Annotated in this window: 38 protein-coding genes, 1 tRNA gene and 6 pseudogenes; 25 read left to right on the top strand and 20 right to left on the bottom strand. The window is 69.4% G+C overall.

Annotated features, from left to right (window positions below):
• Nucleotides 1-233: pseudogene (locus ABZY12_RS30625) on the bottom strand (ATP-dependent helicase); the annotation flags it as partial.
• A gap of 305 nt (nucleotides 234-538) precedes the next feature.
• The gene (locus ABZY12_RS30620; RefSeq protein WP_030693997.1) at nucleotides 539-742 is read right to left on the bottom strand and encodes a cold-shock protein; all 204 of its coding nucleotides are present in this window, start codon (nucleotides 740-742) and stop codon (nucleotides 539-541) included.
• Between the two features lie 454 nt (nucleotides 743-1196).
• Here ABZY12_RS30620 and ABZY12_RS30615 point away from each other — a divergent pair, with 454 nt between their 5' ends.
• The 7 genes and pseudogenes from ABZY12_RS30615 (at nucleotide 1197) to ABZY12_RS30585 (ending at nucleotide 10314) form a co-directional block, all read left to right on the top strand.
• A complete protein-coding gene (locus tag ABZY12_RS30615; protein WP_356896018.1) occupies nucleotides 1197-1607 on the top strand; it encodes a VOC family protein in 411 nt (136 codons plus the stop codon).
• Nucleotides 1608-1719: 112 nt separating this feature from the next.
• Nucleotides 1720-2004: pseudogene (locus tag ABZY12_RS30610) on the top strand (AraC family transcriptional regulator); the annotation flags it as partial.
• Between the two features lie 111 nt (nucleotides 2005-2115).
• Nucleotides 2116-2553, top strand: coding sequence for a DUF1801 domain-containing protein (locus ABZY12_RS30605; RefSeq protein ID WP_356896016.1), 438 nt, complete (start codon nucleotides 2116-2118; stop codon nucleotides 2551-2553).
• A gap of 106 nt (nucleotides 2554-2659) precedes the next feature.
• Nucleotides 2660-3118 (top strand): MarR family winged helix-turn-helix transcriptional regulator, encoded by a 459-nt coding sequence (locus tag ABZY12_RS30600; RefSeq protein WP_356896014.1) that lies wholly within the window; start codon nucleotides 2660-2662, stop codon nucleotides 3116-3118.
• Between the two features lie 278 nt (nucleotides 3119-3396).
• Nucleotides 3397-4266 carry a hypothetical protein gene (locus tag ABZY12_RS30595; protein ID WP_356896012.1) on the top strand — a complete coding sequence of 290 codons (870 nt, stop codon included), beginning with the start codon at nucleotides 3397-3399 and terminating at the stop codon, nucleotides 4264-4266.
• A gap of 484 nt (nucleotides 4267-4750) precedes the next feature.
• The gene (locus tag ABZY12_RS30590) at nucleotides 4751-6766 is read left to right on the top strand and encodes a M14 family zinc carboxypeptidase (RefSeq protein ID WP_356896010.1); all 2016 of its coding nucleotides are present in this window, start codon (nucleotides 4751-4753) and stop codon (nucleotides 6764-6766) included.
• On the top strand, nucleotides 6766-10314 hold the full coding sequence (locus ABZY12_RS30585) for a S8 family serine peptidase (protein ID WP_356896008.1): 3549 nt from the start codon (nucleotides 6766-6768) through the stop codon (nucleotides 10312-10314). Before ABZY12_RS30590 ends, ABZY12_RS30585 begins: the two co-directional genes overlap by 1 nt.
• Nucleotides 10315-10552: 238 nt before the next feature.
• Here ABZY12_RS30585 and ABZY12_RS30580 read toward each other — a convergent pair whose 3' ends face one another.
• The 4 genes from ABZY12_RS30580 to ABZY12_RS30565 form a co-directional block, all read right to left on the bottom strand.
• Complete coding sequence (locus tag ABZY12_RS30580; RefSeq protein ID WP_356896006.1) at nucleotides 10553-10822, bottom strand: hypothetical protein; 270 nt, start codon at nucleotides 10820-10822, stop codon at nucleotides 10553-10555.
• A gap of 33 nt (nucleotides 10823-10855) precedes the next feature.
• On the bottom strand, nucleotides 10856-11122 hold the full coding sequence (locus tag ABZY12_RS30575) for a hypothetical protein (protein ID WP_356896004.1): 267 nt from the start codon (nucleotides 11120-11122) through the stop codon (nucleotides 10856-10858).
• Nucleotides 11123-11245: 123 nt separating this feature from the next.
• On the bottom strand, nucleotides 11246-11455 hold the full coding sequence (locus ABZY12_RS30570) for a hypothetical protein (protein ID WP_356896002.1): 210 nt from the start codon (nucleotides 11453-11455) through the stop codon (nucleotides 11246-11248).
• Between the two features lie 4 nt (nucleotides 11456-11459).
• Entirely contained in the window at nucleotides 11460-12014 is a 555-nt protein-coding gene (locus tag ABZY12_RS30565; protein WP_356896000.1) for a DUF5994 family protein, read from the bottom strand.
• A 280-nt stretch (nucleotides 12015-12294) separates the two neighbouring features.
• Between ABZY12_RS30565 and ABZY12_RS30560 the strand changes: the two genes are divergently transcribed.
• The 6 genes from ABZY12_RS30560 to ABZY12_RS30535 all read left to right on the top strand — a co-directional run bounded on the left by ABZY12_RS30560 (nucleotide 12295) and on the right by ABZY12_RS30535 (nucleotide 17251).
• Nucleotides 12295-12786 carry a DUF5994 family protein gene (locus tag ABZY12_RS30560; protein ID WP_356895998.1) on the top strand — a complete coding sequence of 164 codons (492 nt, stop codon included), beginning with the start codon at nucleotides 12295-12297 and terminating at the stop codon, nucleotides 12784-12786.
• Between the two features lie 204 nt (nucleotides 12787-12990).
• Nucleotides 12991-13347 carry a PRC-barrel domain-containing protein gene (locus ABZY12_RS30555; protein WP_356895996.1) on the top strand — a complete coding sequence of 119 codons (357 nt, stop codon included), beginning with the start codon at nucleotides 12991-12993 and terminating at the stop codon, nucleotides 13345-13347.
• Between the two features lie 31 nt (nucleotides 13348-13378).
• Nucleotides 13379-13546 carry a hypothetical protein gene (locus tag ABZY12_RS30550; protein ID WP_356895994.1) on the top strand — a complete coding sequence of 56 codons (168 nt, stop codon included), beginning with the start codon at nucleotides 13379-13381 and terminating at the stop codon, nucleotides 13544-13546.
• A 343-nt stretch (nucleotides 13547-13889) separates the two neighbouring features.
• A complete protein-coding gene (locus tag ABZY12_RS30545) occupies nucleotides 13890-15239 on the top strand; it encodes an ice-binding family protein (protein WP_356895992.1) in 1350 nt (449 codons plus the stop codon).
• 151 nt (nucleotides 15240-15390) lie between these two features.
• Nucleotides 15391-16122: a DUF5819 family protein gene (locus ABZY12_RS30540; RefSeq protein WP_356895990.1), complete on the top strand. Its 732-nt coding sequence runs from the start codon at nucleotides 15391-15393 to the stop codon at nucleotides 16120-16122.
• A 76-nt stretch (nucleotides 16123-16198) separates the two neighbouring features.
• Nucleotides 16199-17251, top strand: a complete 1053-nt coding sequence (locus ABZY12_RS30535; RefSeq protein WP_356896021.1) for an HTTM domain-containing protein — start codon at nucleotides 16199-16201, stop codon at nucleotides 17249-17251.
• 226 nt (nucleotides 17252-17477) lie between these two features.
• Here ABZY12_RS30535 and ABZY12_RS30530 read toward each other — a convergent pair.
• A pseudogene (locus tag ABZY12_RS30530) lies at nucleotides 17478-17891 on the bottom strand (MarR family transcriptional regulator); the annotation flags it as partial.
• A 135-nt stretch (nucleotides 17892-18026) separates the two neighbouring features.
• Nucleotides 18027-18233, bottom strand: a pseudogene (locus ABZY12_RS30525) (helix-turn-helix domain-containing protein); the annotation flags it as partial.
• A 236-nt stretch (nucleotides 18234-18469) separates the two neighbouring features.
• On the opposite strand from ABZY12_RS30525, the gene ABZY12_RS30520 reads away from it, so the two are divergent.
• Genes ABZY12_RS30520 through ABZY12_RS30510 form a run of 3 tightly spaced genes read left to right on the top strand, consistent with a single transcriptional unit; the run spans nucleotide 18470 to nucleotide 20923 of the window.
• Nucleotides 18470-19141: a DUF4097 family beta strand repeat-containing protein gene (locus tag ABZY12_RS30520; protein WP_356895988.1), complete on the top strand. Its 672-nt coding sequence runs from the start codon at nucleotides 18470-18472 to the stop codon at nucleotides 19139-19141.
• A 31-nt stretch (nucleotides 19142-19172) separates the two neighbouring features.
• Nucleotides 19173-20141: an ATP-binding cassette domain-containing protein gene (locus ABZY12_RS30515; RefSeq protein WP_356895986.1), complete on the top strand. Its 969-nt coding sequence runs from the start codon at nucleotides 19173-19175 to the stop codon at nucleotides 20139-20141.
• Nucleotides 20138-20923, top strand: coding sequence for an ABC transporter permease (locus ABZY12_RS30510; protein WP_356895984.1), 786 nt, complete (start codon nucleotides 20138-20140; stop codon nucleotides 20921-20923). Before ABZY12_RS30515 ends, ABZY12_RS30510 begins: the two co-directional genes overlap by 4 nt.
• Before the next feature lie 198 nt (nucleotides 20924-21121).
• On the opposite strand, the gene ABZY12_RS30505 is transcribed toward ABZY12_RS30510, so the two are convergent.
• Together ABZY12_RS30505 and ABZY12_RS30500 are read right to left on the bottom strand one after the other, a co-directional pair.
• The gene (locus ABZY12_RS30505) at nucleotides 21122-21460 is read right to left on the bottom strand and encodes a MerR family transcriptional regulator (RefSeq protein WP_356895982.1); all 339 of its coding nucleotides are present in this window, start codon (nucleotides 21458-21460) and stop codon (nucleotides 21122-21124) included.
• A gap of 1102 nt (nucleotides 21461-22562) precedes the next feature.
• On the bottom strand, nucleotides 22563-23501 hold the full coding sequence (locus tag ABZY12_RS30500; RefSeq protein WP_356895980.1) for an alpha/beta hydrolase: 939 nt from the start codon (nucleotides 23499-23501) through the stop codon (nucleotides 22563-22565).
• Nucleotides 23502-23626: 125 nt separating this feature from the next.
• Here ABZY12_RS30500 and ABZY12_RS30495 point away from each other — a divergent pair, with 125 nt between their 5' ends.
• Nucleotides 23627-24262 (top strand): TetR/AcrR family transcriptional regulator, encoded by a 636-nt coding sequence (locus ABZY12_RS30495; protein ID WP_356895978.1) that lies wholly within the window; start codon nucleotides 23627-23629, stop codon nucleotides 24260-24262.
• A 435-nt stretch (nucleotides 24263-24697) separates the two neighbouring features.
• Here the strand turns inward: ABZY12_RS30495 and ABZY12_RS30490 are convergent, their stop codons facing one another.
• The 5 genes and pseudogenes from ABZY12_RS30490 to ABZY12_RS30470 all read right to left on the bottom strand — a co-directional run.
• A complete protein-coding gene (locus tag ABZY12_RS30490; RefSeq protein WP_356895976.1) occupies nucleotides 24698-27322 on the bottom strand; it encodes an RICIN domain-containing protein in 2625 nt (874 codons plus the stop codon).
• A gap of 40 nt (nucleotides 27323-27362) precedes the next feature.
• Nucleotides 27363-29729, bottom strand: a complete 2367-nt coding sequence (locus ABZY12_RS30485) for a non-reducing end alpha-L-arabinofuranosidase family hydrolase (protein WP_356895974.1) — start codon at nucleotides 29727-29729, stop codon at nucleotides 27363-27365.
• A 382-nt stretch (nucleotides 29730-30111) separates the two neighbouring features.
• A complete protein-coding gene (locus ABZY12_RS30480; RefSeq protein WP_356895973.1) occupies nucleotides 30112-31683 on the bottom strand; it encodes a sigma-70 family RNA polymerase sigma factor in 1572 nt (523 codons plus the stop codon).
• Between the two features lie 572 nt (nucleotides 31684-32255).
• Complete coding sequence (locus ABZY12_RS30475) at nucleotides 32256-32918, bottom strand: M15 family metallopeptidase (protein ID WP_356895971.1); 663 nt, start codon at nucleotides 32916-32918, stop codon at nucleotides 32256-32258.
• An 11-nt stretch (nucleotides 32919-32929) separates the two neighbouring features.
• A pseudogene (locus ABZY12_RS30470) lies at nucleotides 32930-33079 on the bottom strand (GNAT family N-acetyltransferase); the annotation flags it as partial.
• A 189-nt stretch (nucleotides 33080-33268) separates the two neighbouring features.
• On the opposite strand from ABZY12_RS30470, the gene ABZY12_RS30465 reads away from it, so the two are divergent.
• The 5 genes and pseudogenes from ABZY12_RS30465 to ABZY12_RS30445 all read left to right on the top strand — a co-directional run bounded on the left by ABZY12_RS30465 (nucleotide 33269) and on the right by ABZY12_RS30445 (nucleotide 36101).
• A complete protein-coding gene (locus ABZY12_RS30465) occupies nucleotides 33269-33952 on the top strand; it encodes a maleylpyruvate isomerase family mycothiol-dependent enzyme (protein WP_356895969.1) in 684 nt (227 codons plus the stop codon).
• Between the two features lie 92 nt (nucleotides 33953-34044).
• Nucleotides 34045-34167: pseudogene (locus ABZY12_RS30460) on the top strand (type II toxin-antitoxin system PemK/MazF family toxin); the annotation flags it as partial.
• 82 nt (nucleotides 34168-34249) lie between these two features.
• Nucleotides 34250-34639, top strand: coding sequence for a hypothetical protein (locus ABZY12_RS30455; protein ID WP_356896019.1), 390 nt, complete (start codon nucleotides 34250-34252; stop codon nucleotides 34637-34639).
• Nucleotides 34543-35481, top strand: a complete 939-nt coding sequence (locus ABZY12_RS30450) for a MerR family transcriptional regulator (protein ID WP_356895967.1) — start codon at nucleotides 34543-34545, stop codon at nucleotides 35479-35481. Before ABZY12_RS30455 ends, ABZY12_RS30450 begins: the two co-directional genes overlap by 97 nt.
• Nucleotides 35482-35534: 53 nt before the next feature.
• Nucleotides 35535-36101: a GNAT family N-acetyltransferase gene (locus tag ABZY12_RS30445; RefSeq protein ID WP_356895965.1), complete on the top strand. Its 567-nt coding sequence runs from the start codon at nucleotides 35535-35537 to the stop codon at nucleotides 36099-36101.
• Between the two features lie 35 nt (nucleotides 36102-36136).
• Here ABZY12_RS30445 and ABZY12_RS30440 read toward each other — a convergent pair whose 3' ends face one another.
• Complete coding sequence (locus ABZY12_RS30440; protein ID WP_356895963.1) at nucleotides 36137-36754, bottom strand: hypothetical protein; 618 nt, start codon at nucleotides 36752-36754, stop codon at nucleotides 36137-36139.
• Between the two features lie 40 nt (nucleotides 36755-36794).
• A tRNA-Gly gene (locus ABZY12_RS30435) sits at nucleotides 36795-36865 on the bottom strand.
• A gap of 393 nt (nucleotides 36866-37258) precedes the next feature.
• Between ABZY12_RS30435 and dcd the strand changes: the two genes are divergently transcribed.
• Nucleotides 37259-37834 (top strand): dCTP deaminase, encoded by a 576-nt coding sequence (dcd, locus tag ABZY12_RS30430; protein ID WP_073811299.1) that lies wholly within the window; start codon nucleotides 37259-37261, stop codon nucleotides 37832-37834.
• Between the two features lie 13 nt (nucleotides 37835-37847).
• Entirely contained in the window at nucleotides 37848-38345 is a 498-nt protein-coding gene (locus ABZY12_RS30425) for a phosphoribosyltransferase (RefSeq protein ID WP_356895961.1), read from the top strand.
• Between the two features lie 80 nt (nucleotides 38346-38425).
• Here the strand turns inward: ABZY12_RS30425 and ABZY12_RS30420 are convergent, their stop codons facing one another.
• From ABZY12_RS30420 to ABZY12_RS30410, 3 genes are all read right to left on the bottom strand, one after another.
• On the bottom strand, nucleotides 38426-39280 hold the full coding sequence (locus tag ABZY12_RS30420; RefSeq protein ID WP_356895959.1) for a Yip1 family protein: 855 nt from the start codon (nucleotides 39278-39280) through the stop codon (nucleotides 38426-38428).
• A 201-nt stretch (nucleotides 39281-39481) separates the two neighbouring features.
• Entirely contained in the window at nucleotides 39482-41740 is a 2259-nt protein-coding gene (locus ABZY12_RS30415; protein WP_356895957.1) for a (Fe-S)-binding protein, read from the bottom strand.
• A gap of 142 nt (nucleotides 41741-41882) precedes the next feature.
• A complete protein-coding gene (locus ABZY12_RS30410; protein ID WP_356895955.1) occupies nucleotides 41883-42419 on the bottom strand; it encodes a sugar transferase in 537 nt (178 codons plus the stop codon).
• Nucleotides 42420-42635: 216 nt separating this feature from the next.
• Here ABZY12_RS30410 and dnaK point away from each other — a divergent pair.
• Nucleotides 42636-43771, top strand: a 1136-nt coding sequence (gene dnaK / locus ABZY12_RS30405) for a molecular chaperone DnaK (protein ID WP_356895953.1), incomplete at its 3' end; no start/stop codon positions are given.

The following is a 43771-nucleotide window of genomic DNA, read 5'->3' as shown; positions in this document are numbered from 1 at the left end:
GCGAACGCCTGGACGGCGGGCAGCGCGGGGGTGATCGTCCGGGGGAGCGTGAACTCGCCCTGCACCGCGGCGGGCCGACGGCCGTAGCCGCCGGAACGGCTGGGTGAGGCGGAACGGCCGGGAGCGGCGGAGCGGCTCTGGGCCGAAGAGCCGAACCGGTTGCCCCGTCCGGCGCTGCCGCCGGTCCGGGTACGGGTGTCGGAAGAGCGGTCGTTCGTGCGTGTGCGGTTCATACGGAACCTTCCTCGATGCGGCGCATATCAAGGAATTCCCGCAGCGGATGTGCAGCACGGAGAATTGCAAGAATGGCCGAAATGGAACGCGAAAGCGAAACTGGCCGGCGCGAGATCATGCGGGCGCAGATGCTGATGTGGCGGTGCGGCTCTGAAAAGGAGTGCATGGCCGGAAGGGGTGACCGCGTGCGACGAGGCGGCGGGCCCCTGGAATCATCCGCAGGTGAAACCACTGCGGGAAACACGTGCAGCTGGGGCCCGCACCCCGAAGGATGCGGGCCCCAGCTACGTAGTACGCGTCAGCGTCAGGCGGGAACGATGTTCTCGGCCGTCGGGCCCTTCTGGCCCTGCGCGATGTCGAAGTTCACCTTCTGGCCTTCCTGCAGCTCGCGGAAGCCCTGGGCGGCGATGTTCGAGTAGTGGGCGAACACGTCGGGGCCGCCACCGTCCTGCTCGATGAAGCCGAAGCCCTTTTCCGCGTTGAACCACTTAACGGTGCCAGATGCCATGTTCATATCTCCTTCGGGGCAAACCGGCATCCACACTGCGCGGATGCCGTGTCGCCGTGATGATTACCCCACCCGGAAATACCGGAAATACAAAAGCACTCTCAGCGGCGTGGAAGCCGGCCGAGGGCACTCGAAGTTTTTGGGAACCACAACTGCAACTGAGATCGACAGTAGCACGCCACGGCGGCGAGTGCGCGTTAATGCGCCCGCTATGTCGTTGCGGCAAAAACTCTCACCGCGGGGTCCGTCAAACCCTCACCGGGTGGTCCGGCAAACTCTCATCTCGCGGACACAGATATCTATTCGTACGGAAGGAAGTCGTGGCGAGAGGCCGCCCGCGCCACAGGGGTCACGCGGTCACGGTCACGGTCGCGCAGGTGCGGGTGAACGCGGCGGGCGAACCGGTCAGGAATGGAGAAGCGTCGGCGGGCGAGCCGCGCCTAACGTGACGGCCATGGACATCACCATTCACACCAGCTCCCTCCCGCACGACGACCCGGACGCCGCCCTGGCCTTCTACCGGGACATCCTCGGCTTCGAGGTCCGCAGTGACGTCGGACAGGGCAAGATGCGCTGGATCACCGTCGGTCCCGCCGGCCAGCCCGACACGTCCATCCTCCTGGCGCCGCCGGCCGCCGACCCCGGCATCACCGAGGACGAGCGCCGCACCATCACCGAGATGATGGCCAAGGGCACCTACGGCTGGATCCTGCTGGCCACCCGGAATCTCGACGCCACGTTCGAGAAGGTGCAGGCCGCCGACGCCGAGGTCGTCCAGGAGCCGACCGAGCAGCCGTACGGCATCCGCGACTGCGCCTTCCGCGATCCCGCGGGCAACCTGATCCGCATCCAGGAGCTTCGCTGACATGTCCGGCCCACGGCGAGGCCCCTCCCCCACCCTCGCCGTCCGCCTCGGGAGGTGACCGGGGCGCTCGCGGGCATCGATGCTCGTGGACATCGATGAGAGGAGTTCTCGCATGTGTCATCCCGCATGGGGGCGCGCACGCATCGCGGCGCAGCGCCTGAACGAGCTCGCGCGACTGCGCCGCGTCCGCGACCGGATCGACCGGGAGTACGCGCGGCCGCTGGACGTCGAGGCGCTCGCCCGGGGCGTGAACATGCCGGCCGGGCACCTCAGCCGCCAGTTCCGGCTGGCGTACGGCGAGTCGCCGTACACGTACCTGATGGCGCGTCGTATCGAGCGCGCGACGACGATGCTGCGTCGTGGCGACCTCGGCGTCAGCGAGGTCCGCTCCGCCGTCGCCGCCCCGACCAGGGGGCAGCGACCGATCAGTTTCGGAGAAGCCCGGCCCGGGGGCCGATCCCTAGCATGAGACAGACCCGATCACGCCTTGCACGAGGGGAGAACCGCGATGAAGGACACGCAGACGTACGACGGTTTCACGGACGAGGAACGGGAGGCGATGAAGGAGCGCGCCAAGGAGCTGAAGGCGTCCTCGCGCCGCGGCGGGGCCAAGGCGGACAAGGAGAGCGAGGTGCTCGCGAAGATCGCCGAGATGCCGGAGGCGGACCGCGTCCTCGCCGAGCGGATCCACGCCATCGTCAAGACGGAGGCGCCGACCCTCGCGCCGAAGCTCTGGTACGGGATGCCCGCGTACGCCAAGGACGGCAAGGTCGTCTGCTTCTTCCAGAGCGCGCAGAAGTTCAAGTCGCGGTACGCCACCCTCGGCTTCAGCGACCTGGCGCACCTCGACGAGGGCACCATGTGGCCGGCCGCCTACGCCCTGACGGAGCTGACCGCCGCGGACGAGGAGCGGATCGGCGCCCTCATCAAGAAGGCGGTGAACTGACGCCGGCCCGCGTGATGGGCCGGCCGAAGTGGCTTGACCTCAACCTTGGTTGACTTTCTACGGTCGTTCTCGTCGAACCAGCTCCCGTACAGACGGAGGACCGGCCATGGAGTACTCGCACAGCGACGCCGAACTGATCCAGCAGCCCATCGGCTACTGGAGTTGGGCGGCCTACGACGCTGTCGTCACGCGCATCCGAACCGTCCTCGCCGGGATCGGCGTCAGCCAGCCGCAGTGGTGGGTCCTCGCGCAGGTGGCGCGCAGCGAGGACGTCAGGACCCGCGAGGAGGTGTCCCGCCTCCTCCGGAACTACCTCGACACGGGTGCGCACACCATGGAGTCGGAGATCGACGACGCCATCGTCCAGGGCTGGATCACCGAGGACGCCGAGGGGCGCCTGGGTATCACGGCGGAGGGCAGGGAGCTCTACGGCAGGGCCGCGGCGCTCCAGGACGAGCTGTGGGCGGAACGCCACGCGGGAATCTCCGACGAGGAGTACGTGACCACCCTCAAGGTGCTGCAGCGATTCATCCACAACACGGGCGGGCACGCCTGGCATCACTAGGCCCTGTCCGAACCAGGCCTGCCCGAACCAGGCCTGTCCGAACCATGCCTGCCCGAACCAGCCCTGCCCGACGGAGCCGCGGTCGCGACGCCGTGCGTGGCCGACGAGCGGCATTCACGTTCGCCGCATCACCCACGCAAACCTTTGCGGCAGCATCACAAGGGCTGCGCACCGCCGTCCTCGTGTACCGCTAGCGTTACTGGCCGTTCGATCCCGCGTGCGAACTCGAAAAGGTCGCCGGCGTCCTTGGCGGCGCAGTCACCACAGGAAGATCGCAGATGGACTACTGCTCCTCGTGCCGCCGGAACCTCAACGGGGCGCTCGTGTGTCCGGGGTGCGGCGCCTACGCTCCCGACATCGCCCCGCCCGCCCATCGCGTCCACAGCGTGGTGCCGTCCCCCGCGACGACGCACGAGGTATGGCCGGCGACGGAGGTTCTCGCTCCGGGGCCTTCCACCGGCGCCCGTCACTCCGCCGCCGCGGCGATCGGTGACGCCGCTTCCGAAGGCGTGGTGGCGGATGGCTCGGACAGCGACGCGTCCGGTGACCTCGAAGAAGGCGCCCGTACGGGGCAGGGCCGGGCGGCTCGGCGGCGCCAGCTGGCACGTTGGAAGAAGCACCGGCGCCGGGCCGTGGCCGCGACGGCCGTCGCCCTTGTCGGTGGCGGCCTCACCATCGCCGCGATGCCGTCCACCCGGCCGTCCACCAGTCACGCGCTCGCCGCCCCGCCGCCGGAGCCGGTCACCAAGCCGGCCGCGCCGCAGACGGCGGCTGCGGTCGCGCCGCAGGAGCAGCCGGACAGGCCGGTTGCGCACGAGCCCGGCACCCGTTCCCGTACGGCCGCCCAGGAGGGGAACACGGCCGTCGCCACGCCGTCCGCTTCGACGACGAACCGGCAGCCCCGAACCGTCACCACGACCGAACCGTCCGCGCCCCGGAGTGCGGCGCCACGCACCGCACCGGCGTCGGTCGCCCCGGCGGTGGACACCGGGACCGCCGACGCCCCGCCCCCGGAGACGACGGCGCCCGTCACCGCCGAGGAACGCCCCGCGGACTCCGGCACATCGCTCCTCGGCCTCGTGCCGACCTCGGGGACGGACCCGGCATCGCCGACGCAGGTCTGCCTGATCGGTGTGTGCCTCGGCTGATCGCCTCGTCGCCCCGGTGGGGTGCCGTGAGGAGACGGTGACGACGACGTCGGTCGGCGGAGTGATCACGAGTACGGCGGCGGTGTTCTCACCCCCGCCGTGGGCCGATCGGGAGCCCTGAGCGCTGAGCCCCCTACCCAGGCCACGAGCCCGGGGCCCAAGGCGCGAGGGGCGTTCGCGGCGTTCCCCGGCAAGGGTCCGGTACGCCCTTCACGGTGGGCGGCGGCCGCCGGAGGATTGCCTTCCGGATCTTTCGCGCAACTGCTCGTGTCCATGCCATGACGTGCGGTATGTTCCGTGCGCCTCCCCCCATGGATCGGGCAACGCCCGGTGAAACGGCAGCCCACAGGTGTGCCGTGCCCACCCGGCGGAGCTCCTTGTGACAGGAGTTCATGTGGTCGCTTCATCCCGACGATCTCGTAGATTCAGGGCGATCGCCGTCGCCGTCACCGTGGCCGCCGCGGCCGGTGGCGGACTGCTCCCCGTGGGTACGGTGCCCGCCGCCGCGGCGGAAACGTTCCGCCCGCAGCTGGTGACCGTCGACACCCCCACCCGCGCCGACAAGGACAGGCTCGTGGCCCTCGGCCTGGACCTGACCGAACACGCCGGACACGACTACGTCGAAGTCGTCCTGCATCATGCCGGCGACGCCCTGACGCTGCGCGCCGCCGGCCTCGACTGGCAGGTCCGCATACCCGACCTGCTCCGCCGCGAATCCGACGTCAACGCCGCCAACCGCGCCTACGCCGCCGCCACCACGACGTCGCCCCTGCCCTCCGGACGCGACACCTACCGCAGGCTCGCGGACTACAACGCCGACCTCGACCGCCTGGCGGCCCGACACCCGGGAACCGTCCGTAAGTTCGCCCTGCCGTACCGCAGCCTCGAAGGCAAGCAGGTGTACGGAGTCGAGATCGCGGACCGCGTGGCCGCCGTCGACGACGGCCGGCCCGTCTTCGTCATGCTCGGTCTGCACCACGCGCGCGAATGGCCCTCCGGCGAGCACGCCGTCGAGTTCGCCCACGACCTGGCCAAGAACCACGGCACCGACGAGCGCATCACCGCCCTGCTGAAGAAGGCCCGCGTGATCGTCGTCCCCGTCGTCAACGTCGACGGCTTCGAGAAGTCGATCAACGACGGGCAACTGGTCGACCTGCGCACCGTCGACGAGGGCGGCACCGGCTCGATCCTGGCCACGCCCGGCAACGCGTACAAGCGCAAGAACTGCCGCGTCATCGACGGCCTGTCCCCCCTCGCCGGTGAATGCGGGCTCGTGAGCAGCCCCGGCGGCTTCGGCGCGGGCGTCGACCTCAACCGCAACTACGGCGGCTTCTGGGGCGGCCCGGGCGCGGCCGCGGAGCCCGTCCAGGCCACCTACCGCGGCGCCGCCCCCTTCTCCGAGCCGGAGACCCAGAACATCCGCGCCCTCGTCAGCGGCCGCCAGGTGACCGGGCTGATCACCAACCACACCTTCTCCAACCTGGTGCTGCGCCCCAACGGCGTCGCCCCCGACACCATCGGCCACGACGGTCTGCCCGTCGGCGACGCACCGGACGAGCCGGCGCTGAAGGAGCTGGGCGACCGGATGGCCGCGCAGAACGGCTACACCAGCCAGCACAGTTGGGAGCTGTACGACACGACCGGGACCACCGAGGACTGGTCGTACAACGCGACCGGCGGCTACGGCTACACCTTCGAGATCGGTCCCGACGAGTTCCACCCGCCGTTCCCCGAGGTCATAGACGAGTACCTCGGCGCGGGCGCGTACGCGGGGAAGGGCAACCGCGAGGCGTTCCTGCTGGCCCTCGAGAACGCCGTCGACCCGCGGGCGCACTCCGTCATCACCGGCAAGGCGCCCGCCGGGGCCACCCTGCGGCTGAAGAAGACCTTCGCGACCCCCACCTGGGCGGGCGTCATCCAGGACACGCTCGACACCACCCTGACCGTCGGCGCGGCCGGTTCGTACACCTGGCACGTCAACCCGTCCACCCGGCCCGTCGTCAAGGCCCGCCAGACGCGGGTGATCGCCTCCGAGCCGCTGAAGCGGCAGTCGTACACCGGCACCACCGCGCCCACGCAGGCCACGGACCAGGAGTTCACCGTCGACCGGGCCGCCGACCTCCTCGAAGTGAAGCTCGACTGGCCGACCCCCGACGACCTCGACCTGCGCGTACTGCGCAAGAACGCCGACGGCACCCTCACCGAGGTCGGCGGCTCCGCCGGATCCGTCGGCGTGAAGGAACGGGTGCTCCTCGACAGCCCGGCGCAGGGCACGTACGTCCTGCGGGTCGAGAACTGGGCCTCCGCCGCGCCCTCCTGGACGCTCACCGCCTCCCTCTACGACGCGACCGAGCAGCAGACCGGTGGGCTCGTCGAGAACTGGACCCTCTCCTGCGAGAAGAACGGCACGGTCCTTGAGCGCGTGCCCGTCGTCGTCGACCGGGGCGGGCACGTCAAAGCCGACCTGAAGACCTGCGCGAAGAAGTGGAGCGACGGCTGATGAAACGCGCCTGGTCCACCCCCGCCTGGTTCACACCCGTCCGGTCGACACCCGCCTCGTTGACCCCCGCCCGGTCGACACCCGCCTCGTTGACCCCCGCGTGGTTGATGCGCATCGCCGTCGGCACCTCGCTGGCGCTGGCCATGTCCCTGTCCCCGGCCGCCGTCGCGGCCGAAGCCCCCGGTGTCACCGTCGGCACGGTCGGCGGCCAGACGGTCGTCGACGGTGCGGTACGGCAGCCGGTCAGCGGCACCGTCGACGTGACGGGCACCGCCCGCACCGGCGCCCCCGGCACACCCGGAGAACCCGCACCGGTCCACGCGGACGCGGGCGACAGCTCCTTCGTCACCGCGGGCGAGAAGGCCGTGCTGATCGGCAGCGCCTACGGCGGCACCGCGCCCTACACCTGGGCCTGGACCGCCGCGCACGGCACGCTCGCCGACGCGGACGCGGCGAGCGCCGCCCTCGACACGACGGGCCTCGCCCCGGGCACGTACGAGGTGAAGCTCACCGTCACCGACGCCGCGGGCGCGGTCGCCACCGACACCGTGAAGGTCGCCGTGGGCGAGGAGACCCGCCGCGACCTGCTGAACGAGACCAGGACGGACCCGACCCCGGGCACCTTCCCCACCGGCCAGACCGTGGAGTTCCCCTTCGACGTCCCGTCCGGCGTACGGTCCCTGGACGTCACCCTGTCCTGGAAGACCACGGCCCAGGACTACGACCTGCGGGTCACCGACCCGTCCGGGACGGCGGTGGCGAAGTCCGAATCGTCCGGCCACCCGGAGAACACCTCCGTCGACTCACCCACACCCGGCACCTGGAAGGTCGTCGCCGTCAAGTGGGCGACCGTCGCCGACGAGCTGACGGCGCGCGTCGTCGCCCGCACGGGCACCGCCGACCCGAGGCCGGTCGTCACCTCCGGAGGCCCGTACGCCTTCGAGACCGGTACGGAACAGCGGCTCAGCGGCACGGTCACCGGCGGCACCGCCCCCGTCGCCACCGCCTGGGACCTCGACGGCGACGGAAACTTCGACGACGGTACGGGCACCTCACTGAGCGCCCGGCTGCCGGACGGGCGGCACCTGGTCACCCTCAAGGCCACCGACGGGGCCGGCCTGGAGCGGCGCGAGACGACCTCCGTGCTCGTGGGCGCCGCCGACCGGCTCGACACCGCGCCTCCGGTCACCGTCATCGGCATCGCCGACACCGGAATCAACCCGTACCACCTGGAGTTCTCCGCCCGTACCTACCCCGACCCCGACGTCCTGGCGCTGACGAGGAACTTCACCCGCCACCCCTCGGAGTACATCCCCGGCTACCCGGCCTCCGCCCGCGCGCTCCCCGCCACCCTCGACAAGGGCTATCTGCCCGCCGAGGACAAGGAGCTGTGGACGAGCACCCGGGTACCGGGCGGCACCCTGCACTGGATCCCCGGCACGAAGATCATCGGCGCGTACTCGGCGAGCCTGGACGGCGCCCACCCGGTCCTCGACGACAACGGCCACGGCACCGGCTCCGCCTCCGTCTCGGCGGGCAACCGCTACGGCTACTGCCCCAGCTGCCTCCTCGTCATGGTCGAGGGTCTCGACGAGACCGTCGCCACCGCCTACCCCTGGGTCGACATCACCTCGCACTCCTTCGGCTACGTCGGCGGCATCCCGGCCGGCCCGGTCGTCAGCGGCGAGGAGGTGACCAAGGCGGCCGCCGAGCGCGGTCAGACCGTCCTGTTCGCCGCGGGCAACGGCGTCGGCAACGCCTTCGACGTACCCGTCAGCACCTGGCACTCCGACCAGACCGGGCCCGACTGGAACATCACCGTCGGTGCGCTGCGCCGCAACGACCAGCGGGCCGTCGTCGGCGACGGCATGCCCGTCCACCTGTCGTCCTGGGGCATCGGCAGCCTTCCCTCCGCCTGTCACACCGGCGTTCACTGCCAGGACCAGTTCAGCGGCACCTCCGCCGCCACCCCGTACACGGCCGGTGTCTTCGGCACCACCCTCCAGCGCGTCCGCGAGACCGTCGGCGACCCGCGCGCCGGGCAGAAGGGCGGCCAGGTCGTCGCACAGGGCACGGCCGTTCCCGAGAGCACGTACCTCCACGACGGCCGGCTCACACGCGCCGAACTCCGCGAGGCCGTCCTGAAGAACGCGTATCCGCTCGGGGCGGACAACCCGCCCTCCGCGACCTGGCCCGTGGGCTCGCCCCACACGCCGGGCAACGTCCTCTTCGAGGGGTACGGCGCCGCCACGCCCGAGACCGCCCGCCGCGCCACGGACGTCCTGCTCGGCCGCGCCCTGCTCCCCGAACGTCCCGTCGAGGACGACTTCTTCGCCGCCGACCGCGCCATCCGCGACAGCATCTGGGGCGGCTACGACCGGGACGGCGACGGTACGGACGACCCGGCGCCGCTGCCCACCGGGATGTCGGCGGACCTGACCGACGTCGCCACGCCGACGGCCGCGCTGGACGTACTGAACCGCACCCTCAAGGCCCGGGCGCGTGCCGACGCTCCGGCCCAAGCCCCTTATTCCGCCAGCTCATTCACCTACCACCTCCACCAGCCGTCGGACTGCTCGGCCGAGCGCACCATGGACCGCACGGACCGGGCGGGCGACGCGGACGGCTGCGCCGTCGGCGACACCCTCTCCGCCGCGGCCCCCTACCTGCCGACCGCCGCGCACCCCGCCACCGACACCCTGACCGAGCCGCTCGCCGCGGGCTCCGAGGCACGGGCCGAGCTGTACGTGAAGACCCGCGCCCCGGCCGCCCTGGTGGGCCCGACGGTCGTCCTCCACGCCACCGACCGGGAGATCGGCCGCGGCAAGGCCACCACCCAGCCGGTCACGGGCGCCTGGACGAAGCTCACCATCGAGTTCGAGACCACCCGGCACGCCTTCACCGGGGAGCAGCTCACCGTCCAACTGCTCTCCGACACCACCGCGCTGCTGATGGTGGGTTACGAGGGCGACCACGCCACGAAGCTGTCCCTGGACCCGGCCCCGCTGCCCCCGTCCGGCCTCGAGTTCGGCGTCACCCTCGCCGCACCCGCGGACGGTACCTCGGTCACCGAGGGCGAGACCGTCGTCGCCGGCGGCCGGTTCGCCTTCCCCGACCTGGGCACCGACCCGGAGGGCGTCGGCGGCCGCCCGGAGACCCACCGCGTGCAGCTGTCCGTCGACGACGACAGCTTCTCCGCACCGGTCTCCGCACGCCTCGACGACACCACAGGCACCTGGCGTGCCGAGGCCGGCCGCCTGCCCGTGGGCGACCACGTCCTGTACGCCCGCGCCGTCCGGGACGGCACGCCGTCCCCGGTCACCCGGACGAGCTTCCGGGTCACCCCGGACGCCCGCGTCGAATGGCAGGTCGTCCCCCGCAACACCCCTGCCGACCCGACGGCCTGGCGCCCCGCCGAGGGCCTCACCACCTGGTCGTTCCCCCTGACCACCTCCACGTACGGCACCGGCCACCACACGATCGTCGTCCGCCTCCTGGAACACGCCACAGAAACGGCCCGCCACTCGACCCGCGCCCGCTTCCGCTGACGCGGTGACCTGAGAAACGACGCAGGCCCTGGTCTCTGACCAGGGCCTGCGTTCGATGGCGTCGGCCGCGTGGGCCTCATGGCGGCGGTCGTCACAACGGCCCCAGCGCATTCACTCCGCCAGGGCCGCCCTTCCGGATCGTCACACGTGAGAGTGCTCGATCCACGTTCAATTGTACGACTGCGGGCCGTCGGCGCCGGGCTGAGCCGTGGACGGGGCAGCCCTCGGACGGTCCGGCTCAGCCGCGTTCTTCTTCGGCCTCCATGCGGCGGATTCCCTGGTGGGTGAGGGAGACCATCGCGGGTGTGTTGCCCGGTTCCCAGTCGACGGTGATCAGGCCCTCGCCGGCCAGGTAGGTGCAGGCGGCGGCCAGGTCTTCCTCCGGGATGTGGAGGTCGTTCCGCAGCTTCCGCCCGGGGACTCCGAGGAGGCGGTTGCCCTCGGTGGCTTCGTAGAGGGCGGTCAGGACCCGTTCGCGGTAGACCTGCCGCTCGCGGAGGGTCGCCATGATCGAGTCCCTTCGTTCGTAGGAGTCCGGCCCTCAGACTTCGTCGTCGTGGGTGCCGGTGCGGGTGGAAGGTCTGCTGGTGGTGAGCCAGGAGCGGGCGGGTTCCGCGGCGGTTTCGGTGTCGACGGTGAGGTGGAGGCGGGTGCCGCCCTCGGGAACGGGGTAGCTGCGTTGCTCCGTCCCGGCGAAGCAGCGGCGAATCACTTCGGCGACCGCGCGGGCGGCTTCGGGGGTGGCGGCGACGATACGGATGTCGGCGTGTCCTGCCTGCGGCAGGGGCTCGTTCTCGGCGGGGTACAAGGCGGTGTGTTCCCTTTCGGGGCGAAGCGAGAGGCCGGCGGGTGGGTCGTTCCCGGTGTCGGGTGCCCCACCCGCGGCCTTCGATCGGAGGAGTGGTCTGGAATTCGGTCGAGTGGTCTGGAATCAGGGCCAGGTGCCCGTGAGCCTGCGGCCGGGGACTTGCCCTGTCGACCTGGGGTTGCCGTGGCCGGGTGGCCGGCTGATGGCCGGGAAGGGGTCGCTGAAATGGTAGGCCGCGATGCGTGCGTCGTGCTGGGCGTTGAGCCGGTGGATCAGGCGCATGCCGAGCGCGATCAGGAGGGCGCCTGCCGCGAGCGTGATCAGGGTCTCCATGTCGTCATCTCCGCGTGTTCCCCGGCAGGGGGATCATCCGCGCGCCGACGACCGGGTGCCGGAGGGGCCTCGGGGCGGTCCCTCCGTCGGTCTCCCAGGCGTCCTCCCGGCTGCCGGCGTCCCGCTGACGGCGGCCGGTCGCGGTTTCGTCGGACAGCAGCACACCGGCGGTGAGGACGCTGCCGGGGACGGCTGCGGCAGCCATGAGCCGGGCGGCTGTGGCGGGTTCGGTCTCGGGCGGGATCACCAGCAGGTCGCAGCGGCCGACGGTGTAGGAGAGCAGGATCACCTTGTCGGGGTCCTGTTCGGTGAACCAGCCCACGTGCACGGTGTGCCCGGTGACAGGAACCTTGTGCGGGACGACGGGCCAGCGCGTGGGGTTCACGGCGACGCGTGTGATGCGTCCGAAGCGGTCCTCCAGCGCGTCGACCAGGGCAGGAAGCTGGGCTTCGAGGTCACGTGAAGAAGGCCACCACGCGCCGTCCAACAGGCCGGTGAGGGTGGTCTTCGGTGTCAGCGACAGGCGCGCCGAAAGCGGGGGAGCGGTCGGGGTGGTCATGATCGCGGACCCGTCCCCGGGCCGCCCGCGGGCGGCCCAGTGTCTTGATCGCCGGAAACGACGTCCGCGTGGGAGCGGGTGTTCGAGTTACTCCCGGTACATTCAGCCTACTCCGCCCCGGGGTCCGACGAGCGTGTGCCGACCGGTCGCTTTCCGCCGGGACCACCGCCCGGCCCGATGGTCGCGGGCGAAAGGGCAGGCGCGCGGAGTACCGTGAGACCACGGCGGTAGTTCGCCGGCCATGAGGTGTCGGCGCCCCGCACGAACAGGTGATGCCACCATGGCCGAATCCGACACTCCCACCCCTCGGAAGCTCCTTCCGGACGAGATCCACCGAGCGGTGAGGCCCGGCACGGCCCTGCTCCGGCTGCAGACGACGCACACTCGCGAAGGCGTCCTCGACGGCGCGTGGTGGCCCCGCTCCCGGGACATCACGGCCGAGCTGCCCGCCCTGATCCAGGTGCTCACCGGACACCTCGGCCCTGTCACCCGGGTCGGCCTCGACACCGCCGCCTGGGAGGACGTCCCCACTCGTGTGGTCGTCGACGGCCGTGTCGTCCACCTCGACTCCTTCCCGGTCGGCGACGACACCGTACTCATCACCCGTGGCGACAACGACCACTTCGCGCTGCTCGTCGTCCCGCCGGACACCTTGGCCGACGCGGCGCGCGTGGCGATGGCCCGTGCGGTCGACGCCGACAACATCACCGAGGCCGCACAGATCCTCGTCACCCCCGTTCCCGGGACCGAATCGTCCGACTCGACCCGGTGAACCCGTGGGAGGCGGCCCTCGGTTCGTACGAGCGGACCGTAGACCCGCACGCGAAAAGGCGGCGGAGGGGGCGCCCGATGCGTCTGGCGGTTCCCGCGCTCTGGGGGGGGGCCGGGGCGGCTTCCGGGTTGGTGCCGTAGACGGTCAGGAGGCAGGCTGGGAGGGGGCACGTCGCCAGGCAGGACCCGGCCGGAGGAGCTCAGGATGATCGAGATGGCGGATATCCGTGAGTGGCGTACACAGGGCGTGATGGACGCGGGAGGGCACAAGATCGGCGTGTTGGAGGCGATCTACGTGGACACCAGCACGGACGAGCCGGCCATGGCCACGGTCCAGATCGGTCTGCCCACCCACCACCGGCTGGTCTTCGTCCCGCTCGACGGGGCGGTCGTCGGGCCGGGCTATGTGAAGGTCGCCCACGACAAGGCGCTGGTGAAGCGGTGCCCTTCGATCGGCACCGACGACGTGCTCCCCTTCGAACAGGAGGGGGCCGTTTTCCAGCATTACGGCCTGCCCTACCAGCCGGGGCCCAACGGCGAGCGGCAGCTGGCCCGCCGCTGAGTCACCCCGCCCGACCGAGGAGGTGTGCTTCGTGGTCCTCTTTCTGGCCGTGCTCATTGTCGCGATGGTGCTGGGCATCATCGGCGCCACCGCTGACGGGCTGCTCTACCTGTTGATCATCGGCATCGTCCTGCTCGCGGCGGACATCGTGTATTTGGGAATGCGCCTGCGGCACTCCCGACGCTCCCGCCTGCGCTGACCCGTCAGGCTGGGCGGTGGGCAAGTCCCTCGCCTGTGATCCGGCCGACTGCGACGGGGTAAGCCACGGCTTGCTCCGGACCTGGATTACTCGCTGCGAGCTCAGTGGTGATTCCTTGAGCCAAAGGACAGTGGGCGATTCGGATTACCCCTCACGGCCCATTCGTCATCCCTGACGGCGTTTGCTGCAGGGGGTGGCGTCATCAGCGCTCACTGGAAAAGGGGCCGGCCGAGTTTCCGTGAGAAGTCGTGGAAACGGTATTCGGTGTCGGTCTCGCTTTGCCTGGTAAGGGGCTTGGGGTGTAGTCGAGACGGCCATTCAGCCCATTTGTCATTTGTCATATATGCCGCACGGCGCGAGCGGAAATCACCCCGATGAATCCTCACCCGAAGCCGATTTCTGCGTAATATGCCAGCGACAAGAATCGGCGATTCTGCTGGCTGGAAACCGCCGAGTTTGCCACCACCCCACAGGAGTTGGCTTCTCGATGACGCTGAATGTCCCTGACGCGCTTCAATGGCGCAGAATGTCGGCCTGGATGGCCGCAGTGCTCGCTGTATTGATCTCCGGTGTCATGGTCGCTGTGACGCCGACGCAGGCAAATGCCGTCGCCACGCCTGTGCCTCTTGGTACGGCAGCGGACTTCGCGGTCCTGGCCGGTTCGGAAATCACCAACACCGGTCCCTCTGTGATCACCGGTGATATCGGTGTGCATCCGGGGACGGCGATCTCCGGATTCCCGCCCGGCCTGGTGATCGGGGAGCAGCACTCCGCGGACGAGGTGGCTGCCCAGGCCAAGACCGACCTGGTGGCGGCGTACGACGACGCGGCCGGTCAGGACACGGACGCCGCTCTCCCTCCGGATGCCGGCGGTCTGACGCTGGTCCCGGGTGTCTACACGGCGGCTTCCACTCTCGGACTCACCGGCACCCTCACGCTGGACGCGCAGGGCGACCCCAGCGCCGTCTGGGTGTTCCAGGTCGGCTCGGCTCTGACGACGGCGTCCGGCAGTGACGTGGTCCTCGTCAACGGAGCTTCGCCGTGCAATGTCTTCTGGCAGATCGGTAGTTCGGCCACCCTCGGTACCAACTCCACCTTCGTGGGCAACATCCTGGCCATGACCTCGATCACCGTTACGACGGGGACGACCATCGACGGACGGGCGCTGGCCCGGAACGCCGCGGTGACGCTGGACACCAACACGATCAACCGCGGGACGTGCGCCGGTGGCACCGGCGGGACCACGGGCGGTGTGATCACAGGTGGTGTGATCGCGGGCACCACGGGCGGTACCGCGACGGGCGGTACCGCGACGGGCGGTACCACCGGCGGTGTGGTGGGCGGCGTGCTCGGCGGTGTGACGACGGGCGGCGTGCTCGGCGGTGTGACGACGGGCGGCGTCGTCGGCGGTGTGCTGGGTGGCGTGACGACCGGTGGCGTCATCGCGGGCACCACAGGTGGGACGACGGGCGGTTCCAACGGCGGCACGACGGGTGGTTCCAACGGCGGTACGACGGGAGGCATTCCCAAGCCGCCCGGGAAGCCGAAGCCGCCCCACGGCGATCACGGCCACGGGAAGCCGAAGCCGCCTCACGGTGATCACGGCTACGGCGATCACGAGAAGCCCGGCGAGCAGGTCGGCTACGGCAGCGACGAGTGCGGCCTCCCCCCGCAGTGTGGGGCGAAGTGGTGACTCGCTGTAGATCCCTTCGGCGGACTGGCTGACCACACAGTCGCCGGAGACGGGTGGCGCGCGGCGGATCCTCGTGATCCCGTCGCGCGCCCCTCGTGGGAGCTGGAAGAAGCAGGTACGAGCAATGGGAACGGGAAGGCCGGGTGGGGCCGTGCTGGGTGACGTCGAATCAGCGGAAGTGAAGGAAACCGAGGGCCCCGGCGAGGCGCTGTCGGCGAGGAGCGGCAGCGCCGACTCACCGGCGCCGCAGAGTCGTTCAGGTCCTCCGGGCCCGCTGAAAGCGGGGGTGGGCGCCGCCGTGGTTCTGTGTCTGGCGACGACGCTGATCCATGTGCTCCTGGTCTTCCTGCATGTGGCGCCGGCCAATTCCGTCTCACAGCGCTACACCCCGCAGATCGACGCATGGGTCTTTCCGCTGTTCGAGCAGAACTGGCGGCTTTTCGCCCCGGACCCGGAGTCGGTCAACCGGCAGATCTCCGCGAGGACCATGCGGACCGCGCCCGACGGCACCGTGCAGGTGAGCGGCTGGCTCGACCTGACCGAGGTGGACGCTTCGGCGGTCGAGCACAATCCCTTCCCGAGCCATACGACGCAGAACATGCTGCGCCGGGCCTGGAGCTCCTACCTCGAAACGCTCGGCGGCGACGACCGGCCGCGCTCCGAACGAGCGTTGATGATCCAGACGTATCTCCGCAACATCGCGGCGGATCGGGTCGCCGCCCGTCGTGGCGGCACGTTCGACGCCGTCCAGTTGCGCGTCGTCACGCTGCCCATCGCCGCCCCGGGCACAGCAGGTGCCGCCCGTCCGGCAACCGCTGCCCCGGTGCCTGTCGACACCCGTTACCTGCCCTGGTGGAAGGTGGCCCCCCGTGGAACGAACTGAACAGACATCGGTCGCGGAAGCCACGCCGTCCCGACACCGCACTTCGCTGACGGGCGCACGCGTCGCGCGCGGAGTACTGGACCGGATCGCCGCGGCCTTCAGCCTCCTGATCGACCGGCCGGTCTCCCTGTACGCCGCGGCGGTCCTGCGCATCGGGTACGGACTGCTCTACCTCGTCTTCCTGCTGCGCGAGTTTCCGTACCGCGACCAGATCTGGGGCCCCGGTTCACCGTGGACGCATGCACTGGCGGAGCAGCTGTTCGACCAGACGGGTTGGGCCAGCGTCCTCACCCTTTCCGACAGCCGGGTGTACTTCGAGGTCTGCTACGCGGCAGCCGTCGTCACCTCCGCGCTGTTCATGTTGGGATGGCGGACCAGAGCGGTGTCCGTGCTGTTCGCGGTCGTGGTGGCGTCGTTCCATGCCAGGGCGATCTTCATGACGGACGGCGGGGACAATCTCATCCTCCTCATGGCCGTCTACCTGGTCTTCACCGCGTGCGGCCGACACTGGTCCCTCGACGCGCGCAGGGCACGGCTACGGGCTGCCACGGCCCGGGGCGCGCGTCTCCCGCTGGGTGCGGGAGCGGGCGATCTCCTGCACCAGCTCGGCGACGCGAGGCGGACGTTGATCACCGTGCTGCACAACTGCGGCATGCTCGTCATCGCCGCCCAGGTCTGCTTCCTCTACGGATCCGCGGGCCTGTACAAGGTGCAGGGTGGTACGTGGGGCGATGGAACCGCACTTCACTACGCTCTGAACCTGGACCTGTTCCAGCCCTGGCCCGCACTGTCCCAGATGGTCGCCGGGCACGACGTCCTGATCACCGTGGCCTGTTACGTGACGGTGCTCCTGCAGGTCGCCTTCCCGTTCGTCCTGTTCGGCAGGCTCAAATACCCCGTCCTGGTCATGCTCCTGACCATGCACGTGGGGATCGCGGTCCTCATGGGTCTGCCCCTCTTCTCCGCCGCGATGATCGTCGCGGACGCTGTGTTCCTGCCGGACCGCTTCTACCGCTTCCTGGGGCGGCTGTGGCGGGTCAGCGTCCGACACGCTGGTGCCCGTGGGACGGCGGCCTCGCCCCGGCTGACGTCCGCGCCGGTACCGACGCAGGCCGGACCGGCCGGCTGAGCTCACAACGAACTCGGTGTCGTCGATCCAGTCGGATTCGGCGAGCCGGGACTGGAGATCGTGAGGTCGAAGGTGTCGCGGGCGTGGCGGCGACCGAGCTCTTCGAGTTCTGTGCCGCTCCAGTGGGTGGTCGCGGCTCGGACATCGATCGGGCCGGGGTACGTCAAGGCCGACTACGGCCCGGCAAGGCACTGCGGACCACGACCGTGACCGACAGGACGGCTGTCTATCCGCGATCCGACGTTGGCGTGGCGGTGTCACCCGAAGGCGTTTCGGGTTTCGTGTAGAGGACCTCGCGGGCCTGCTCCGCGGCGCGGAGGATGCTCTCGCTGATGAAGTCACTGAAGCGGGCGATGTTCTCCAGGCGGGCGGCGGCCGGTGTGCCCCGGCCGAGGACGCCGACGCCCTGCCGTGCGGTTTCGGCGACCTGGGCGACGCCGCGGGCGCTGGCGATCGTCGACTGGTACCAGACGTCGTCGTCGACGAAGTAGCGCTCGCGGCGGCGTTCGTCGCGTTCCCGGCGGATGAGGCCCTGTTGCTCGAGGAACGCGATCGCTTTGGAGACGGACGCCGGGCTGACCTGGAGGCGCTGGACGAGTTCGGACGCGGTGAGGCTGCCCGCGTCGGTGGTGAAGAGGCACGTCAGCACCCGGGCCATCATCTTCGGCACACCCTGTTGCATGAAGAGGGTGGTGAACGTCTCCTCGTACTCGCGCACGGCCTCCGAGTCGCGCCCGTGGGCCTGCGCCGGCGCCCCCTGCCCTCGGGGCGCTGCCGGCCTGCGCCGGTGGGCCCGGCGCTCGGTGGCGCGGTGCGCCAGATCGGCGCGGTAGGCGGCGGGGCCGCCGTTGCGCATCACCTCGCGCGTGATGGTCGAGGTGGGGCGGTCGAGCCGCCTGGCGATCTCCGCGTAAGCGAGGCCGTCGGACAGCCCCAGGCCGATCTGCTGGCGCTCCTGTTGCGTGAGCCTGCCTCCGGGCATCGCCGGTCTCCCTTCGTGCTTCCTTGGACGCCTTCACTGTAGCGTTCAATTCCAAGCTGTTGCAACGCTCAGGAGCCTGACGTTGCGTTATCTGCGTAGCGGTTGCAACGATATTGCTGCTGTGACCTGCATTGATGCTGATTTTGCGCAACGAACTTGTTGCCGATATGGCGAACGCAACGTAGCTTTTCTCGTGTCGGAAACACCGGCAGCCCATGGGAGACCAGGAGATCACCATGCCGAAGTTCGCCACCCCCGCCGCTATCGCCGCCGTCGTCGACCTTCCCGCCGGGCGGGTGCAGTTCATCGCCGCCGACCGCACCGACACCACGGTCGAGGTCCGGCCCGCCAACGCAGCCAAGAGCCGCGATGTGAAGGCGGCGGAGCAGATCGAGGTCGCGTACGGCGACGGTGTCCTGCGGATCGAGGCACCCGAGGCGAAGAACCAGTACTTCGGCCCCTCCGGAGCCGTCGAGATCACGGTCCAGCTGCCCGCCGGCTCCCACGTCGAGGCGAAGGTGGCCGCCGCCGACTTCCGGGGCGTCGGACGCCTCGGCGACGTCACCCTCCAGGCCGCCCAGGGCCCGGTCAAGATCGACGAGGCCGCGAGCGCCCGCCTCGCCCTCCAGGACGGCGACATCTCGGTCGGCCGCCTGAACGGCCCGGCCGACATCAGCACCCAGCGGGGTGACATCCACATCGACGAGGCCGAGCGCGGCACGGTCACCCTCAGCACCCAGAGGGGCGACATCACCATCGTCGCCGCCACCGGAACCTCCGCCACCCTCGACGCCGGCACCACCTCGGGCCGGATCCACAACGCCCTGAAGAACGCCGACGGCGCCGCCGCCGGCCTGAACATCCAGGCGACCACCGTCCAGGGCGACATCACCGCCCGCAGCCTGTAAGCCACCCACAGCCGGTAAAGGAGCACCCGTCATGACCGACCTGGCCATCGCGGCGAACGGTCTGCGCAAGTCGTACGGCGACAAGGTCGTCCTCGACGGCGTCGACCTGGCCGTCCCCGAGGGAACGATCTTCTCCCTGCTCGGCCCGAACGGCGCCGGCAAGACCACCGCCGTGAAGATCCTCTCCACCCTCATCTCCGCCGGCCCGGGCACGGGCGACGTCCGCGTCGGCGGCCACGACCTCGCCACCGACCCGCAGGCGGTGCGTGCCGCGATCGGCGTCACCGGGCAGTTCTCCGCCGTCGACGGGTTGATCACCGGCGAGGAGAACATGCTCCTCATGGCGGACCTGCACCACCTCTCCAAGCGAGAGGGACGGCTGGTCGCCGCCGAGCTCCTCGAACGCTTCGACCTCGTCGAGGCGGCGTCGAGGCCGGCCTCCACCTACTCCGGCGGCATGAAGCGCCGCCTCGACATCGCCATGACCCTGGTCGGCAACCCGCGGATCATCTTCCTCGACGAGCCGACCACCGGCCTCGACCCGCGCTCCCGCCACAACATGTGGCAGATCATCCGCGAACTCGTCTCCGACGGCGTCACCGTCTTCCTCACCACCCAGTACCTGGAGGAGGCCGACGAACTCGCCGACCGTATCGCCGTGCTCAACGACGGCAAGATCGCCGCCCAGGGCACCGCCGAGGAGCTGAAGCGGCTCGTCCCCGGCGGCCACGTCCGGCTCCGCTTCACCGCCCCCGCCGCGTACGAGTCCGCCGCCTCCGTGCTGCGCGCGGCCTCCCGGGACGATGAATCCCTCACGCTGCAGCTCCCGAGCGACGGCAGCCAGCGCGAGCTGCGCGCTCTGCTCGACCGGCTGGACTCCGTCGGCGTCGAGGCGGACGAGCTGACCGTGCACACCCCCGACCTCGACGACGTCTTCTTCGCCCTGACCGCCGGCACCGTCCCGAACCAGCCCAACCAGCCGAAGGAGGCTGTCCGATGAGCTCCCTCGCCCTCGCCGTACGCGATTCCTCAACGATGCTGCGCCGCAACCTCCTGCACGCCCGGCGCTACCCCTCCCTCACCCTGAACCTGCTACTCACGCCGATCATGCTCCTGCTGCTGTTCGTCTACATCTTCGGCGACACGATGAGCGCGGGCATCGGCGGCGGAGACCGCTCCGACTACATCGCCTACCTCGTCCCGGGCCTGCTGCTGATGACCATTGGCAGCACCACGATCGGAACCGCGGTCTCCGTCTCCAACGACATGACCGAGGGCATCATCGCCCGCTTCCGAACCATGGCGATCCACCGCGGCTCCGTCCTCGTCGGACACGTCATCGGCAGTGTGCTGCAGTCCGTCATCAGCGTGATCCTCGTCGGCGCCGTCGGCGTGGCCATCGGCTTCCGCTCCACCGACGCCACCCTCCTGGAGTGGCTGGCGGCCTTCGGACTGCTCACCCTGTTCGCCCTGGCGCTCACCTGGATCGCCGTCGGCATGGGCCTGATCAGCCCGAACGCCGAGGCCGCCAGCAACAACGCCATGCCCCTGATCTTCCTGCCGCTGATCTCCAGCGCCTTCGTCCCGGTCACCGCGATGCCGGGCTGGTTCCAGCCGATCGCCGAATACCAGCCCTTCACGCCCGCCATCGAAACCCTGCGCGGCCTGCTCCTCGGCACCGAGATCGGCCACAACGGATGGCTCGCCGTCGCCTGGTGCCTGGGCCTCGCGATCCTCGGCTATCTCTGGTCGACCTCGAAGTTCAACCACGACCCGAAATAACCGCGCACCCTTCCTCCCGCAGCTCTACCCGTCCGAGGGGGCGGCCTACTCCGACACGACGTCGGTGTGCGCCGCCCCTTCTGCGCGCGCGAGTGCCGAGACTGCCCCGACGGGGTCGATATCAGCGACTGCGTGGGACTGTGCGCCGCACGTCACGTCCTTCGGCGGAGAGCCTCGAGAGGGTGCGACAAGTCGCCCTCAGGCAACGGCCGTTGGGCTCGCCGATTCGGCGGCGCGACGGTATTCGGCGTTGATGCGCCGGGCTTCCTCGAGCTGGTCTTCGAGGATGATGATGCGGCATGCGGCCTCGATGGGCGTGCCCTGGTCGACGAGTTCCCGGGCGCGGGCGGCGATGCGCAGCTGGTAGCGGGAGTAGCGGCGGTGTCCGCCTGCGGAGCGCAGCGGGGTGATGAGGCGGGCGTCTCCGATGGCGCGGAGGAAGCCCTGGGTGGTGCCGAGCATTTCGGCGGCCCGGCCCATGGTGTAGGCGGGGTAGTCGTCGTCATCGAGACGGCCGTACGTGTCGTCTGCGGTCATCGCACCTCTCTGTGGAACGCGTGGAGGGGCCCGGGTGCCGTACCGGCACCCGGGCCCCGAAGGAACTGCTACACCATCTGCCGGCCCTGATACCGCGCCGGCCTTCTGTTTCCGCAGGCCCGACCGAAACGCGGTCGGGGGTGCGGGGATCGCGGATGCGTGACCGGAGACCACCTCACTATCGATGTCCTGCGGTACCCGGGCTCAAGACGTCCGCCCGGGCGATCCTGATGGCGCTCAACTCCTCCGTTCTTCCCTCTGGATCAATCACTTACCAAACGGGAACTTCGTACTGCTGTTACTGCGAACTGCTTGTACTGCTGGTGTTGCGTACTGCGGGTGGCCTCTCACAGCGCCACTTCGGCAGCCAGCCCCGTCGCCCGTCCTGCGTCTGCTCTGGCTTGGAACCCCACTGCCGAACCTCCCGGTGCGCGCGCCCGCAGCCGGCGCCTTCACCGAGGTACTGCCACTGCGTCAACTGCGGTACTGCTCACGGCGGCCCCTGATCACTACGGGCCACCCGGTCCGGTCACCAGTCCCGTCGCCGTCATGCAACAACCCTGGCTTCGAAACTCCGTCACCGCACCGTCCTGCGAACTGCAACTGCGGGTACTGCTGCCCGGCAGTTCATCTCTGCCGGGCCCTGCTGTCTCTCTGGGCTACGACAGAAACCATAGCCACGACCCCACCCAATGTCTACTCCGGCCGACATAGATTTCCGCGCGTTCGAGGATGAGGTAATCGGTCTCGAACAGTGACGGGCAGGGCGCGTGACCGCCCGCCCCCCCGGGTCCGTCGCCAGCGCACGCGAGAGCGCCCGGAGGGCGCGTTGCGGGCCGGATCGGTCTGGATGACGACGAAGCCCCAGGCCGCTGGCCTGAGGCTTCGTTCAAGAGCGGATGACGGGATTCGAACCCGCGCGCCGTGCTTGGGAATCACTGATCCTGCCCGCCGTCCTGGACCCTGATCAGGGCGAACGGATGCCGGGCTGAAGCCTGGGGCTCTTCCCATGACATCCGCCGTCGACCGCTGTTCACCGCCTCTACCGGCACGTTGTGGCACGGAGCGGGCGCCGCCGGCGCCGTTTCTCCCTGTCGCAGTCCTATGCGTCGGCCATGCCAGGGCCGGGGGAGTCGGCGTCCTCCATGAAGGACAGCATCCGGGCGTTGACCACGTCGGGGTGGTCGATCTGAGGGCCGTGCCCGGTCGCGGTGATGATCTCGGCGCGGGCTCCGGGTACGAGGCGCGGTACACGTTCCAGCTGCCGCTTGGGGTGCACGAGCAGGCTGTGTTTGCCCATGATGACGTAGAGCGGGGTCCGGATGGATCGCAGCGCCTCCTCGGCCAGTGGCAGGGGTGCGGGGCGGCGGATCCGGTACGCGCGGGCGCCGAGCTGGATCCATTTGCGCATCTCGGGGACGGCGATCACCGGCTGGTCCAGCCATGTGGCGAGCCGGGGACGCAGCGCCTTCGGGGCGAGGGTGGCGAACAGGCTCACGAAAACCCAGGCGAAGAAGCGCAGGCCGACCCTCTCCAGGCCGCCGGGGTCGAGGGCGGTGACCGAGGCGAGCCGTCCCGGCCGCCGGTGGGCCTGGTTGAGCACCAGCCAGCCGCCGTAGGAGGAGCCGACGAGGTGGACCCGGTCGAGGCCGAGCGCGTCGAGGGTCTCGTCCATCCACCGGGCGGCGCGCTCGGGCTGCCACATGGGCTCGCGGTGGACGCTGCGGTTCGCGTCGCCGGGGGTGTCGAGGGCGTAGACGGGGCGACGGAGGCTGAGCCCGGGGGTGTTGGGGTACCACATCGCCGAGCTGTAGCCCGCGCCGTGGATCAGGACGATCGGTGTCCGGGATTCGGCCGCGGGGTCGGCGGGCCCGTACCGGTAGACGCGGGTGGTGCCGAAGCTCGTCTCGACGTCCGTCTCGGAGCGGACGGGCGCCCCCATCGCGTGGACCACGTCCTCGGCGGCGAAGTAGCGGTCGCGCAGGGCGTCGTTGACGTAACGGCCGACATCGCGGCGTACGCGCGCGGTGTTCTCGGGCACGGCGGCACCTCCTGGGAAGATCCGTTCTTCGTGGTACGACCGTATCACCGATGTGGTACATCAGTATCATCAAGGGGGTCGGGTGGCGGAGCGCACCCACTGTCGACGGGCGGAGACACGAGAGCATGCCGAAGCGTGTGGATCACGAGGAGCGGCGCGCCCAGATCGCCGAGGCGCTCATCCAGGTCGCGGGGCGGCGCGGACTGCATGCCGTCGGCATGCGCGACGTGGCCGCGGAGGCCGGTGTGTCGCTCCGGCTCGTGCAGTACTACTTCGAGACCAAGGAGAAGCTGCTCTTCTACGGCCTCCGGCACCTGACCGACCGCTTCACCGCGAGGGTGGGTGCCCGCCTGGCCGCGGCCGATCCGGACCTGGGCCCGCGCGCCACGGTGGAGGCGCTGCTGTTGGCCTCGCTGCCGACCGACGGGGAGAGCCGTACGTTCCACCTGCTGTACAGCTCCTACGCGATCCTGTCCGTGACCGACGGGGCGCTGGCCGCTCAGCCCTTCACGGACAGCCCCGACGCTGCGGAGAACGTCCTGACCGGACTCCTCCAGCAGGCGCAGGAGGCCGGCCTGGCCGACCCGGACGCCGACGCGCGCACGGAGGCGATCAGCCTGCTCGCGATGGCGGCGGCCATGGGGACCAGCATCCTCGTGGGCCAGCGAAGCCCGGAGTCCGCGATCGCGGTGCTCCGTCACCACCTGGACCGGATCTTCACGACCGCCGCGACGTCCGGGAGGGGAGCGGGATCGACCTGAGGTGTCGATGTGTCGCGAAGCACTCGCGCGCGGCGCGCGCGACGAACACATCGGCCGCGTCCGGGATGTCGCGGTCAATCCCGCGTATCACCCTGTCCTTTGAGAAGAAGGAACTCCGGAACCGGATCGGGCGACAAACAAGCCCCAGGTCGCTGAACTGAGCTTTGTCGTGGAGCGGATGACGGGAATCGAACCCGCGCTCTGATCTTGGGAATCACCCGGTACTTGGACGTGCGCATTGCGCCTGACCTGCAGGAACGTGCGCGGATGGCCTCGTCCTGGATGCTTCGCAGGGCCCATTGCTGACCGCTGTTCACCGCCCCTACCGGCACGTTGTGGCACGGCGTCCCGTCGAGGGGGCGGGGAGGCGTCTTCCCTCAGCCATGGCGGGGCCGCAGGCAGTTGTGCCTGCGGCCCCGCTCGGGTGTGCTGGGGTCAGGACGGGTCGCCGTACTGGAGACCGCGTCCGTTGGTGCCGACGTAGACACGCCCGTAGGTGTCGGGGTCGCCGGTGATGACGCCGCTGCCGCCGATGTTGCCCCACTGGTGAGCGTCGTCGTTGACGCGGAGCCAGGTGGTGCCCTTGTCGGTGGAGCGGAAGACGCCGGTGACGTCCTTGACGGTACCGATCAGGTACAGGGCCTGGTAGGAGGCGCCCGGCGCGGCCTTGCCGAAGCCGAGGGCGGAGGCGGACTGCACCGTCGTGAGCGTGGTGAAGGTGCGGCCGCCGTCGGTGGAGTGCAGCAGCCCCTTGTCAGCGCCGGCGATCCACAGGTCCCCGGCGATGCCGGGGGCGGCCGTGAGCCGGCCGGTGGGCAGGTTGCCGGCGCGGGCGGTGAAGGTCGCGCCGCCGTCGGTGCTGGCGTGGAGCGTGCCGCCGGACAGGGAGTAGAAGGTCCTGGCCGAGGAGCGGTCGGCGACGACTGCGGCGTCGGTGCCCAGGCCGTTGACCCTCGACCAGCTCGCCCCGTTGTCGGTCGAGCGGTACGGGGCCTGACCGGCCTCGGTCCAGACGATGGTGGAGCCGTCCGCCGATAGCGCGATACGGCCGTCCCGGGCACCGGCCACAGGCTCTGCCTTGAAGCCGGTCCAGTTGTTGCCGCCGTCGGTGGAGTAGGCGCCGTCCTGCTCGCCGCCACGGCCGACGCGGACCATCATCGAGGGCTTGGACTGGGCGAAGTCGATGTCGGTGCTGTTGGTCATCAACGGGTTCTTCAGCCGCCCGGAGGGCACCTTGGTCAGGGAGTCGTGCCGGAAGCCGCCCTGGTCGCCCATGGAGGTGATGACGGTGGCGCCGCCGGGAGGGGCGATCGCGTCCAGCAGCGCGGTCTCCTCCAGCCCTCGGGCCCCCATGCTCCAGTGGCTGGTGCCGCCGCTGTCGGAGGCATTGGCGTCCTTGCTGCGCAGGATGCCGTTGCCGGTGCCGTACAGCACGTGCCCGGAGTCGAAGGGATCGATGGCCAGGGCGGTCATCCAGTGCCCGGTGTGAGTGCCGACGTAAGGAGCGCCGGAGGCGTCCCGCACCGACTTGTCGGCCAGTGCCTTCCAGTTCGAACCGCCGTCGGTGGTCCGGTAGATCTCGTCCTCGGGCCACCAGCGGCCGAGGGTGGTGACCATGACCGTGGACGGCTTGCGCGGGTCGACCGCCAGACCGGAGAAGCCGTAACTTCCCTGGGACGGGGAGATGTTCTTCCACGCCCCGCTGCCCGGCGTGTACTTCCACACCGAACCCGCCGTCACGCCGTTGGGTCCGAGATTGTTGGTGTACGTCAGGTACAGCGATCCGTCACCGGAGAGCACGCCGTGCTGCGGCATCTGGCCGGCGGGCTGCCCGGAGACGGCCTGCCAGGTGCTGCCGCCGTCGGTGGAGCGGTACAGGGAGGTGGATCTGTCGGCGACGCCGACGTAGATCGTCTTGCTGCCGGCCGGGCCGTACGTCACGAAGGAGATGCCGCCGCCGCTGCTCGCCCCGTCCTTGACGGGGAACGAGGAGACCTGGCTCCATGTGACGCCGTGGTCGGTGCTGCGCCACAGGCCGTTCTTGCGGCTGCCGAGGAGCAGGTTGGCGTTGTTCGCGGGGTCGACCACCAGCCGCTCGCCCGCCCCGCGGCCGTCCTCGTTGCCGCCCAGCTTGAAGGGCAGGTTGGTGCGCTTGAAGGTGCGGCCCTTGTCGGTGGAGCGCAGGATCGCGCCGTTGCCCGCCCAATCGTTGGTGTAGGTGCCCGCCCCGAGGTAGAGCCGCTTGGGGTCGAGGGGGTCGGTGGCCACCGAGTCGATGCCCAGCAGGTTCCAGTCCTTCTCGCCGACCCAGTCGGTCAGCGGGATCCACTGCTCGGCCGCGGTGTCCCAGCGGTAGGCGCCGCCCATGTCTGTGCGCGCGTACAGCAGGCCCTTCTCACGCGGGTTGAACACCAGCCCGGTGACGTAACCGCCGCCCACCACCTGGGCGTTGCTCCACATATACGGTCCGGTCCCGGCCGCCGGGGACTCGGCCGTCTTCACCAGCCTCCACTGCTGGTTGGTGCTGCCCTTGCCGGGGTACTGGATGACCATCGCGCCATTGGCCGTGGAGCCTCCGGAGACGTCCAGGACCTGGCCGCTCCTGCGGGAGGTGAAGGTGACGACGTCGGAACCGCTCACCTCGTCGATCCGCCACTCCTGGGAGGCGGAGGCGCTGTCGGTCTGCTGCTCGGCGGCGGCCGCCTGGGCGGACGAACCGCCCGCTATGCCCAGCACTTTGCCGCTGTTGCGGTTCACCAGCTCGTAGTAGCCGTCCCCGGTGGGTCGCAGCTTCCACTGCTGGTTGGCGGTGTTCTGGTCGGTCCACTGCTGGATGCGGGTGCCGTCGGCGGTGGAGAAGGCGTTGACGTCCAGCGCCTTGCCGCTGCGTACGGAGATCAGCCGGTAGTAGGCATTGCCGTCGACCGTCGCGGCCTGTGAATCATCCTGCACGAACAGGAGATACGGCACGACGAGAGCGGGCGCTCCGAGCAGCAGTCCGGTCGCGGTCCAGCGGCGGCGGTGACGCCCGCGGCGCCCACCGTTCGTGGGGTTCTTCATGGGGGGTGTTTCTCCTTGCGTATGACCGTGGATCGGGCAGTCAGCGCTGCAGGGTGAGGACACCCGGCCGGTACGGCAGTCGGTCGTAGGGACCGCCCGCGGTGGGGGACTTGCCCTGGTAGAGGAACTGCAGGTTGCAGGGGTCGATGGTCATGGTCTGGTCGGGATTGTTACGGACCAGGTCCCCGTGGCTGATGTCGTTGGTCCAGGTGGCACCGCTGTTCGCCTTGCCCGCGAAGGGGCTGCTCTCGCTGCCGGCCTGCGGGGTCCACGAACCGCTCAGGCTGGAGGCCGTGAACGAGCGGAAGTAGCGCCCGTTCGCACCCTTCGCCTCGACGATCATGAGGTACTGCTGCCGGCCCTGGACCTTGTAGACCTGGGGGGCCTCGAACAGGTTGGCCTCCGTATCGCTCATGACCGTCGTGTACGACGAGCCGAAGCTGCCCGGGAAGTTCCCGATCGGCATGCTCGCCCGGTAGATCTTGCCGTTGTCACCGGCGAAGAACAGGTACATGTTCTGGTCGTCGGCGATCAGGGTCTGGTCGATCGGGCCGGTGGGGGAGCCGGTGATGCCGCCGGTGAACAGCGGCTGCGGCGCGGACCAGCCGTTGGGGTCGGTGGGGTCGCTCGACGTGCGGTAGATGAAGGGCCACTGACCCCACTGGTATGCGAGGACCCAGATCTTCTTGGGCGCGAAGTAGAACAGCGTGGGCGCGACCGCGGGCTGGTTCATCGCCTTCTGTCCGGCGGACGCCATGTCCGACCAGTTGGTGAAGGGGCCGAACGCCATCGAGCCGTACTTCGATCCGTTGAAGTTCGACCCGTAGACCAGGTGCTTGCCGTTGTGCACCACGTTGGTGAAGTCCTTCAGCGACGCCCACCCGTTCGCAGGCTGCGCCAGGGCACCCGTCGAATTCCACTTGTACGTCGACGGAAGCGCGCACGTGCCGCCGCCCGATCCGGACGGGGCGGTCCACTTCTGGTTGCCGACGCCCCCACAGGCGTGCAGCTGGATCTTGGTGCCGTTGGCGGTGGCCGCGCCGACGGCGTCGAGGCACAGCCCGGACTGGACGCCGGTGATCGTGCCGTTGGTGTTGATGTTCCACTGCTGGTTGGGGCCGCCGTTGCAGTCCCAGATGACCACCGCGGTGCCGTTGGTGGTGCCCTTGCTCTTGGCGTCCAGGCACTTGTCGCCGTGGATCCTCAGCTGCTTGCCGGCGGTGTGGGTCCAGCGCTGGTTGGTCTGTCCGCTGCAGGTCCACAGCTGCGCCTGGGTGCCGTTGGCGGTGGTGGAGGCGGGGATGTCGATACAGCGGCCGGAGGCCACGCCCTTGATCTCCCCCGTACCAGCACCGGCACCGTCGGACGGCTTGCTCGGGGTGGTACCCGAGCCTGAGCTGAGGGCGTTCATGACGGCGGTGTACGCGGCCTTGGGCTTGCCGTTGTTGTCGAACAGCAGCGGACTTTCGCCGCTGCGCCAGGAGTCGCTGTCACGGACGCCCCACACCGTGATGCCGGTGCAACGGGCCACGGACAGACAGGCCTTGACCGCGTCGGCGTAGTGGGTGGGCGATGCCTGGGCGATGTCCAGCTCGGTGATCTGGACATCGACGCCCAGGGCGGCGAAGTTGGCCAGGGTGGTCTTGAAGCTCGCCGGCGGGCCGCCCGCTCCGAAGTGGCTCTGGAGCCCGACGCAGTCGATGGGAACGCCGCGGGACTTGAAGTCCTTGACCATTCTGTAGACGCCCTGGGTCTTGGCGTCCGACCAGTTCTCGATGTTGTAGTCGTTGTAACAGAGCTTGGCCGAGGAGTCGGCCGCACGGGCGGTGCGGAACGCCTCCTCGATGAAGCCGTTGCCCAGGACCTTCTGGAACACCGAGCTGCGGAGCTGGCCGCCGGGGCCGTCGGCGAATGCCTCGTTGACCACGTCCCACGCGTAGATCTTGCCCTTGAAGTGGGTCATCGTGGTGGTGATGTGGCCGTTCATCACGCTGCGCAGCGTGTTCGCGTCGCCGATCGAGCCGACCCAGGCCGGGAGCTGCGAGTGCCAGACCGTGGTGTGGCCGCGTACGCGCTGGCCGTTCGCCTTCGCACGGTCGACGATCCGGTCGGCGGGGCCGAAGTTGAACGTGCCGCGGGACGGCTGGACGGCGTCCCACTTCATCTCGTTCTCCGGGGTGATCATGTTGAACTCCCGGTCGGCGATCGCGGTGTACGCCGAGTCGCCGAGCCTGCCGGCGGCCACAGCGGTGCCGAAGTACCTGCCCGAGGGGGCCGCCTGCGTACCCAGGTTCGCGGCTCCGGCGGAGCTGGGGAGGAGCGTCACGACACCGGCCACCACCGCCGCGGCCGACAGTCCTACCGTCACTGTCCGGCGTCGCCGGCTGAGCCGGTGCTGGCCCTTCATGATTCTCCTCGGGGGTCGCGGGTCACCCTGGGTGCCGTGATCGTGGGGGCGTGTCGCGTCATGGGAGGGGCTTTCTTCCGGGGATACGTCAAAGGGGGATAGCGGGGAACCCGCCACGCCTGCCCGTCTTGGTGAGCGGCGGGAAGAGCACCCCATGCAATGGAGGCTTCCGCACTCGCGGTCTCGTAACGGAAAAGTCGCGCCGTCCGGACGATTGCTCAGTGATGCATCTCGCGGGCAGAAAGCGTTATGCCAAGCCCCGCGGTCTGGTCGGCGCTGTGGAAAGGGCGCGCCGCCCTGATCACCAGTGAAGGTTTTCGGAATGGCGGCAGCCGTCGATGAATACGGACCGAAGCCGGATCACATGCTCAAGGAGCGGTTCTCAGGCCCAGGACCTGCGCAGGATGAAGGAAGCCTGGCCGGCGAAGGTCCGAGTGCCGTCGGAGCCATCGAGCCAGATGCCACCGTCACGATGGCGGATGACCGATCCCGGGTAGTTGTGCGCGTGCAGGGTCACCGACCCGGCGACCGCCCCAGGGCGCGGACAGAAGGTCGCGTCTTCACGAAACAGTGCGCTGCCGTCGTTGGCGCTCAGCCGCAGCCGAAGGTAGTGATGGCGAAGATACCGGCCGTCTGCGGCGCGGAAGGTGACGCACCGTGTGTCGGCCAGCCCCTCGATGACCGTGAAGGTGACCCGTTGCCGAGCCTGCGCGCTGCTGGACGCGGAGACTCGGCCGAGCGCCGCGAAGTCGCCGGCATAGGTGACGAACAGGCCGGGTTGGTCCACGGACTCCAGCGACCGTGCGCCCAGCGGAACGGTGCCTGCGGAGGCGGACGGACTCACCGGGGACGGTTTGTCCGATGTGGTGGTGCGCGACGGGATCGGCGTGGGAGTGCCGACCGTGGGGTTGCCGACCGTGGGCGCGGCGATGACGCCGGGCTCCCGATGCGCCGGTTCGGGCCAGGTCGCGTAGGTGGCGGTCCCGGCGATGAGCACCGCGCCGGTGGCGAGGCTCACCAGCGGATGAGCGGTCACCGCGTGGAGTTTGCCGATCAGCGCGCTGTGCAGACCGCCTCCCCCCGTCGCCGTGCCGACGGCGACGGCGACGGGTGCCGTGGCCAGCCCGGCGGCGCTCGCGGCCGTACCCGACAGCAGGCCCTTGGCGGCCAGCGCGGCGATGAGTCCGGCCGGGACGGCCAGCGTCGCGAGGCTGCGGAACAGTAGTTCCGCCGGAACCCGTTCTGTCGTCGTCGCCGTGCAGAGCGGGCAGCCGCGGGTATGCCGCGCGATCCGCTTGCGCCACACCGATGTACGGAGGCCGTCCCAGCCGACGACGGTCTCGTCCAACTGCGGACAGCGCGGATCGGCCTCCAGCGCGGAGACAATCGTCCTGCTCAGTTCCAACTGCTCGCGCATGCGTTGCAGGCGTACTCCGACGTGGGCGACAGTGAGCCCCATCGCGGCGGCGATGTCGTCACGGCTCAGCGAGCCGGCGCATTCCTGCCACCACAGTGACAGCAGCGCCCGATGGTCCGGGTCGAGCCACCGGCCGGCTTCGACAACCTGACGGCGCTCGTCCGACACATGCAGACGCGTGATCGTCAGGTCTTCGGGTTCGGCGCCGATGTCCGGTATCTGGCGGGCCTCGTCGATGACCGTGGTCCGGCCGGCGAAGGTGCTTTGCCGATGCCAGTGGGTATTGATCTGGCGCAGCGTGATCGACACCAGCCAGGACCGGAAGCTCTCCGGGGCACGCAGGGCAGGCAGGTCGCGCACCACGCGCAGCAGGGTCTCCTGGACGACGTCGTCGACGTCGGCATGTCCGCTCAGCGATCGTCCGACGATGTTGTAGAGCAAGGGCAGGTACGCGGCGATCAGCTCCTCGCGCGCCCGGTCGTCACCGGCCTGCGCCGCGACGACCAGCCCCGCGTGGTCCGCGTCCATGAGCCCCATCCCCACCTCCCTCAGGGGAGCGATCTTCCCTCAGGGAAGCGATCCGCCGAGTACGGCGCCTCACCTTAGCGTCGGCAAGGAATGCGGCCAAAGCCCGTGCCCTGGGCCAACGGACCGGCCCGTGCCGACTGAGGCCCGGTACCGCGCGTGAGGACGGGAGTGAGGTGGTCGTTCACCGCTCGGCGGTCCACGGTGTCGCCGAGCGCATTCTGGTCGAGGGCGCGTGGGTGTGCTTCGACCTCACCCCGTCAACGAGGTTGGCGCCGAGGACGGCGAAGCTGGCGCTCTAGACAACGACGAAGCCCCAGGTCGCTGACCTGGGGCTTTGCTCGCGAGCGGATGACGGGAATCGAACCCGCGCTATAAGCTTGGGAATCACCGTCGCTTGGATCGCCTGTATGGGCGTCTGACCTGGTGATATGGCGTGTGGACGGGGCGACTTCCAGGGCCCCTGAGAGCCGTCGTTGACCGCTCTTCACCGCCGTGATGGGCACAGATGGGGCACGTCGACGGACCAGGGCGGACGCTCCGCCATGGGTGCGTTGCCGGGGCCACAAGGGATGGGCGGTCTGTCAGCTGCGTGAGTCGAGTTCCTTCGGGCCGTAGAGGGCCGTGGTCTCTCCTGTGAGCAAGGCCCAGTAGCGGTCCCCGAAGGACCAGTGCCACCACTCCGTGGGGTAGTTCACCAGCCCTGCGGCCGTGAGTACGGTGCCGAGCAGCTTCCGGTTGGCGCGGGCCTCCTCGCCGATGTTCGGGGCGTGGGTGTAGCAGGCGCCGGCGCTCTCCTCCGGGTCCGCGTTCATGCGCGTGCCCAGGTCCAGTTCGTGCCCGTCGGCATCGGCGAGGGTGAGGTCGACGGCCGCGCCGGCGCTGTGCGGCGCGATGCCGGGAGGTGACACGTACCTGCTCGCCGCCGAGTGGATCTGATCGGCAGACCATGCGGGGTGGATGGCCCGTAGCTCACCGGCGTACTCCTCGAAGTACTCCCGCTGGAGGGAAGGGGGCCGGTAGCCCTCGACGAACAGCAGCCGGATGCCCACCGGCAGCATCGTCTGGGCTGTAACCAACCGCTCCAACACGCCTTCCCGTAGGTGGGCGAAGGCGTCCGCCGGGTCCTGCTTGCGGGTGTCGACGAGCAGGCGGCCGTCGTGGCGGACGTCCACGAGGCGCTCGCCGGACTCGACCACAGGTACAGCGGCGACCTTCGGATCCGACATCAGCACGATGTCGCTCATGGTGCCGCCCTTCATCCGGCCGGCGTGGCCGGGGGTCGCACGCCGAACCACTGCTCGGCGCCGTACTCCTCGAACCGCTCGACCTCGGTGAAGCCCAGCTTCGCCGCGAGGCGCATCGCGCGGTCGTTGTCGCTCTGGGTGGAGAGCACCACGGGTTCGCCGAACCTATCGCACGCTCTGCGAGGACGATCGGCGGAGAAGCCCGGCGCCTGCCTGGCGATCTTTTCCGGCGGTCTGCAACCGGGACCGCTTCGGCGCGCGTGGCGATGATGTGAGAAGCGAACGCGGAGCGGAACCGGTGGGACGGCGAAGTGAGCGCGGGACAGTGAACGGACGGAAGGCGACACAGCGTGGGTCACGACCAGGTTCTCGAAGCGTTTCAGCTGGAATGCGGGGCCCTCGGCGACGCCATGGCCGGACTGTCCGAGGCCGAGTGGAACCTCCCGACGCGCTGCACTCCCTGGTCCGTACGCGACCTGCTCGGGCACGTGTGCGTGGTGATCGACTGGCTTCCGGCGATGCTGGACGCGCCGGCACCCGGCGAGGCGGAGATCTCCGCGGTGGAGTACTACCGCCCTGACGACCGCTTCTCACCGCAGACCAACGGCAAACGGATCGCCTTGGCCCAGGACCATGCGGCGGGGTCGGCCGAGGGCGCCGCCTTCGCCGAGGACTTTGCCGCGACGTGGCGGCGAGTCGACCGGCTGTGCCGGGCCCAGCCGGATGGTCGGACCGTCCGGACACGCCATGGCGACGCCATGCTCCTGTCGGAGTTCGTCCTCACCCGCGTCGTGGAAGTCGCCGTCCACGGCCTCGACCTGGCCGACGCACTGGGACGCGAAGCCTGGCTCACCCCCGCGGCCGGTGACGCCGTGACGGAGCTGCTCCTGGGCAGGGAGCACGCCGCGGCGGCCGACGAGCTGGAGTGGAGCCGTCCCCGCTTCCTGCGCAAGGCCACCGGCCGGGAGCCGCTGAACGAAGCGGAGGCCGCGCAGGTCGAACAGCTCGGCATCCGCTGGCTCGCCCTGGGCTGACGCGCATGCCCGTGTCCCCGCGTACCGGGAATCACCCAGGACGCGGGCGCAGGGTGTGCGCGTCCACCGCCGTCTTGAACCCAGGAGGGCCCGTGCGAGGTGGCGAAGCCTGGTGGGTCGAGTTCGACGAGCGGCGGCCGGCCGTCCTGCTGCCGGGAGTCAGCGCGTCCGGGATCCGGGCGATGCAGGTCGTCGCCCCGGCGGGCGTCGACATAGTCGCAGGAGCAGACCCCAGAGACGACCGTGAAGCTCAGCGAGGTAAGAGAATCTCTCCGTCTCGGTGGGCTCGGGTAGGCGATCTGCGCATGGAGCGGCGAAGAGTCCCGACGACCCGCGCCAGAGCTCACTGTCGGAGAACTCTCCCTCCGGGACCCTGATTTCCGGTCACGGTGGGCAGACCACCTCGTGGCCCGCCGGACCTTCGGCTCCAAGACCACCCACCACCCCGTCGCCGGCGACCTGCCCCTCGACGGGGAGAACCTCACCAGCTCAGCGGACGAGGAAGAGCCAAGACCTGTGTACGAGGGGGCTGGCCGTCGACAGGTGAGGGGACTTGAGTCTCCCGTAAGGGGAGACGCCAAGGTAGGGGCATGGACGGCGACACGCTTTACTCGATCGGCGAGCTGGCCCGGCGGACCGGTCTCACGATCAAGACCATTCGGTTCTACTCCGATCGCGGAATCGTGACGCCGACGGACCGCAGCCCGGCCGGTTACCGCCTGTACAACATCGGCGCCGTCGCGCGCTTGGACCTCGTGCGGACCCTGCGGACGCTGGGGCTGGACCTTCCCACGATCCGCAAGGTCGTCGATCGGGAGCTCTCGCTCCCTGAGGTCGCGGCGGCGCATGCCGAGGCACTGGCGGTGCAGATGCGCATCCTGCGTCTGCGGCACGCGGTGCTGACCATGGTGGCCGAGCGTGGGCTCACTCACGAGGAGACCGATCTCATGCACCAGCTTGCCCAGCTTTCCGAGGACGAACGCCGAGATCTCATCGGTGATTTCCTCGGCGCCGTCTTCGACGGTCTCGGCGCCGACCCCGCGTTCGCGGGGGTCATGCGCTCGATGACCCCCGAACTGCCCGATGATCCCGAGGCGGAGCAGGCCCGGGCATGGGTGGAGTGGGCCGAACTGGCCCTGGACCCGGATTTCCGTGCCGGTGTGCGACGAATGGCCGAGGGTCTGGCGGCCGAACGGGCACAGGGCGACACCACGGGCCCGCGCCCCGACTTCGCCGCAGCTGTCCGTGATCTGGTCGCCCCGGCCTTGGCGGCGGGCATCGATCCGGCCTCGCATCAGGCCGATCCGATCGTCGCGGCGCTTGCGGCTGACTACGCGCACCTCTGCGGCCGCCCTGACGACGCCGAGCTCCGCCGTCGGCTACTGCTTCGGTTGGAGAGCGTGAACGACCCGCGCAGAGACCGGCACCTCCAGCTACTCGCAGTGATCAACAGCTGGCCTGCTCCGGAGAGCCTGGCGCCCATACTCGACTGGTCCGTCAAGGCCCTGCGCGTTCGGACGCAGCGGTAGTGGGCCAGGGACGGTGGGCGCCGGGGCCAGACGCCGCCGCGTACGATCCGCCGGTGAATGACACCGTCGTACTGCGTGTGGACGCGGCGCCTTCCGCGTCCGCCCTCGTTCTTCGCCCCTGGCGCATGCAGGACGTTCCTGCGCTGGTCGAGGCGTACCGGGATCCTGCCTTGCGCCACTGGACAAGCTCTTCCGTGGAGAACGACGCCGACGCGGTGCGGTGGGTGCGGGCCCAGCAGCGAGGATGGGCGGTGGGCGACCGATTCGGCTTTGCGGTCCTTGAAGCGCAACCCGATTCAACCCATGGCCAGTTGGTCGGCAATGTGGTCCTCAAGGAAGTCGCCTCCGGCAAACCCTCGGCGGGGGTGGGCTATTGGACTGCGGCGCATGCTCGCGGGCGGGGTGTGGCGCCTCGCGCTCTGGAGGCCCTCACTGGCTGGGCCTTCGACACCCTCGGGGTGGGAGGACTGAAGCGTCTGGAACTCCTGCACCAGGTGGACAACTCCGCCTCGTGCCGGGTTGCGCAGAAGAGCCGGTACGAGTTCGAGGGCGTCCTGCCCGCGGCGCTGCCCTCCTTCCCTCTCGACGGTCATCTGCACATACGGTGCAGGGATGCCTGAGATCCACTCGCATTCTGCAGATCAGCCGAGGTGGCTCATGCCGCGCGGGTCTCAGGGCGTTCGACCGGCTGACCGCGCTCGAAGCGCGCTCCGGTCCGGACAAGTGGGACGAGGTGGGCGCCGTTGACGGACCGCCAGCGGGCCTGGGCCGACTCGACGAGCTCGAACACCATGGCGAGCCGGGCGGCGCGGGAGCAGGCGCCCTTGGTGACCTTGGTGCGGAGCCGAACGGTGGCGAAGGTCGACTCGATGGGGTTGGTGGTCCGCAGGTGGATCCAGTGCTCGGCCGGGTGGTCGTAGAACTCCAGTGGCACGTCCTGGTCATCGGTGATCTTCGGAGACTTGCGGCACCAGGGCACCAGGATCGCCGAGGAGAACCGCCGGCGTTCCCCAGTGACCGTGTCGACCCGCTTGTCGTTCACCCGCGGAGCCCGCACCTCGACCGATCCTGCGGCGGTGGTGACCTTCCCGGGCTGGTGGTAGCCGTTGCGTACCACCAGCCGACGGCCACTCTCGTCCCGCTCGTCGGCCGACTCGGCTACGCAGGCGTCGACCTCGGCTTCCGGCGCGGCGGCCGGCATCCGGCGCGCGCCCTCCCGGACGATCTCGTCCAGCGGCGGTGCCCCGCCAGAGGCCCCGAGAGGTCTGGACAACGACCAAGCCCCAGGTCGCTGACCTGGGGCTTCGTTCAAGAGCGGATGACGGGAATCGAACCCGCGCTATAAGCTTGGGAAGCTCATGTTCTACCATTAAACTACATCCGCGCAGCGGCCCGGTGATCGGTACCGCAGACTGGGACACTGTACCCCATCGTGCAGTTGAGGCGTACCCTCCGTGGGCGGAGTGCCGCCTGGAGTGGTGCCCCGTTGATCCCCTAATGTTGCTGTCTCGTCCACCACTTGTCGGGGAAGGGACTTGATGGGTTCGATGGAGCGCACCGTCGTCCGTTGTGCCGAGGGGCACGTGTTCAGTACCGCTTCGTTCCCGTTGCAGCAGCTCGGTGCCGGGCGGATCGGGCCCGGACGGCTCGTCCGGTGTCCACGGTGTGCGCGGCTGCGGCATGCGGTGCCCGTGGAGCTTGAGCAGCGCTGATGCCTGCCGGGGCGCGGCGTCCTGCCGATTGGGGCAGGTCCGCGCCCTCTGCGTATCGTGGGGGCGTGCTTCTCTCAGACAAGGACATCCGGGCCGAGATCGATGCCGGGCGGGTACGCATCGACCCGTACGACGAATCCATGGTGCAGCCCTCGAGCATCGACGTGCGGCTTGACCGCTTCTTCCGGGTGTTCGAGAACCACCGCTATCCCCACATCGACCCCGCCGTCGAGCAGCTCGACCTGACACGCGAGGTCGAGCCCGAGGGTGACGAGGCGTTCATCCTCCACCCCGGCGAGTTCGTGCTCGCCTCGACCTACGAGGTCATCACGCTGCCCGACGACATCGCGTCGCGCCTCGAGGGCAAGAGCTCCCTCGGGCGGCTCGGGCTCGTCACGCACTCGACCGCCGGGTTCATCGACCCCGGTTTCTCGGGGCACGTGACCCTGGAGCTGTCGAACCTCGCCACCCTGCCGATCAAGCTGTGGCCGGGGATGAAGATCGGGCAGCTGTGCATGTTCCGGCTGAGCTCGCCCGCCGAGTTCCCGTACGGCAGCGAGCGGTACGGCTCGCGTTACCAGGGGCAGCGGGGGCCGACGGCCTCCCGTTCGTTCCTGAACTTCCATCGGACCCAGGTGTGAGGCGGCGGTCGTCATGAGTGAAGTACGCGAGAACCTGACGTACGAGGGATTCGGGCGGGCCATCCGCGACCTCGCGCAGACCATCGCCGACGACGGCTACGAGCCCGACATCGTGCTCTCCATCGCCCGCGGCGGCGTATTCGTCGCCGGCGGCCTGGCGTACGCGCTGGACTGCAAGAACATCCACCTCGTGAACGTGGAGTTCTACACCGGCGTGGGTACGACGCTGGAGATGCCGGTCATGCTGGCGCCGGTCCCCAACGCGATCGACTTCTCCGACAAGAAGGTCCTGATCGCCGACGACGTCGCCGACACCGGCAAGACCCTCAAGCTCGTCCACGACTTCTGCGTCGACCACGTCGCCGAGGTCCGTTCCGCGGTCATCTACGAGAAGTCGCACTCCCTCGTGAAGTGCGAGTACGTGTGGAAGAAGACCGACGAGTGGATCAACTTCCCCTGGTCCGTCGAGCCGCCCGTCGTCAAGCGCGAGGGTCAGGTCCTCGACGCCTGAGCACCCGAGACGCCCGTTCCGGTACGGAGCGACGAGAAGGCCCCCACCGGGATTCCGGTGGGGGCCTTCCTCGTACGTGTTTAGAGGGTGCCCAGTTTGATGAGCGACAGCAGTGCCACCAGCTGGATCGCCGACGCGCCCAGCGCCTTCGGCCAGGGCAGGTCGTGAGAGCGGCTCACCATCACCGTGAGCAGGGCGCCCGCCGCCAGCCAGGTCAGCCAGCCCAGGACCTGCACCAGGCCGTTCTCGCCGCCCAGGAACATCGCGAAGACCAGCCGGGGCGCGTCCGTGATCGACATGATCAGCATCGACAGGCCCACGGTCGGCTGCCAGGAACCGTCTCCGCCGAGCTGGCGGGCCAGGGTGTGGGTGACCGCGCCCAGGATCGCTCCACCGAGGACGAAGCCGACGCCCGTCATCAGGACGTACGGGATCGCCGTCGACAGGGTCGCGTTGATCGCCTCGTCGCGGGCCTTGTCGAAGCCGAAGATCGCGAGCAGGCCGTAGAGGAACGTCACGACCAGCGCCGGGCCCCAGACGGCGTAGTCCCGCATCTGGAGGAACGTCTGCGCGGGGCGCAGCACGATGCCGCTCAGCAGGGCCTTCCACGGCAGCCGCGGGCCCGTGGGGGCGGCGGGGGCGGCGCCGGCCTGATAGGTGGCGGCGCTGCCGTAGGGGTCGTCATGGATGCTGAACGCCTGCGTGTGACCCGGGTTGTTCGCCGTGCCGGCGTGCTGCTGCGGGTAGGGGTCCCCGAAGTACTCCGGCTCCCCGTACCCCTGCGGCGCTCCCTGTGGGGCCCCCTGTGGAGCCTGCGGGGGCCACTGCTGCTGCGGGTACGGCGGCGGAGCCGCGTTGTACCCGTACGGCGCCTGCTGCGGTTGTTGTTGCGGGGGGCGGTTGTCCCGGCCGCGTCCGTTCCTGAATCCAGCCACGTATCGAACGTACCCGGTCCCGCTGCGAGGGCGCGCCTTTGCCACTGAGCTGTGACATCCCCTAGGGGGCCTCGGGGCCCCGTTCACGACTACCAGGCCGAGATCTGGGCGGGCGGCACCGGACAGCGCTGAACGAGGCCGTACGAGACGACGAAGGGCCGTCCCCGCGGGGACGGCCCTTCGTCGTCTCGTACGTACGCCTTACTGCGCCGGCTCCGGCTCGTGCTCCGGCTCCGCCGGCAGCTCCTCCGCCGGCTTCTTCACCGACTCCAGGAGCAGCTGCGCCACGTCCACCACCTGGACGGACTCCTTGGCCTTGCCCTCGTTCTTCTTGCCGTTGACCGAGTCGGTCAGCATGACCAGGCAGAACGGGCAGGCGGTGGAGACGATGTCCGGGTTGAGGGACAGGGCCTCGTCGACGCGCTCGTTGTTGATGCGCTTGCCGATCCGCTCCTCCATCCACATCCGCGCGCCACCGGCGCCACAGCAGAAGCCCCGCTCCTTGTGGCGGTGCATCTCCTGCTGGCGCAGGCCCGGGACCTTGTCCATGATCTCGCGCGGCGGCGTGTAGACCTTGTTGTGACGGCCCAGGTAGCAGGGGTCGTGGTAGGTGATCAGACCCTCGACCGGCGTCACCGGGATCAGCTTGCCCTCGTCGATGAGGTGCTGGAGCAGCTGCGTGTGGTGGATGACCTCGAACTCGCCGCCCAGCTGGGGGTACTCGTTCGCGATCGTGTTGAAGCAGTGCGGGCAGGTGGCGACGATCTTCTTCGCCGACTTCGGCTTCTTGGTCGACTCGTCCTCGTCGTCCTCGCCGAACGCCATGTTCAGCATCGCCACGTTCTCGGCGCCCAGCTGCTGGAAGAGCGGCTCGTTGCCCAGGCGGCGGGGCGAGTCACCGGTGCACTTCTCCTCGCCGCCCATGATCGCGAACTTGACGCCCGCCATGTGCAGCAGTTCGGCGAAGGCCTTGGTGGTCTTCTTGGCCCGGTCCTCCAGGGCGCCCGCGCAGCCGACCCAGTAGAGGTAGTCGACCTCGGTGAGGTCCTCGACGTCCTTGCCGACGATCGGGACCTCGAAGTCGACCTCCTTGGTCCACTCGACGCGCTGCTTCTTGGCCAGCCCCCAGGGGTTGCCCTTCTTCTCCAGGTTCTTGAGCATCGTGCCGGCCTCCGACGGGAAGGCGGACTCGATCATCACCTGGTAGCGACGCATGTCGACGATGTGGTCGACGTGCTCGATGTCGACCGGGCACTGCTCGACACAGGCGCCGCAGGTGGTGCAGGACCACAGGACGTCCGGGTCGATGACGCCGTTCTCCTCGGCGGTCCCGATCAGCGGCCGCTCGGCCTCCGCGAGGGCCGAGGCGGGGACGTCGGCGAGCTGCTCGGCCGACGCCTTCTCGTCGCCCTCCATGGTCTTGCCGCCGCCGGCCAGCAGGTACGGCGCCTTGGCGTGCGCGTGGTCACGCAGCGACATGATCAGGAGCTTGGGGGAGAGCGGCTTGCCGGTGTTCCAGGCGGGGCACTGCGACTGGCAGCGGCCGCACTCCGTACACGTGGAGAAGTCGAGGATGCCCTTCCAGGAGAACTGCTCGACCTGGGAGACACCGAAGACCGCGTCCTCGGCCGGGTCCTCCCAGTCGATCTCCTTGCCGCCGGTCGTCATCGGCTGCAGCGCGCCCAGCGCGGTGGAGCCGTCGGCGTTCCGCTTGAACCAGATGTTCGGGAAGCCGAGGAAGCGGTGCCAGGCCACACCCATGTTGGTGTTGAGCGAGACCGTGATCATCCAGGTGAAGGACGTGACGATCTTGAGCGCCGCGAAGAAGTAGGTGAGGTGCTGCAGCGTGCCGAGGCTCAGCCCGTCGAGCGCGGCGATCAGCGGGTACGAGGCGAAGAAGCCCGGCTCCCAGCTGGTCACGTGGTGCTGGGCGCCCTCCAGGGCGCGCAGCGTCATGATGCAGACGCCGACGATCAGGATGACGGCCTCGACGAAGTACGCCTGGCCCGTCTTGGAGCCCGCGAAGCGGGACTTGCGGCCCGCCTTGCCCGGCCGGCTCAGCTGCCGGATCACGATGAGGGTCAGGATGCCGAGGACCGTCATCAGGCCCAGGAACTCGGTGAAGATCTCGTACGGCAGCCAGTCGCCGATGATCGGGATCAGCCAGTCGGCCTGGAAGAGCTGGCCGAAGGCGTTGACGATCGTGAGCAGCAGCGAGAAGAACCCGACGGCCACGAACCAGTGCGCGACGCCGACGACGCCCCAGCGGTTCATGCGGGTGTGGCCGAGGAACTCCTTGACCAGGGTGATGGTGCGCTGGGTGGGGTCGCCGGTGCGGGTGCCCGCAGGGACGGGCTGGCCGAGCTTCACGAAGCGGTAGATCTGCGCGATGGCGCGGCCGAACAGCGCGACGGCCACCACCGTGATGACCAGCGACACGATGATCGCGGCGAGTTGCATGAGGGGCTCCTCGGGCGGGCCTGCGAGGCGGAGTGCCACACTGCCGAGTGTGGCACTACTAAGCGGTAACTTATTCAGTCCGTGCCGAGATTACCGCTTCACGGCGCCGCGCTGTAGCGGCGCCTGCGGTGATCTGTGTCGCTCAGGCAAGCCTTGCCGGCCGGGTCTTCCCCGCCGCCGCGCGACGTCTGCGGACTGCTGGAAGCGTACGCGCCAGGATCGCCAGATCCATCCCGAGCCAGTGATGGTCCACATAGTGGAGATCGAGCAGTTCGCGCTCCTCCCACGGCAGCTCCGAACGACCGCTGATCTGCCACAGTCCGGTGATCCCCGGGCGTACGGCCAGTCGGCGGCGGGCCTCGCCCACGCACTCCCGGTGGCCAGGCACGAGGGGGCACGGACCCACCAGGGACATCTCCCCCCGTACGACATGGAGCAGCAGCGGCAGCGCGGCGAGCGGGCCGGGTGTGCGGAAGGTCAGTATCGGGAACGGCCTTCCGTCCCGGCCCGCCATGATCCGGCGGCGCAGCAGCCCGTCCCGCCCGTCCGGCCCGTGCAGCCCGTCCCGTCGGCCCCGCCGGTCCAGGGTGATCAGGAGCGCGACGGCCGGGAAGAGGGGGGAGAGGGTGAGCAGCAGGGCCAGTCCGCCCAGAAGGTCGAGTCCGCGCTTGGCCGTCATGCCCCCACCACACCCTTTCGTGGGATATTCGTGAGGTATCGGACTCTCTCATGGAGGGGTGTCCGATGAGGGGGATCGACGCGCCCAGAGGGCTTGTTTGAGTGAATCTCAGGTCGAAGAGTTGAGTCGACTCCACTCAGGTCTGTTGACGTGGTGAAGTCCGTCGTGCATCCTTGAGTCAGTTCCACTCAAGTCAGGTCAGCTGGAGGAATCGAAATGGCACGTGCGGTCGGCATCGACCTGGGCACGACTAACTCCGTCGTCAGCGTTCTTGAAGGCGGCGAGCCCACCGTCATCACCAACGCCGAAGGTGCCAGGACCACGCCGTCCGTCGTCGCCTTCGCGAAGAACGGCGAAGTGCTCGTCGGCGAGGTGGCCAAGCGTCAGGCGGTCACCAACGTCGACAGGACCATCCGGTCGGTCAAGCGCCACATGGGCACCGACTGGAAGATCGACATCGACGGCAAGAGCTTCAACCCGCAGCAGATGAGCGCCTTCATCCTGCAGAAGCTGAAGCGCGACGCCGAGGCGTACCTGGGCGAGAAGGTCGTCGACGCGGTCATCACCGTCCCGGCGTACTTCAACGACTCCGAGCGCCAGGCCACCAAGGAGGCCGGTGAGATCGCGGGCCTCAACGTCCTGCGCATCGTCAACGAGCCGACCGCGGCCGCCCTGGCCTACGGCCTGGACAAGGACGACCAGACGATCCTCGTCTTCGACCTCGGTGGCGGCACCTTCGACGTGTCGCTCCTGGAGATCGGTGACGGCGTCGTCGAGGTGAAGGCCACCAACGGTGACAACCACCTCGGTGGTGACGACTGGGACCAGCGGGTCGTCGACTACCTGGTGAAGCAGTTCCAGAACGGCCACGGCGTCGACCTGGCCAAGGACAAGATGGCTCTCCAGCGTCTCCGCGAGGCCGCGGAGAAGGCGAAGATCGAGCTGTCGTCCTCCACCGAGACGTCGATCAACCTGCCGTACATCACGGCCTCCGCCGAGGGTCCGCTGCACCTGGAGGAGAAGCTCACCCGGGCTCAGTTCCAGCAGCTCACCGCCGACCTGCTCGAGCGCTGCAAGACCCCGTTCCACAACGTCATCAAGGACGCGGGCATCCAGCTCTCCGAGATCGACCACGTCGTTCTCGTCGGTGGCTCCACCCGTATGCCGGCCGTCGCCGAGCTCGTCAAGGAGCTGACCGGTGGCCAGGAGGCCAACAAGGGTGTGAACCCGGACGAGGTCGTCGCCATCGGCGCCGCTCTGCAGGCCGGTGTGCTGAAGGGTGAGGTCAAGGACGTCCTGCTCCTCGACGTGACCCCGCTGTCCCTCGGTATCGAGACCAAGGGCGGCATCAT

Source organism: Streptomyces sp. NPDC006551, from assembly GCF_040611675.1.
Lineage (GTDB): Bacteria > Actinomycetota > Actinomycetes > Streptomycetales > Streptomycetaceae > Streptomyces.
Note: the sequence above shows the minus strand (reverse complement) of the source record. Positions and strands in the feature narration are given on the sequence as shown.

Excerpts from the sequence above, each read along its gene's own strand:
- ABZY12_RS30415 (WP_356895957.1), bottom strand. The coding sequence starts at position 41,740 with ATGCAACTCGCCGCGATCATCGTGTCGCTGGTCATCACGGTGGTGGCC.
- ABZY12_RS30600 (WP_356896014.1), top strand. The coding sequence starts at position 2,660 with ATGGAGTACTCGCACAGCGACGCCGAACTGATCCAGCAGCCCATCGGC.
- ABZY12_RS30475 (WP_356895971.1), bottom strand. The coding sequence starts at position 32,918 with ATGAGCGACATCGTGCTGATGTCGGATCCGAAGGTCGCCGCTGTACCT.
- ABZY12_RS30560 (WP_356895998.1), top strand. The coding sequence starts at position 12,295 with ATGGCCGAATCCGACACTCCCACCCCTCGGAAGCTCCTTCCGGACGAG.
- ABZY12_RS30495 (WP_356895978.1), top strand. The coding sequence starts at position 23,627 with ATGCCGAAGCGTGTGGATCACGAGGAGCGGCGCGCCCAGATCGCCGAG.
- ABZY12_RS30570 (WP_356896002.1), bottom strand. The coding sequence starts at position 11,455 with ATGGAGACCCTGATCACGCTCGCGGCAGGCGCCCTCCTGATCGCGCTC.
- ABZY12_RS30605 (WP_356896016.1), top strand. The coding sequence starts at position 2,116 with ATGAAGGACACGCAGACGTACGACGGTTTCACGGACGAGGAACGGGAG.
- ABZY12_RS30515 (WP_356895986.1), top strand. The coding sequence starts at position 19,173 with ATGACCGACCTGGCCATCGCGGCGAACGGTCTGCGCAAGTCGTACGGC.
- ABZY12_RS30580 (WP_356896006.1), bottom strand. The coding sequence starts at position 10,822 with ATGGCGACCCTCCGCGAGCGGCAGGTCTACCGCGAACGGGTCCTGACC.
- ABZY12_RS30490 (WP_356895976.1), bottom strand. The coding sequence starts at position 27,322 with ATGAAGAACCCCACGAACGGTGGGCGCCGCGGGCGTCACCGCCGCCGC.
- ABZY12_RS30505 (WP_356895982.1), bottom strand. The coding sequence starts at position 21,460 with ATGACCGCAGACGACACGTACGGCCGTCTCGATGACGACGACTACCCC.
- ABZY12_RS30595 (WP_356896012.1), top strand. The coding sequence starts at position 3,397 with ATGGACTACTGCTCCTCGTGCCGCCGGAACCTCAACGGGGCGCTCGTG.
- ABZY12_RS30450 (WP_356895967.1), top strand. The coding sequence starts at position 34,543 with ATGGACGGCGACACGCTTTACTCGATCGGCGAGCTGGCCCGGCGGACC.
- ABZY12_RS30510 (WP_356895984.1), top strand. The coding sequence starts at position 20,138 with ATGAGCTCCCTCGCCCTCGCCGTACGCGATTCCTCAACGATGCTGCGC.
- ABZY12_RS30425 (WP_356895961.1), top strand. The coding sequence starts at position 37,848 with ATGAGTGAAGTACGCGAGAACCTGACGTACGAGGGATTCGGGCGGGCC.
- ABZY12_RS30620 (WP_030693997.1), bottom strand. The coding sequence starts at position 742 with ATGGCATCTGGCACCGTTAAGTGGTTCAACGCGGAAAAGGGCTTCGGC.
- ABZY12_RS30585 (WP_356896008.1), top strand. The coding sequence starts at position 6,766 with ATGAAACGCGCCTGGTCCACCCCCGCCTGGTTCACACCCGTCCGGTCG.
- ABZY12_RS30520 (WP_356895988.1), top strand. The coding sequence starts at position 18,470 with ATGCCGAAGTTCGCCACCCCCGCCGCTATCGCCGCCGTCGTCGACCTT.
- ABZY12_RS30565 (WP_356896000.1), bottom strand. The coding sequence starts at position 12,014 with ATGACCACCCCGACCGCTCCCCCGCTTTCGGCGCGCCTGTCGCTGACA.
- ABZY12_RS30615 (WP_356896018.1), top strand. The coding sequence starts at position 1,197 with ATGGACATCACCATTCACACCAGCTCCCTCCCGCACGACGACCCGGAC.
- ABZY12_RS30485 (WP_356895974.1), bottom strand. The coding sequence starts at position 29,729 with ATGAAGGGCCAGCACCGGCTCAGCCGGCGACGCCGGACAGTGACGGTA.
- ABZY12_RS30545 (WP_356895992.1), top strand. The coding sequence starts at position 13,890 with ATGCCGCACGGCGCGAGCGGAAATCACCCCGATGAATCCTCACCCGAA.
- ABZY12_RS30410 (WP_356895955.1), bottom strand. The coding sequence starts at position 42,419 with ATGACGGCCAAGCGCGGACTCGACCTTCTGGGCGGACTGGCCCTGCTG.
- ABZY12_RS30480 (WP_356895973.1), bottom strand. The coding sequence starts at position 31,683 with ATGGGGCTCATGGACGCGGACCACGCGGGGCTGGTCGTCGCGGCGCAG.
- ABZY12_RS30555 (WP_356895996.1), top strand. The coding sequence starts at position 12,991 with ATGATCGAGATGGCGGATATCCGTGAGTGGCGTACACAGGGCGTGATG.